Annotated in this window: 57 protein-coding genes and 2 other annotated features; of the genes, 13 read left to right on the top strand and 44 right to left on the bottom strand. The window is 30.1% G+C overall.

Going from position 1 to position 57671, the window contains the following annotated elements; genetic code table 11:
• Positions 1-61: 61 nt before the first annotated feature.
• Positions 62-1288, top strand: a complete 1227-nt coding sequence (locus tag ACUSRV_RS15650; RefSeq protein WP_490142905.1) for an FprA family A-type flavoprotein — start codon at positions 62-64, stop codon at positions 1286-1288.
• Positions 1289-1337: 49 nt separating this feature from the next.
• Here ACUSRV_RS15650 and leuB read toward each other — a convergent pair whose 3' ends face one another.
• The 22 genes from leuB to ACUSRV_RS15540 form a co-directional block, all read right to left on the bottom strand.
• On the bottom strand, positions 1338-2414 hold the full coding sequence (gene leuB, locus ACUSRV_RS15645) for a 3-isopropylmalate dehydrogenase (protein ID WP_490142926.1): 1077 nt from the start codon (positions 2412-2414) through the stop codon (positions 1338-1340).
• Positions 2411-2893, bottom strand: coding sequence for a 3-isopropylmalate dehydratase small subunit (gene leuD / locus ACUSRV_RS15640; RefSeq protein WP_490142904.1), 483 nt, complete (start codon positions 2891-2893; stop codon positions 2411-2413). Before leuD ends, leuB begins: the two co-directional genes overlap by 4 nt.
• Positions 2887-4155 (bottom strand): 3-isopropylmalate dehydratase large subunit, encoded by a 1269-nt coding sequence (leuC, locus tag ACUSRV_RS15635; protein WP_490142903.1) that lies wholly within the window; start codon positions 4153-4155, stop codon positions 2887-2889. The genes leuD and leuC overlap by 7 nt, the downstream gene beginning before the upstream one ends.
• A gap of 30 nt (positions 4156-4185) precedes the next feature.
• Complete coding sequence (locus ACUSRV_RS15630) at positions 4186-5712, bottom strand: 2-isopropylmalate synthase (RefSeq protein ID WP_490142902.1); 1527 nt, start codon at positions 5710-5712, stop codon at positions 4186-4188.
• A gap of 160 nt (positions 5713-5872) precedes the next feature.
• Positions 5873-6098, bottom strand: a binding site (T-box leader).
• A 182-nt stretch (positions 6099-6280) separates the two neighbouring features.
• Positions 6281-6506 (bottom strand) — a binding site (T-box leader).
• Positions 6507-6889: 383 nt separating this feature from the next.
• Positions 6890-7198 carry a hypothetical protein gene (locus tag ACUSRV_RS15625; protein ID WP_490142901.1) on the bottom strand — a complete coding sequence of 103 codons (309 nt, stop codon included), beginning with the start codon at positions 7196-7198 and terminating at the stop codon, positions 6890-6892.
• Positions 7199-7208: 10 nt separating this feature from the next.
• Positions 7209-8216 carry a hydrogenase expression/formation protein HypE gene (hypE, locus tag ACUSRV_RS15620; RefSeq protein ID WP_490142900.1) on the bottom strand — a complete coding sequence of 336 codons (1008 nt, stop codon included), beginning with the start codon at positions 8214-8216 and terminating at the stop codon, positions 7209-7211.
• Between the two features lie 4 nt (positions 8217-8220).
• Positions 8221-9303 carry a hydrogenase formation protein HypD gene (gene hypD / locus ACUSRV_RS15615; RefSeq protein WP_490142899.1) on the bottom strand — a complete coding sequence of 361 codons (1083 nt, stop codon included), beginning with the start codon at positions 9301-9303 and terminating at the stop codon, positions 8221-8223.
• A gap of 9 nt (positions 9304-9312) precedes the next feature.
• Positions 9313-9534: a HypC/HybG/HupF family hydrogenase formation chaperone gene (locus ACUSRV_RS15610; RefSeq protein ID WP_490142898.1), complete on the bottom strand. Its 222-nt coding sequence runs from the start codon at positions 9532-9534 to the stop codon at positions 9313-9315.
• 2 nt (positions 9535-9536) lie between these two features.
• Positions 9537-11795: a carbamoyltransferase HypF gene (gene hypF, locus ACUSRV_RS15605; RefSeq protein ID WP_490142897.1), complete on the bottom strand. Its 2259-nt coding sequence runs from the start codon at positions 11793-11795 to the stop codon at positions 9537-9539.
• Positions 11782-12522, bottom strand: a complete 741-nt coding sequence (gene tatC / locus ACUSRV_RS15600) for a twin-arginine translocase subunit TatC (protein WP_490142896.1) — start codon at positions 12520-12522, stop codon at positions 11782-11784. Before tatC ends, hypF begins: the two co-directional genes overlap by 14 nt.
• A gap of 21 nt (positions 12523-12543) precedes the next feature.
• Positions 12544-12717, bottom strand: a complete 174-nt coding sequence (locus ACUSRV_RS15595) for a twin-arginine translocase TatA/TatE family subunit (protein WP_490142895.1) — start codon at positions 12715-12717, stop codon at positions 12544-12546.
• A gap of 2 nt (positions 12718-12719) precedes the next feature.
• Complete coding sequence (hypB, locus tag ACUSRV_RS15590; protein ID WP_490142894.1) at positions 12720-13382, bottom strand: hydrogenase nickel incorporation protein HypB; 663 nt, start codon at positions 13380-13382, stop codon at positions 12720-12722.
• A 1-nt stretch (position 13383) separates the two neighbouring features.
• Entirely contained in the window at positions 13384-13725 is a 342-nt protein-coding gene (gene hypA, locus ACUSRV_RS15585; RefSeq protein ID WP_490142893.1) for a hydrogenase maturation nickel metallochaperone HypA, read from the bottom strand.
• 4 nt (positions 13726-13729) lie between these two features.
• A complete protein-coding gene (locus ACUSRV_RS15580) occupies positions 13730-14194 on the bottom strand; it encodes a hydrogenase maturation protease (RefSeq protein WP_490142892.1) in 465 nt (154 codons plus the stop codon).
• Positions 14187-15620 carry a nickel-dependent hydrogenase large subunit gene (locus tag ACUSRV_RS15575; RefSeq protein WP_490142891.1) on the bottom strand — a complete coding sequence of 478 codons (1434 nt, stop codon included), beginning with the start codon at positions 15618-15620 and terminating at the stop codon, positions 14187-14189. Before ACUSRV_RS15575 ends, ACUSRV_RS15580 begins: the two co-directional genes overlap by 8 nt.
• 18 nt (positions 15621-15638) lie before the next feature.
• A complete protein-coding gene (locus tag ACUSRV_RS15570; protein ID WP_490142890.1) occupies positions 15639-16535 on the bottom strand; it encodes a hydrogenase small subunit in 897 nt (298 codons plus the stop codon).
• A 314-nt stretch (positions 16536-16849) separates the two neighbouring features.
• Positions 16850-17260 carry a hypothetical protein gene (locus ACUSRV_RS15565; RefSeq protein ID WP_490142889.1) on the bottom strand — a complete coding sequence of 137 codons (411 nt, stop codon included), beginning with the start codon at positions 17258-17260 and terminating at the stop codon, positions 16850-16852.
• A gap of 22 nt (positions 17261-17282) precedes the next feature.
• Complete coding sequence (locus ACUSRV_RS15560; RefSeq protein ID WP_490142888.1) at positions 17283-18143, bottom strand: HMA2 domain-containing protein; 861 nt, start codon at positions 18141-18143, stop codon at positions 17283-17285.
• On the bottom strand, positions 18143-20347 hold the full coding sequence (locus tag ACUSRV_RS15555; protein WP_490142887.1) for a heavy metal translocating P-type ATPase: 2205 nt from the start codon (positions 20345-20347) through the stop codon (positions 18143-18145). The genes ACUSRV_RS15560 and ACUSRV_RS15555 overlap by 1 nt, the downstream gene beginning before the upstream one ends.
• Before the next feature lie 15 nt (positions 20348-20362).
• Positions 20363-20746: an HMA2 domain-containing protein gene (locus ACUSRV_RS15550; RefSeq protein WP_490142886.1), complete on the bottom strand. Its 384-nt coding sequence runs from the start codon at positions 20744-20746 to the stop codon at positions 20363-20365.
• Positions 20747-20756: 10 nt separating this feature from the next.
• Positions 20757-21329: an HMA2 domain-containing protein gene (locus ACUSRV_RS15545; RefSeq protein WP_490142885.1), complete on the bottom strand. Its 573-nt coding sequence runs from the start codon at positions 21327-21329 to the stop codon at positions 20757-20759.
• A gap of 125 nt (positions 21330-21454) precedes the next feature.
• Positions 21455-21775, bottom strand: coding sequence for a DUF2325 domain-containing protein (locus tag ACUSRV_RS15540; RefSeq protein WP_490142884.1), 321 nt, complete (start codon positions 21773-21775; stop codon positions 21455-21457).
• Between the two features lie 247 nt (positions 21776-22022).
• Between ACUSRV_RS15540 and ACUSRV_RS15535 the strand changes: the two genes are divergently transcribed.
• The 8 genes from ACUSRV_RS15535 (at position 22023) to ACUSRV_RS15500 (ending at position 27363) form a co-directional block, all read left to right on the top strand.
• Positions 22023-22712, top strand: a complete 690-nt coding sequence (locus ACUSRV_RS15535) for a DUF4397 domain-containing protein (RefSeq protein ID WP_490142883.1) — start codon at positions 22023-22025, stop codon at positions 22710-22712.
• 130 nt (positions 22713-22842) lie between these two features.
• Positions 22843-23493: a DUF4397 domain-containing protein gene (locus ACUSRV_RS15530; RefSeq protein ID WP_490142882.1), complete on the top strand. Its 651-nt coding sequence runs from the start codon at positions 22843-22845 to the stop codon at positions 23491-23493.
• Positions 23456-24178 carry a DUF4397 domain-containing protein gene (locus tag ACUSRV_RS15525; RefSeq protein WP_490142881.1) on the top strand — a complete coding sequence of 241 codons (723 nt, stop codon included), beginning with the start codon at positions 23456-23458 and terminating at the stop codon, positions 24176-24178. Before ACUSRV_RS15530 ends, ACUSRV_RS15525 begins: the two co-directional genes overlap by 38 nt.
• A gap of 145 nt (positions 24179-24323) precedes the next feature.
• A complete protein-coding gene (locus tag ACUSRV_RS15520; protein ID WP_490142880.1) occupies positions 24324-25016 on the top strand; it encodes a DUF4397 domain-containing protein in 693 nt (230 codons plus the stop codon).
• Complete coding sequence (locus ACUSRV_RS15515) at positions 25010-25705, top strand: DUF4397 domain-containing protein (RefSeq protein WP_490142879.1); 696 nt, start codon at positions 25010-25012, stop codon at positions 25703-25705. Before ACUSRV_RS15520 ends, ACUSRV_RS15515 begins: the two co-directional genes overlap by 7 nt.
• Positions 25690-26397: a DUF4397 domain-containing protein gene (locus ACUSRV_RS15510; protein ID WP_490142878.1), complete on the top strand. Its 708-nt coding sequence runs from the start codon at positions 25690-25692 to the stop codon at positions 26395-26397. Before ACUSRV_RS15515 ends, ACUSRV_RS15510 begins: the two co-directional genes overlap by 16 nt.
• Positions 26360-27094, top strand: a complete 735-nt coding sequence (locus ACUSRV_RS15505; RefSeq protein WP_490142877.1) for a DUF4397 domain-containing protein — start codon at positions 26360-26362, stop codon at positions 27092-27094. Before ACUSRV_RS15510 ends, ACUSRV_RS15505 begins: the two co-directional genes overlap by 38 nt.
• Positions 27095-27228: 134 nt before the next feature.
• Positions 27229-27363 (top strand): hypothetical protein, encoded by a 135-nt coding sequence (locus tag ACUSRV_RS15500; protein ID WP_490142876.1) that lies wholly within the window; start codon positions 27229-27231, stop codon positions 27361-27363.
• Between the two features lie 72 nt (positions 27364-27435).
• Here the strand turns inward: ACUSRV_RS15500 and ACUSRV_RS15495 are convergent, their stop codons facing one another.
• From ACUSRV_RS15495 to ACUSRV_RS15475, 5 genes are all read right to left on the bottom strand, one after another.
• Entirely contained in the window at positions 27436-28377 is a 942-nt protein-coding gene (locus tag ACUSRV_RS15495; RefSeq protein ID WP_490142875.1) for a dipeptidase, read from the bottom strand.
• Positions 28378-28527: 150 nt separating this feature from the next.
• A complete protein-coding gene (locus tag ACUSRV_RS15490) occupies positions 28528-28989 on the bottom strand; it encodes a ferritin family protein (protein WP_490142925.1) in 462 nt (153 codons plus the stop codon).
• A gap of 133 nt (positions 28990-29122) precedes the next feature.
• Positions 29123-31504, bottom strand: coding sequence for an MASE3 domain-containing protein (locus ACUSRV_RS15485; RefSeq protein ID WP_490142874.1), 2382 nt, complete (start codon positions 31502-31504; stop codon positions 29123-29125).
• A 205-nt stretch (positions 31505-31709) separates the two neighbouring features.
• Complete coding sequence (locus ACUSRV_RS15480) at positions 31710-32519, bottom strand: CAP domain-containing protein (RefSeq protein ID WP_490142873.1); 810 nt, start codon at positions 32517-32519, stop codon at positions 31710-31712.
• Between the two features lie 450 nt (positions 32520-32969).
• The gene (locus ACUSRV_RS15475; protein WP_490142872.1) at positions 32970-34631 is read right to left on the bottom strand and encodes a hydrogenase maturation protein; all 1662 of its coding nucleotides are present in this window, start codon (positions 34629-34631) and stop codon (positions 32970-32972) included.
• Between the two features lie 212 nt (positions 34632-34843).
• Between ACUSRV_RS15475 and ACUSRV_RS15470 the strand changes: the two genes are divergently transcribed.
• A complete protein-coding gene (locus ACUSRV_RS15470) occupies positions 34844-35677 on the top strand; it encodes a hypothetical protein (protein ID WP_490142871.1) in 834 nt (277 codons plus the stop codon).
• Positions 35678-35915: 238 nt separating this feature from the next.
• Positions 35916-37505, top strand: coding sequence for a hypothetical protein (locus tag ACUSRV_RS15465; RefSeq protein WP_490142870.1), 1590 nt, complete (start codon positions 35916-35918; stop codon positions 37503-37505).
• A 32-nt stretch (positions 37506-37537) separates the two neighbouring features.
• Here the strand turns inward: ACUSRV_RS15465 and ACUSRV_RS15460 are convergent, their stop codons facing one another.
• The 4 genes from ACUSRV_RS15460 to ACUSRV_RS15445 all read right to left on the bottom strand — a co-directional run bounded on the left by ACUSRV_RS15460 (position 37538) and on the right by ACUSRV_RS15445 (position 40646).
• On the bottom strand, positions 37538-39562 hold the full coding sequence (locus ACUSRV_RS15460) for a heavy metal translocating P-type ATPase (protein ID WP_490142869.1): 2025 nt from the start codon (positions 39560-39562) through the stop codon (positions 37538-37540).
• 63 nt (positions 39563-39625) lie between these two features.
• Complete coding sequence (locus tag ACUSRV_RS15455; RefSeq protein ID WP_490142868.1) at positions 39626-39916, bottom strand: cation transporter; 291 nt, start codon at positions 39914-39916, stop codon at positions 39626-39628.
• Positions 39917-39929: 13 nt separating this feature from the next.
• Positions 39930-40304 (bottom strand): ArsR/SmtB family transcription factor, encoded by a 375-nt coding sequence (locus tag ACUSRV_RS15450; protein WP_490142867.1) that lies wholly within the window; start codon positions 40302-40304, stop codon positions 39930-39932.
• An 84-nt stretch (positions 40305-40388) separates the two neighbouring features.
• Positions 40389-40646, bottom strand: coding sequence for a hypothetical protein (locus ACUSRV_RS15445; RefSeq protein WP_490142866.1), 258 nt, complete (start codon positions 40644-40646; stop codon positions 40389-40391).
• A 119-nt stretch (positions 40647-40765) separates the two neighbouring features.
• Between ACUSRV_RS15445 and ACUSRV_RS15440 the strand changes: the two genes are divergently transcribed.
• Entirely contained in the window at positions 40766-42541 is a 1776-nt protein-coding gene (locus ACUSRV_RS15440) for an ATP-dependent metallopeptidase FtsH/Yme1/Tma family protein (protein WP_490142865.1), read from the top strand.
• Positions 42542-42567: 26 nt separating this feature from the next.
• On the opposite strand, the gene ACUSRV_RS15435 is transcribed toward ACUSRV_RS15440, so the two are convergent.
• From ACUSRV_RS15435 to ACUSRV_RS15390, 10 genes are all read right to left on the bottom strand, one after another.
• Positions 42568-43875 (bottom strand): DUF7910 domain-containing protein, encoded by a 1308-nt coding sequence (locus ACUSRV_RS15435; RefSeq protein WP_490142864.1) that lies wholly within the window; start codon positions 43873-43875, stop codon positions 42568-42570.
• 106 nt (positions 43876-43981) lie between these two features.
• Positions 43982-44755, bottom strand: a complete 774-nt coding sequence (locus ACUSRV_RS15430; protein ID WP_490142863.1) for a hypothetical protein — start codon at positions 44753-44755, stop codon at positions 43982-43984.
• Between the two features lie 129 nt (positions 44756-44884).
• Positions 44885-46141, bottom strand: coding sequence for a VanW family protein (locus ACUSRV_RS15425; RefSeq protein ID WP_490142862.1), 1257 nt, complete (start codon positions 46139-46141; stop codon positions 44885-44887).
• A gap of 122 nt (positions 46142-46263) precedes the next feature.
• Positions 46264-47736, bottom strand: coding sequence for a VanW family protein (locus ACUSRV_RS15420; RefSeq protein WP_490142861.1), 1473 nt, complete (start codon positions 47734-47736; stop codon positions 46264-46266).
• A 21-nt stretch (positions 47737-47757) separates the two neighbouring features.
• Positions 47758-49155 (bottom strand): UbiD family decarboxylase, encoded by a 1398-nt coding sequence (locus ACUSRV_RS15415; RefSeq protein WP_490142860.1) that lies wholly within the window; start codon positions 49153-49155, stop codon positions 47758-47760.
• A gap of 208 nt (positions 49156-49363) precedes the next feature.
• Positions 49364-50074: a hypothetical protein gene (locus tag ACUSRV_RS15410; protein ID WP_490142859.1), complete on the bottom strand. Its 711-nt coding sequence runs from the start codon at positions 50072-50074 to the stop codon at positions 49364-49366.
• Between the two features lie 80 nt (positions 50075-50154).
• On the bottom strand, positions 50155-50994 hold the full coding sequence (locus ACUSRV_RS15405; RefSeq protein WP_490142858.1) for a PP2C family serine/threonine-protein phosphatase: 840 nt from the start codon (positions 50992-50994) through the stop codon (positions 50155-50157).
• A gap of 67 nt (positions 50995-51061) precedes the next feature.
• Entirely contained in the window at positions 51062-51403 is a 342-nt protein-coding gene (locus tag ACUSRV_RS15400) for a hypothetical protein (RefSeq protein WP_490142857.1), read from the bottom strand.
• A 173-nt stretch (positions 51404-51576) separates the two neighbouring features.
• A complete protein-coding gene (gene namA, locus ACUSRV_RS15395) occupies positions 51577-52593 on the bottom strand; it encodes an NADPH dehydrogenase NamA (RefSeq protein ID WP_490142856.1) in 1017 nt (338 codons plus the stop codon).
• A gap of 132 nt (positions 52594-52725) precedes the next feature.
• Positions 52726-53025 (bottom strand): hypothetical protein, encoded by a 300-nt coding sequence (locus ACUSRV_RS15390; RefSeq protein ID WP_490142855.1) that lies wholly within the window; start codon positions 53023-53025, stop codon positions 52726-52728.
• Positions 53026-53177: 152 nt separating this feature from the next.
• Here ACUSRV_RS15390 and ACUSRV_RS15385 point away from each other — a divergent pair, with 152 nt between their 5' ends.
• Complete coding sequence (locus ACUSRV_RS15385) at positions 53178-55010, top strand: peroxiredoxin (protein ID WP_490142854.1); 1833 nt, start codon at positions 53178-53180, stop codon at positions 55008-55010.
• Between the two features lie 489 nt (positions 55011-55499).
• Here ACUSRV_RS15385 and ACUSRV_RS15380 read toward each other — a convergent pair whose 3' ends face one another.
• The 3 genes from ACUSRV_RS15380 to ACUSRV_RS15370 form a co-directional block, all read right to left on the bottom strand.
• The gene (locus ACUSRV_RS15380) at positions 55500-56399 is read right to left on the bottom strand and encodes a C40 family peptidase (protein ID WP_490142853.1); all 900 of its coding nucleotides are present in this window, start codon (positions 56397-56399) and stop codon (positions 55500-55502) included.
• Between the two features lie 261 nt (positions 56400-56660).
• Positions 56661-57404 (bottom strand): amino acid ABC transporter ATP-binding protein, encoded by a 744-nt coding sequence (locus tag ACUSRV_RS15375; protein ID WP_490142852.1) that lies wholly within the window; start codon positions 57402-57404, stop codon positions 56661-56663.
• Between the two features lie 16 nt (positions 57405-57420).
• Positions 57421-57671: ABC transporter permease subunit (locus ACUSRV_RS15370; RefSeq protein ID WP_490142851.1), on the bottom strand; the 251-nt coding region annotated here is incomplete at its 5' end.

Here is a 57671-nt window from a genome sequence, read left to right as displayed (position 1 = left end):
ACTAAATTTACATTCCTCCTATAATAAGATTATCAAATAAAACAAATAGGAGGAAACAAAAATGAAAAATATATTAGTTAATGAAAACACTTACTGGGTTGGATATATAGATGATAGAAAGGTACCATTCCACAGATTAGTACTTGAAAAAGGTACAACATACAACAGCTACTTACTAAAAACAGAAATGCCGACAGTTATAGATACAGTAGATATAAGCTTTGGAAAAGACTTTGTTGAAACTTTACAAAACCATATAGATCCATCTCAAATAAAATATATAGTTATAAACCACGTTGAACCAGACCACTCAGGTGGACTTCCAGTACTTGCAAACAAAGCAAAAGATGCTGTTATAGTAACAACAGAACTTGGAGCACATGAACTTAAGGAAATGTACAAATTACACAACAGAGAATTCTTAATAGTAAAAGATGGAGATACTCTAGATATAGGTGGAAAAACTCTTAAATTCTTTGAAACTCCATATCTTCACACAGAAGAAACAATGATAACATATGCAGTTGAAGATAAAACATTATTCCCATGTGACATATTTAGTACACACATTGCTACAACAGATTTATTTAACGATTTAGCAAAAGAGGATATAATGCCAGACTTTGAAGTATACTACAAACTTATAATGCATCCTCATAGACCATATGTACAAGATATGATAAATAAAATAAAAGACATTGATATACAAACTATAGCACCATCACATGGTTATATATTAAGAGATGATGCTAAGAAATTTATTAATATTTACGATGAAATGAGCAAGCCAAGTAAAGCTAACAAAAAAGCTGCTATATTATACTCAACAATGACAGGTAACACTAGAAAATTAGCAAACAACTTAGCAGATTCACTAAGTGAAAGAGCAATAGAGACAGTAGTTATGAATATAAAAGCTGATGAAGACGTAAAAAAAGCACTAGAAGTTATAAAAGAAAGTGATGCAGTATTTATTGGAAGTTCAACTAGATATGCAGACATGGTTGGTAAATTAGAAGATGTATTAAAGGAACTAAATAATATGGACTTAAGTGAAAAGTTAGGTATAGCATTCGGTTCATATGGTTGGAGTGGTGAAGCAATAGAAGTAATTCACGACTATATGAAAGATTCAAATATAAAAACTGTAGATAGTTCATTTATAATAAAATCAACAGGTATGGACGATGTTAAATTCCCTATAAGAGTTAAGTTTAGCCCAGGTGAAAAAGAATCAAAAGAAATAGAACGTGCAGCAGACACTATAGCTGATATATTAATAGGATAATAAAAAGACTACCTCCTCTAGAAAATAACATCTAGTGAGGTAGTCTTTTTTATAGTTTTGAAATTTCTTCTATAATAAGATCTCCCATTTTTTTAGTTCCTACTAGTTTCATATCTTTTTCCATAATGTCCTTTGTTCTATAACCTAATTTCAATACATTTTCTACTGCATTTTCTATTATTTTAGCTTCAGTCTCCATGTCAAATGAATATCTAAACATCATAGCAACTGATAAAATCGTTGCAATAGGATTTGCAATATCTTGCCCTGCAATATCAGGAGCAGAGCCGTGAATTGGCTCATACATCCCAAGTTTGTTGCTACCAAGACTAGCAGAAGGAAGCATACCTAAAGAGCCTGCCAACATAGAAGCTTCATCACTTAATATATCTCCAAACATATTGTTTGTAACTATAACGTCAAACTTATTAGGATTTCTTATTAACTGCATTGCACAGTTATCTACATACATATGCTCAAGTTCTACCTCAGGATATTCCAATGCTATCTTTTCTGTAACTTCTCTCCATAATCTAGAGCTTTCAAGAACATTTGCTTTGTCTACAGAAATAAGCTTTTTATCTCTTCTTTTAGCACTTTCAAACCCAACTCTTACAATTCTATCAATTTCTGTTTCTGAATAAGTTTCTATATCGTATGCCCTTGTTATATCTTCCTCAATTCTACCTCTATCTCCAAAGTAAATACCACCTGTTAGTTCCCTGACAACCATAATATCAATGCCATTACCTATAACCTCTTCCTTTAAAGTAGATGCTGATTTTAAATCCTCAAACGAAATTGCAGGTCTTAAATTAGCAAATAGTCCCATTTCCTTTCTAATTCCCAATAGTCCTTTTTCAGGACGGATATGCCCTGGGAGATTATCCCACTTTGGTCCCCCTACTGCACCTAATAACACAGCATCACTTTTTTTACATCCATCTAATGTTTCTTCCGGCAAAGGTGCTCCTGTTTCATCTATTGCACAGCCCCCTAATAAGTAATTATTAAATTCAAATGGTATTTGTTTTTTACATCCAATTGCTTTAATGACCTTTACCCCTTCTTCAACAATCTCTGGACCTATTCCATCTCCAGGTATAATTGCTATTTTCATATTTATTCCCCCTTGACGTAATTAACTAATCCTTCTGCTTCTATAAGTTTTTGCATAAACTCTGGAAATGGCTCTGCTTTATATATTTCTCCTGTTGTGTTATTTATAATACTTCCATTTGCCAAATCAACTTCAACTTTGTGTCCTTCTTTAATTTTATTTGCAGCCTCTTCACATTCAAGAATTGGAAGGCCTATATTAATAGAGTTTCTATAAAATATCCTTGCAAAACTATGCGCAATAATACAGCTAATTCCAGATGCCTTAATTGCAATTGGTGCATGTTCCCTAGAAGATCCACATCCAAAATTGCGTCCTGCAACAATAATATCCCCCTTTTCAACTCTATTAGTAAAAGTTTTATCTATGTCTTCCATACAATATCTAGCAAGTTCATTTGGATCCGATGTATTTAAATATCTTGCTGGTATGATTACATCTGTATCTACATTATCTTTATATTTAATAACTTTTCCACTTAACATCCTACTACCTCCCTTGGTGATGATATCTTCCCTGTTATTGCTGATGCTGCAGCGACTGCTGGGCTGGCTAAATAAACTTCGCTTTCTATATGACCCATTCTACCAACAAAGTTTCTATTAGTTGTTGCAACTGCCCTTTCTCCCTTTGCAAGTATACCCATATGTCCTCCTAGACAAGGTCCACAGGTAGGTGTACTTACAATTGCACCAGCTTCTATAAATATTGTAATCAACCCTTCTTCAATAGCTTGAAGATATATCTTTTGAGTAGCAGGAAAAATAATAGCCCTTACATCTTCATGGACCTTTTTACCATGTAAAATTTTTGCAGCAATACGCATATCTTCAATCCTACCATTTGTACAAGAACCAATTACTATCTGATCAACTTTTACTTCTCCTACCTCATCAATGGTTCTTGTATTTTCTGGCAAGTGGGGAAATGCTATAGTTGGCTTAATTGTAGATAAGTCAATACTATAAACTTCTGAGTATACAGCATCTTCATCAGCTTTATATACTTTGTAATTTTTTGTTGAGTGATTTTTTACATATTCTAGTGTAATTTCATCTACTTCAAATATTCCATTTTTTGCTCCTGCCTCAATAGCCATATTTGCCATTGAAAATCTATCATCAATGAAAAGGGCTTTTAGCCCTTCACCACTAAACTCCATAGACTTATATAGAGCACCTTCTACTCCTATTTTCCCAATAATATGCAAAATAACGTCCTTGCCACTTACCCATTCATTTAATTCTCCAGTTAGTTCAAATTTAATTGCCTCTGGGACTTTAAACCATGCTTTTCCAGTTGCCATACCAGCCCCCATATCAGTACTGCCTACCCCTGTTGAAAATGCACCTAATGCTCCATAGGTACAAGTATGAGAATCCGCTCCTATAACTAAATCTCCAGGTACAACCAATCCTTTTTCTGGAAGTAATGCATGTTCTATACCCATTTGGCCTATTTCAAAGTAATTTTTAATTCCTTTTTCTCTTGCAAATTCTCTCAAAACTCTACATTGCTCCGCTGATTTAATATCTTTATTAGGTGTAAAATGGTCAGGTACAAGAGCTATTTTTTCCTTATGAAATACATCATTACATCCAATTTTATTAAATTCTCCAATTGCTACAGGACTTGTTATATCGTTTCCTAACACCATATCAAGATTTGCTTGAATTAGTTGCCCTGGCTTTACCTCATCTAATCCTGCGTGATATGCTAATATTTTTTGAGTCATTGTCATCCCCATTTTTATCTCCCCTATTCCAGTCATTATTTTTTATTGATTTTGATCCTCAGTGTAAATCATATTGTTAATTGCATTAAGGTAAGCTTTTGCACTTGCCTCAATAATATCTGTACTTATACCTCTACCTAGATGCTGTTTTTCATTGTTTTTATTTGCAATTCTTACAGTTACCTCTCCAAGGGCATCCTCCCCACTAGTTACAGCTTTTAAGAAATAATCTGCCAATGTTATTTCAATTCCAACAGCTTTTTCAATGGCCTTAAATGTTGCATCTACTGGTCCATGTCCTGTTGAAGCTTCTTCAATACATAAATCATTCTTTCTAAGTTTTACAGTTGAAGTTGATATTGTTCGGTTTCCACTTGAAATATGAAAATACTCCATTCCGTAGATTTCAGGAATTTCAGTTATTTTTTCTGAAAGAATTGCTTCTATATCTTTATCAGAAATATCCTTTTTCTTATCTGTTAATTCCTTAAACTTTTTAAAAGCTTCTGCCATTTCTTCCTTATTTAAAGAATATCCTAGCTCATTTAGTCTATCTTCAAAAGCATGACGTCCTGAATGCTTTCCTAATACCATTTGGTTTTGTTTCAATCCTATAGACTCTGGTGTCATAATTTCATAGGTTGTTCTCTCATTTAATACCCCATGTTGATGGATGCCCGACTCATGTGCAAAAGCATTTTTCCCTACTATTGCTTTGTTTGGCTGTACTGAAAAACCAGTTAATTTACTTACCAAGTTACTAGTGCGATAAATTTGTTCTGTTATAATATCTGTATATCCTTTGTAAGAATCCCCTCTAGTATTAATAGCCATTATAATTTCTTCTAGAGCCGCATTTCCGGCTCTTTCTCCTAAACCGTTGATGGTACATTCCAACTGACAAGCCCCATTTTCCATTGCTGTTAAAGTATTAGCTACAGCCATACCCAAGTCATTGTGACAATGGACACTAATTATTGCCTTATTTATATTTTTTACATTTTCTTTAATATCTTTGATAAGTTTTCCAAATTCCCCTGGCATTGAATATCCTACTGTATCTGGAATGTTTATAATAGTAGCTCCTGCTTCAATAACTTCTTCATATATCTTGTATAAAAATTCTTGATCAGTTCTAGAAGCATCCTCTGCAGAAAATTGAACTTCTGCTCCTAAGCTTCTTGCATACTTTACCATTTCTACAGCTCTTTTTAGTACTTCCTCTCTAGACATCTTAAGCTTATGCTTAAGGTGAATATCAGATGTAGCTATAAATGTATGAATTCTAGGTTTTTTTGAATATTGTAATGCTTCCCAAGCTCTATCAATATCTTTTTTATCTGCTCTAGCCAAACCTGTAATTATAGGTCCTTCAACCTGTTGTGCAATTGCTTTTACAGCTTCGAAATCCCCTTTAGAAGCTATAGGAAACCCAGCTTCAATAGCATCTACATTTAATTTAGCAAGTTGAAAAGCAATTTGAAGTTTTTCTTGTATATTAAGACTTATCCCTGGTGATTGTTCTCCATCCCTTAATGTAGTATCAAATATATGAATTTTTTTACTCATACTTATAACCCCCTATTTATTTTTATATTAAATACAGATCTTATATCCTTGTAACCTTAGTTTTTCAGGATGTTGATAATGAGTTTCTTTCTCAGGCTCATATTTTGATCCTCCCCTTTTTAAACAGATTTATGTATAAAAAAAACCCTTTTCTCCCCTGGCTAGGGGCGAAAAGAGTTTTGTTCGCGGTACCACCCTAATTTACGGCAAGCCGTAATCTCATTATTGTTAACGGTAGCATTTACCACCGAAATGTCTTACACAGATTGTATCCTTCAGACAATCACTCTGGAGCGAGTTATTATATATTAGATCTCACTGACTCGCACCAACCGTCAGCTCTCTGAAGAAGTTCTAATATTTTTTTTCCCCATCATTGTTTTCAAACTATTTAGTTAATTTTAACAATTATATCAATTTAAAGTTTTTGTTGTCAAGTATTTTTTATAATATTTTTATATTTTTCATTATTGTTTTTTTGATATAAATATTGGTATGCACCAAATAATGAAAGTATTCACACTTTAAAACAATTAATAAATATAAAAAAAACCCTTTTTCTCCCCTGGCTAGGGGCGAAAAAGAGTCTTATTCGCGGTACCACCCTAATTTACGGCATGCCGTAATCTCGTTATTGTTAACGATAGCATTTACTACCGGAATGTCTTACACAGATTGAATCCTTCAGACAATCACTCTGGAGCGAGTTATTATATATTGAACTCACTGACTCACACCACCCGTCAGCTCTCTGAAGAATCTTCAATATTTTTTTTCTCCATCACAGTTTTCAAACTATTTAGTAATTTTTACAATTATATCAATATACTGATTTTACTGTCAAGTAATTTTTATAATCTTTTTATAATTTTTATTATTTATTAATTTGATATAGATATAACTATGAACTAAAAAGTTAAAATATTCATTTTTTTATTATATTTATTATCAATATGTTTTTCTTCTGTAAATTTTACTACAGCTGAACTTATACCAAAAAATAGAAGATTTTTTAATATATAATTCATAAAATAAATTTTCCTCCCATTAGTCAACATTATTACATTATCGACATATTATGTAATTTGTATTCATGTGAACTCAAATTTAAAAGACTATTGCTGGTTTATATTGTTGCTTAAGTAATAATTAAAAAATAGTAGCATATGCTACTATTTTAATATAGACTAGAAAATACATTTATATATTTATTTTGTTTATAAAATTCATAAGCTAACATTTTAGGTAAATCTTCATTCCTACTCTGTATTACATTTAAAACAGTGCTTTCAAATTCATCTTTATTTACATTTTCAATCATATTCTTATTGAACATATCCATAAGTTGAAGTAATTCTTCATATTCTAGCCTTGTAAATTTATTTTCAAATATCAATCTATCTAAATCAGTGTTTCTAAATAATAGCTCCTGTCTAAATTCTATAAAATCAAGCTTTTGAAATAAATCTATATCTATACCGCACATAACTTTCCTCCTAGCAGATTCTAGGCAGTAACTCGCCTTCTGGCATATTTAATATTCTAGTTCCACCTATTTCAGTTTTTAAATATACTTTATTTTTATTGTCATTAATAACTTCACCTATTATACTGGCATTTGCACCCATAGGGTTATTTCTCATAACATCTAATACTTTATCTGCATCATTTTCATCAACTATAACTACTAATTTTCCTTCATTTGCTATATAAAGTGGCTCAAAACCTAGCATTTCACACATACCTATAACTTCATTTTTAATAGGAATTTGTTCTTCATATAACATAATACTATTATTACTGTGTATTGCTATTTCGTTTAAAGTTGTGGCAACTCCACCTCTTGTAGGATCTCTTAAAACCCTTATATTTTTACTTACATTTAATATATTATCTATTAAATTATTAAGTAATCCGCAATCACTTTCTATATCAACATCAAATTCTAAGTTATTTCTCTTGCTCATTATACAAATTCCATGGTCTCCAAGGGTACCACTTATAATTATTTTGTCATTAGGCTTAATACTATCTCCACTTAGGTATATACTATCATCTTCAATTACACCTATACCAGTAGTATTTATGTATATTTTATCAACATTCCCTTTGTCAACAACCTTTGTATCACCAGCAACTATTTTAACACCAGCTTCTTTTGCTGTATTTGCAATTGATATAACTATTTTTTCAAGGTCATCAAAACTTAGACCTTCTTCTATTATGAATCCTACAGTTATATACAGTGGCCTTGCACCACTCATTGCTAAATCATTTACAGTTCCACACACCGATAGCTTACCTATATCTCCTCCAGGGAAAAATATAGGACTTATAACAAATGAATCTGTAGTTACAGCTATTCTCCCATTTAATTTTGGAAGTACAGATGAATCGTTTTGTTGCATTAATATATCGTTATGAAAATGTTTATAAAACATATCATTTATAAGATTGTTTGTTGCACGTCCACCACTTCCATGTGACAAAGTAACTATATCCATAACATCACCTACCGTATTTATAATATGCTGCACAAGTTCCTTCCTCTGAAACCATACATGCACCTACTGGATTTTGGGGATTACATACTTTTTCAAATAATTTGCATTCTGTTGGGTTTTTGATTCCCTTTAGTATTTCTCCACATAAACATCCTTTAGGTGGATCACTTTCTATCATCTTTATATTAAGTTTGTTTTGAACATCAAATCTTTTATATTCTTCTTTAAATTCAAATCCTGTATTTTCAATACTTCCAAGTCCTCGCCAAGCACTACTGCAACTTACAAATACTTCATCTATTATATTAAGTGCCTTTTCGTTCCCTTCATATTTAACTAGTCTATTGTATATATTTTTTACTTCATATTCTTTATTGTTTATCATTTCTACAAGTGTATATATACCGGCTACTATGTCTGTACTTTCAAACCCAGCAATAACTAGTGGTAAATTGTAGTCCCTTGATAAAAATTCATAGGGTTTAGCTCCTATTATTGTACTTACATGACCTGGACATAAGAATCCATCTACTTTTAATTCTTCATCAATAACTAAAGCTTTCATAGCTTGAGGCATTGTTTTAATAGAGTGTAGTAAACTATAATTGTTTATATTTTGTTTTTTAGCATTATATACACTAAGCGCTAAAATAGGTGCAGTTGTTTCAAACCCAACTCCCAAAAACACAACTTCTTTGTCTTGGTTTTTCTTGGCAATATCTAACGATTGTAGTGGGGAATATACTATACGTATGTCTCTCCCCTGTGCCTTTTCCTTTTGTAAGTTGCTTTTAGTTCCAGGTATTTTCATCAAATCACCAAAAGTAGTTATTATTACGTCATCTCTATTTGAAATTTCTATAGCACTATCTATATACCCTTGTGGAGTTACACATACAGGGCAACCTGGTCCACTTATAAGTTTTATATTTTGGGGAAGTAATTCTCTAACTCCACTTTTAAATATGCTCATAGTGTGGGTTCCACACACTTCCATTATTGTTATCTCCTTATTACATTTAGAAGATAGTTGTTCTAACATATTTTTAACTACTTTAGGGTCTCTAAATTCTTTTATATATTTCATAAACCACCCCTAGCCTTCATATTCGCCTAACAACTTAAAAAGTTCTAAAGTCTTTTGCGCCTCATCATCATCTATTTTTTGCATAGCACATCCTGCATGTACTAAAACATAATCTCCTATTTTTAGATCTTCAATTAAACTTATATCCACACTCATCTTTACTCCACCATAATTTACAATTGCTTCATTATTTATTATCTCTATAACTTGTGCTGGAATAGCTACACACATAACTAACTCTCCTTTATATTGTTATTTGCTATAACTAGTTGTCCTAAACTTATTCCACTATCATTAGTTGGTATAAGTTTATGGGTTAGAACTTCAAATCCTTGACTTGAAAGTTTTTCATAGATTCCTTTTAAAAGTATTTCATTGTGGAATACCCCACCACTTAAAGCAACTTTTTTTATGTTGTGCTTTTGTGATAATAAGTTGCTCATATTTACAGATATGTCGATTATTGTATTGTGAAACTTCATAGATATTTTTCCTTTGTCTATATTACATTCCAGATCATTTATAATTCCTTTTATTAGTTTCTTTGTATCTATAACGTATTTTTCATCTATATACTCTATATGGTAGTTATAACTTTTCTTTTCATTTATATCTGCAATACTTTCTAGAAGTATTGCAGCTTCGCCTTCGAAGGTTATCTTATCTTTAAATCCAAGTAATGCAGATACTCCATCAAATAACCTTCCCATACTCGAAGTAAGTGGAGAGTTTATATTATTTTTTATCATAGATATTAATAGTTTTATATTTTTAGTTTTTAGGCCATCAGGTAAGTGATTATATAGCTCATCTTTATAAGTATTATACATATAACTTACAGCCATTTTCCAAGGTTCTTTAACAGCTCCATCTCCACTTGGTATATGTACATAACTTAAATAACCTTCTCTTATGAAGTTTTTATAGTCACAAACCACAAACTCCGCTCCCCATATATTTCCATCAGTTCCATATCCAGTTCCATCAAATGCTATTCCTATTACGCTATCATCTACATTGTTTTCTACCATACAACTAACTATATGAGCATGATGGTGTTGAACAGGTATTTTTATTGCATCTGATTTAGATACAAATTCATTGCACCAATAGTTAGGATGCATATCATATGCTATAATATTTGGATTTATATTATATATCTCTTTTAAATGAGACACATTATTTTCAAAGTTATTATATGTTTCTATATTTTCCATATCTCCTATATATTGACTTATAAATACATTTTCTTGTTTTGATATTGCAAATGTATTTTTTAGATGCGACCCACATGCCAAAGTATCATATGTATTACTTAAATTCATAGATATAGGTGCATAACCCCTTGAACTTCTTATTACTCTTTCTTCTCCTAATACTACTCTACTTACAGAGTCATCTACAGGTATATAAATATCTCTATTATGTATAAGTAGGTAGTCTACTATGTTATTTAATTTTTCTATAGCTTCATCATTTTCATATATCATAGGGACACCACTAACATTTGCACTAGTCATAACTAGTACATCTAAATCTTCCAGTAAAAGGTTGTGTAGTGGTGTATATGGAAGCATTACTCCTAGTTTGTCGTTATTTGGAGCTACATTTCCTGGGAAATGCTCTCCTTTTTTGTCTAATAAAAGTATCGGTCTTTTATTACTTATAAGTATTTCTTCTTCTTTCTTGTTAACATGACAATATTTTTTTATTATGTCTACATCTTTCATCATTAGAGCTAAGGGCTTTGTAGGTCTTAATTTCCTATTTCTTAAAGTGCTTATTGCATTTATATCTGTTGCATCACATGCTAAATGAAATCCTCCAAGGCCTTTTATTGCAAGTATATTTCCTGCTTTTATAAGGCTCACTGTCTTTTGTATAGGATCTTTACAATTTATTTTATTTCCATCTCTATCAATAAGTTCAACCTGTGGACCACATTTACTGCATGCATTTGGCTGTGCATGAAATCTTCTGTCTAATGGATTTTTATATTCAGATGCACATTCATCGCACATTTCAAACTTACCCATTGTAGTTACAGGTCTATCGTATGGAAGTTTCTTTATAATTGAAAACCTTGGTCCACAATTTGTGCAGTTTGTAAATGGATATCTATACCTTCTGTTTTTATTGTCATTTATATCCTCTATACAATCATCACAGGTTGCAAAATCTGGAGATATAAATGTAATTGCATCCTTGTCTTCTTCACTGTGTTTTATATCAAAGTCCCTATATTCAAAAACTTCTCTATCTTCTATAATAATTTCATTTATTTTGGATAGTGGTGGGGCTTTATGTTTTAGCTCATTTATGAAATTATCTATATTAATTAAAGACCCTTCTATATCTATAAAAACACCTTTCGAATTGTTGTTTACCCACCCTTTTAAATTGTTGTCCGTAGCTATCTTATATACAAAAGGTCTAAATCCAACACCTTGAACCACACCTTTTACAACAATATATTTTCTAACTTTCCTCATATATACTCATTCCTTTTCCAAGTATTTTGTCAAATACCAATATAAGCCACAGGCTAAGTTCATATAATACAATAAGAGGAACTGAAACAGCTAAAAGAGTAACCATATCAGGAGTAGGTGTAATCATAGCTGCTATAATTACTATAATAAACATTGCATACTTTCTTTTTTTAGATAACATTTCATGGTTTACTATTCCTATTCTAGATAATAAAAGCATTACCATAGGAAGTTCAAATAACAATCCAAGTCCTAGAGTTATGATTATAACAAATGAAAAATATTTGTTAACTGATATCATAGGAGACATAAATTCTCCGCCAAAACTCATAAGATAATTAAGCGTTGTTGGAAGTATAAATCTAAAACAGAAGTATATTCCTCCTAAAAATAGTCCTATTATAAATGGAAGACATGAAAATAGTAATATTTTTTCTTTTTTGTAAAGTCCAGGAGAGACAAATAATATAGTCTGTGTAAATATAACTGGCGATGAAAATACTACCCCACCAAAAAATGCTACTTTCAATTTTGTCATAAACCCTTCTGTAGGAGTTATGAAAACCAATTCTATATTACCTAGAGGTTCCCTTAAAAAATCTATTATTTCATCACTTTTTATATAAGACATTATTGAGAGTACCAATATAAAAAGAACACATATTATAAGTCTTTTTCTAAGTTCATCTAAGTGATCTAATATTTCCAAATCATTTGTATTTGACATAACTCATCTCTCCTTAAACACCTAAGCTTCTTTCTTTTCATCTTCTTTGTCTTCTATTATTTCCTTTGTAGCTTTTTTGAACTCTTTTATAGATGTTCCTAAGGCTCTTCCCATATCAGGTAACTTCTTTGGTCCAAACAATATAAGTGCTATAAATAATATAACTATTAATTCTGGTAATCCTAAACTTGGCATTATTAAATCCCCCTCTTTAAGTTTATTAAATTTCTTAAATAACTACATAACTCATGTATACCTTCTTTAGTTCTACAAGATATTTCAAATATTCTAGCTTCTTCATTTAAGCTTCTTATATCATTGTAAAATTCATTAATATCAAAGTTTGTAAACTCTAGTATATCTATTTTGTTTAATATGATTACTTGAGATCTTTGAAACATTGAAGGATATTTAAGTGGTTTATCGTTTCCTTCCGTTGTACTCATAACTGTAACTTTTATATCTTCACTTAAGTCATAAGATGCAGGACAAACTAAATTTCCTACATTTTCTATAACTAAAAAATCTAAATTTTCTATATCTATATTGTCCATTGCTTCTTTGATCATAGCTGCATCTAAGTGGCAAGCACCGCCTGTATTTACTTGTATTACATCTACTCCCTTATTTTCTATTCTTTGAGCATCCTTAGTAGTATACAAGTCTCCTTCTATAACAGACATATTTATGTCATCTTTCATATTTTCTATTATTTGTTCAAGTACTGATGTTTTTCCAGCCCCAGGTGAACCAAGCAAGTTCATACTAAATATTTTCTTTTCATTTAATAATTCTCTATTTTTATCTGCTATAGAATTATTGTTTTTAAGTATATCTTTTTTTACTGTTATTTGTTTCATATTATTCACCCTCTATGGTTTGTAGTGATAATTCATATCCAGTTAATACGTTATTTGAAAATATATTACATATTGGACATAATTTATTTGTATAACTTATATTAAATACTTCATCACACTGATCACATTTTGCAGTTGCAGGTATTTTATTTATTATAAAATCTGAATCTTCACAAACAGTGTCTATTTTCATTGTGTCAAATGAAAATCTAAGGGCACTTTCTTGTACACAAGTAAATTCTCCAATATCAACAACTACTTTGTTTACTTTTTTTATGTTATGATTTGCTACATTGTCTTCAATTATCTCAAATACCTCTCCCATTATAGATACTTCATGCATTTTATCACCTATTTTCTAGAGATAATCTTATCTCATTTCTTACTATTTCTACTAAATTATTGAATTCATTTTGTAAAATATGCGAAAGTCCAATGTGAAACTCTATTTCACTAGGTTCTATTCCAATGATAATAACCTCTGGGTTATATCCAAGTAAGTTTGCATTTTTTAACATATCTAGAACCTGAACATCGTGTAGTGATGAATTTGCTTTTATATGCTCTCCCATTTCTTCTGGGCTTATCTTATATATTGTTCCTGGCTCATGTCCACCTTTTAATGTATCTACAACTATAACTTTATCATTTTTAACAAATACGTCTAAAAGATCAAGTATTGCTGTTCCACCATCTACTATATCCACACTTTCTGGATAGCTTTCTTTAAGGAGTTCATTTACAATATGAACTCCTATCCCATCATCTTTTAGAAGCATATTTCCTATCCCTAGTACGCCTATATTATACATTTTGTATCCCATTAGGATTTGGTGTAGACACTACAAATTTAGCTTTTATGTTCTTTTCACTATCCATAACATGTATAGAACAACCTGTACATGGGTCAAATGAGTGAACTATTCTAAGTAGTTCTATAGGTTGATTTATATCAGTTACTTTTGTTCCTATTAACGCTTGTTCAAGTGGACCCATTTTTCCTAAATCATCTCTAGGTGATACGTTCCAACAAGTTGGTGTTACTATTTGATATCTAGTTGTTTGTTGTGATGCGAAATTTAACCAGTGTCCAAGTCCACCCCTTGGCGCTTCTGTAAGTCCTACCCCTACTCCTGATTGAGGAAGTGGTAACTGAGTATAGGCACTTGCAGTCGTCGATACTTGATTTATCCAGATTGTCATTTCAGCTGCTATTTTCTTTGTCTCAAGTGCCCTTGCCATATGTCTATCCATAACAGATATTCCTCTTGTGTATTCTTTGTTCATAAACATTCTAGCAAGAGGCCCAACTTCATAAACTTCTCCATTGTATCTAGGTGACTTTAGCCATGAATATGCTCCTGATTTTCCATATGATGGATTCGTATCACCAGTTGCTGGATGAGTTGAACTTCCTGTGTACCAAGAATGTTTTATATCTTCTTTTATGTTGTTCATATTAACTGATCCATAAATTCCATTAGTATATGTACCTGGAACAAATAGTGTATTAGTACTATTTGGCACATCAAACACGCCAAATGTAAGTAAGTTTCCACTGCCTTTTCCTATATTGTAATAATCGCTATAAGCACTTGCTATAATATTTACATCGTTTATGTATTCATTATCTATAAATGATTTGACTACTGATAAGTAGTTTTTAAAGTTAGTTATATCCGTAGACGTAGGTTGCTTAGTTACTCCACCTGGAACTATACTCATAACATGAGGAATTTTTCCAGCAAATATAGCTGCCATTTCATGAGCTTTTCTTCTTATTTCTAAGGCTTTTAAATAATTATTTATAAGTGCACTATTTTGGGCATCACTTAATCTATAGTCAATACTATATCCAGGAGCCCAAGGACTTTGGCTTGGCCCTTTTGCATAATCTAATAGTGACAAGTGATAAAATTGAAGTATATGATCAGATAAATAATTTGATCCTTGTATAAGATTTCTTATAAATTTTGCATTTTCAGATGGTTTAAATCCAAATGATTCTTCTATTGCTTTAACCGATGCTATAGCATGACTTACAGGGCATAAGCCACATATTCTTTGTGTTATATGTATAGCGTCTCTTGGATCTCTTCCTACAAGGATTTTTTCAAATCCTCTAAACATCATTCCTGAGCTATATGCATTAGTTACTATGTTGTTGCTATCTACTTCAACTTCTATTTTTAAGTGGCCTTCAAGCCTTGTTATTGGATCTATTTTAATGATTGCCATGTTTTATCTCCCTCCGAATTATTTAAAGCTATAAAATGCTTCAGCACCAAAATCCTTAGTGGAGCATTTTATACACGGATGACCTGCACCTATGCACCAGTTTGTTTTATTGTTCCATTTTCTATTAGGACAATCATACTTAGCATTTGGACCCTTACATCCTAAATTTTTATAGCAAGCTACTTGTCCTAATTGGCTAGCTTGAGATGTTCCTCTACGAGGACACTGATTATGTACACTTTGTGAATAGAACGCTGTAGGTGATTTGTCTGCTGTCAGTTTAGGCATACCGTATAATAATAAATCTATTAAAGTTTTAGTCAATGTATATGGATGTACTGGACACCCAGGCAAGTTTATTAATTTGTTACCTACTGTAGTACCAAGTACAGTGCTTACACTTGCTATACCAGTTGGATTTGAACCTAACTTTGAAACTCCTCCAAATGAAGAACACGTTCCTGCATTTACAATGTATTTTGCATGTGGAGCTAATTCTTTTACTGCATTTAACATAGTCCAGTGAACTCCATTTCTCTCGCCCAGTATACAGTAATTACCGTTGTTTGCTGTTGGTATTCCACCTTCTATAACTAATATAAACTTCCCACTTAATGTTGCTATAGAATCATCTATAATAGACATAGCAGTTTGTCCTGCTGCTACCATAAGATTAGAATGATATTTCATACTAACTTGATTTAATAATAAATTATCTATTGTTGTATTTTCTACTGCATTTAAAAGAGATATTGTGCACCCAGAGCATCCCGAACCTTGTAGCCATATAACTGGTGGCGATGTTTCCGCTGCCATTACAATGCTTTCAAGTTTATCTAATTCTATTTTTGTAACTCCTATAGCAGTAGCTGTTGCTGTACACCACTTTAAGAAGTCTCTTCTTGATATTTTCACTTTTGTTCCCCCTTTTAGCACTTGGTTTGTTAAACATATGTCTATATCATATAATTGATTATAAGCTGTATGTTAATGAAAATCAATATTAATTAGTAATTTTTATTAAACAAAATCTATTTTCAATTTTTTCTTTAACTGATATTGAGATTACTAGGCTTGTAGATACGTATATTTTTTCTATATTAATAAACATATGCAAATCAAAATGGCATGAGTTCAATTCAATATGAACTCATGCCATTTAAAATATTATTTTATAATTGTCTACTTGAAAGGGCCATGTCTAAAACAAGACCCTAGTCTTTTTACCATTATTTTTCTATATCAATATGTGCATTAATATTTATTTGCTTTTCTGCTAATATGTCCTCTAATAATTCCTTAGTCTCCATTAATTCTACAACGGACATCATTCTATAATCTTTTCCCATGTTATTTGGTAAGTTTATACCTTGTTTTTTCATAAATGCATCAACTTGAGATTGATTTTTCTTATATATATAATATCCTGCTGCGACAATACCTACACCAACTAATGCACCTGTTACATGATCTCTAGTAATTCCTCCTGTAATAGGTCCACCTAACATATTTCCATAAAGCATATTATTTCCACCTACCATGTTCCTAGCACCTTGTGCACCCATCATATTTCCAACGTTTCCTTTTGCCATATTATTTGTCATATTACCCATTGTACCTCTTGCCATATTATTAACCATATTAATTCCTCCTTATACTGTTTTATCTTAAGCGAAAGTTCGAATTTCCATTACTATCAAAAATTATTTTGTCGCATTCATTTCTAAAACCACAAAATACCCTGTCATTTACTAAACTTATATTCCTATTTGTAAACATTAAATCGTTTCTTGAATGAGGACTATGTCTTTCAATGAAATTTGTAACTAATGCCCTCATAAGGTTTTTATTTTTATGGCGGTCATTAACTATAGATACATTGTAAAATACTTCATCGCTACATTTATTTACTACCTTATTAACCTTTAATACTATTTCTTCAACACTTATATCAAGAAAATGTCTTCCATAAGTAGTTATCCAAGTAAGTGCTGCTGCATCAATGAAATTTCCCTTTCTTACAGCATTAAGAAGATACATAATTGATACAACTTCTGGGTCAACAGCTCCCTTAGTATCAAGTTCTTCCTGTGCATGTTCCACTATTGAAAAAGCAGTTGTTCCTACAGTAAGCCAGTTTAGAATATCTTGTACATTGGTACTTCTTACAAACACACTGGATGCTGTTGATGCTGCAATAAGTCCAAGTGAATAAAATGCAGTTAGTGGAATATCTGTTTTTGGAATACCACTTACAATTTTGACAGGTATAAAGTTATTTTCACCAGAATACAATATTGTAATTCTAATTAATAATTCTTCAACTTGTATTTTATTATAATCAAAGTATACAACAAGGCTTTTTGTAACTCTGTTATAATTACAGTAGTTAATACCTTCATGTTCATTTAATTTACTTTTAAAATCATCTATATTTTTTAAATATAAATTAAATTTAACTCTTATTCTGTTTGGCATTTTATGAAGTACTACAATTGTATTATGATTATAATTAGTATTCATTATCTCCTGCCTCTTTTCATGTCAAAATATAATAACCTAGCTGAGTTACCAACAACTAATATTGTACTTGAGTTATGCAGAGTTGCTCCCCAAAAAACTGGTAATACTCCAATGGCACTTAGTAAAAGTCCAAAACTGTTAATTGAAAATACAATTCCAAAGTTTTGTTTTACAATTTTCATAGTCATTTTAGACAATCTGATAACTGATGGAAGCATCATAGGATCTTCACTTTGAATTGTAATGTCAGAAGCTTCTATAGCTATATCTGTACTTTTACTTCCCATTGAAACTCCAACGTCTGCATAAGCAAGGGCAGGTGCATCATTAACTCCATCTCCAACCATTATAACCTTTGCTTCCTTTGATTGAAGATTTAATACATGCTTTGCCTTATCGTCAGGAAGAAGCTCATATTCAAAGCTATCTACACCCATTTTTGTAGCTGTATCTTCTGCATGTTCTTTTAAATCTCCAGTTAAAAGAACAATATCGTCAATTCCAAGATGTCTTAAATTATTAATTGACTTTTTCATATTATCCCTTATTTTATCTTGAATACCTATAATACCTATAAGTTCTTCATTTAAAGATACGTAAATTACTTTTTCTCCATTATCAACTAAATACTTTTCTTCTTCTTTCATATGAGATATATCTATATTGTTTTCATCCATGAAAAGCTTGCTTCCAACTCTAACAATATCGTTGTCAATATAAGTTTCTGTCCCACGTGCTATATATGTTTTAATCTCTGAATGTTGGGGAATATCCCATTCTTCTTCTTTTATCTTAGACATAATTCCAAGTGCAAGAGGATGATTTGAAGTTTCCTCTGCTGCTGAAGCAATTTCTATTACTTGTCTTTTTGTAAAATTTTTATTAGCTAAAACTATACTGCTTACCTGTGGCTTTCCTTCTGTTAATGTTCCTGTTTTATCAAAAATTAATGTATCTGCAGTTGCCATAGACTCAATGTAATTTCCACCTTTAATTAAAACTCCATTTTTAACAGCGTTATTAATTGATGCAGAAAAAGCTGTAGCAGTTGAAAGTTTAATACCACAACAAAAATCAATTACTAACATATTTAATGCTCTAGTTGGACTTTTTGTAAAAAGATATGTAGCTGCTGAAAGTAAAAAACTAAATGGAACTAAGTAAGCAGAAAATTCATCTGCATAATTTTGAATAGGAGCCTTTTTACTACTTGCATCTTCTACAAGATGTAGTATCCTAGATACAACAGTATTGTCCCCTGCCTTTTCTGTACGAAGTGTTAAGGTTCCGTTTTTTACAACTGATCCTGCAAAGACTTTGTCATTACTTCTTTTAATTACAGGCATATATTCACCTGTAATTGGTGACTGATCAGCAACTCCTTCACCTGATATTACATATCCATCAACACATATTTTTTCTCCTGTATGAACAACTACAATATCATCTTTATTAACTTCTTTGATTTTTACCTTTTTAAGTGAGTTATCATCTAACATTTTCCATACATATTCTTCGTTTAGACTTAGCATATTCTTTATTGAATTTCGTGTTTTCTCCATTGTATATGCAGTTAATAATTCAGCTATATTAGACAATAAAATTATAACAAGTGCAGACCTGTCTTTGCCAAGTAACAAACTTGCAAGTATTGATGTTGATGTTAGTGTATCTTCATTCGGCCTTTTATCTTTATAAATTGCTTCAAATCCACTTTTAAACATTGGAGCTGTTAATCCCAAACTTACAACTGAAGGGACTGTAAGAATCCTTTTTATATTATTTGCTGGATATCTAGGAGTATGTCTTGCATAGGAATAAATAAGAGCACCTGTGGTTATACCTATTCTCTTTAAGATAGTAGCAACACTTTCTTCTTTGCCTATATTACAAGAAATACTTTTTTTATCTAATCCACTTTTTTCATTTTTTAATATATTTGAATAATATCTAGATGTAGATACTTCAAATACTTCTTTTATATTGTTTTCATTTGCCCTTTTAAAATCATATTGTATTAATACGTTTTCTGTTAATGTATTGATGTTTACATCTTTAATAAAAGATAGTTTTTTAATATTTGATTCTATTTCATTTTTAGATTTTTCTAGATATTTAATACCTCTACATGAGATTCTAACTCTTCCAGGTAAGCTATGAAGAATTCTACACTTTAGAAGTGTTTGCTCACTTGAAATTAGCATTGTCATCCTCCTAAGCTAGTTGTACATTTTGACTTTATCCCTAAGTTGATGTTCTAATGTGCCAACAACGTATTTTAAGTTAGTTTCACCATATTTTTCAAATAAATGTAAATTATTTATACATACGTTGACTATTTCATTTATCCAATTTAGTATTTTTTGCTCATATACTTTTTCAGTGTTGTAAGTTATTAGTGCTGTTCCTAGTAAATAATTAATACTTAAATTCTCAACTCCATTGAGGATTTTTATAGCTTCTAAAATGTAATTATCGTACAACCTATAATTAGGCGGTACTTTATCTAAAAAAGGTACTTTAAGCCTAATCCTTCCAGGGATGCTATGTACAACGTTTATTTTTGATAAGTTTTTAAGCATTATTTCCTTAAAATTAATCATTTATATCCTCCTAGTCAAGATATGAAAGTGCCCACATTAAACAAGTAGTTGGGCCTACTTTACTTCCTGTTCCTGTATAAAATTTCTGTGCTGATGTTAACAATAAAACAAGAACTATAAGTGAATTCCCATCTAAAAGGCCATTTGACTTATTGTAGATTGCCATATTAACAGAATCTTTAATATTCTTAAGCTCACCTTTTAATAAAGAAGTAGGCTCTTTTGTTATCTCTTCTTCAAGGCCTAAAAGCTTTATTATAACAGCAAGCAACAACTGAGGCTCAATTTGTGAGGTGTCATAGCTTATAATAAGTGATGCTGTTACTGTGTTAATCTCAACACTTTTTATAAGTTCTATTTTTCCTACTTCATTTAGAAAAGCTACTTTTAACTCTTCATTATCTTTAAGAAATGGTATATGAAGCCTAAATCTTCCTGGTAAAGCATGCTTTATTTCCAAAATTCCTCTAAAATCTGGCAAATTTAAATTGTTATGTTTATTATCTATACTTTTTTCTTCTGCAAATTTTAGTATGGCTGAACTTACACCAAAAAACAGAAGATTTTTTAATATGTAATTCATAAATTAAATCTTCCTTCCATTATTTATAATTTAAGGCATTTATCGTAATTATTCTTAGATTATTAACCTATGGACAACTTTTATTCATATAATTCCAACAAAAAAGGAGAGTATATACTCTCCTTTTATAATTTACTATATGGACATGCTTCACAATCTCCCCAACAAGCTTCTAATTGCTTTATAGATTCCTTAAGAGCTACCTTACTACTGTTGTGACATCTAACAACAGGTATGTTTTGTCTTTTTGCTTCCGAAACTGCCATCATAGTCATTTTGTGTGATACAGTACCTGTAAACAAAACTATTCCATCTGGACTTCCTATAGCCTTATTAAGTTTAGGTGGCATTTTTGGATATATTTTTGCCTTATACCCTAGCGTCTTTGCTATAGATTTATAATCACCCACCATTCCCTCATGGCCCCCAATAATAACAATTCCCATACAAAACTTCCTCCCTTTAATATGTAAATATTATTGATAATCATTTTCACTAATTATATAATACATTATTAACAATATTTAGTCAATGAAAAGCATATTTTACACTATAGATTTTTGCTATACTTCTCATAATAATTTGTTGATTTTATTATACTAAAATATTTAATTTTATTAACCCTATATAGCCTAAATTCATATAATTATAATAGGACTGACCAATATAGTAATAATTTAGGAGTGTGATAATTTGCATACTAGTAGACAGACTGTAAATGAACAAATAGACCCCTGTACCCCTCCTGAGTACTCTTTTATTAGGGGATTTCACGCTTTACCAGAGTTACATCCTGTAGATGTATATGTAAATGGTATGCTAAGGGCGAAAAATCTTGGGTATAAGGATATGACTCCATATATGCCTTCAGGCCTTGAAACATATAATGTTCAGATCTTCCCTACTGGAGCTAAGGATAACCCTTTATTAGACCTTAAAGACTTAGAAGTACCAAGAGGTCAAATAGTGACATTTGTAATATTGGGAAGTGTGGAAGATATAAAAGTAATGCCAATAATAGATGACATTAATGAAAATATAGCGCCTGATGAAACAAAAATTAGATTTTATAATCTAGATAGTTCTCCTATAACCTTTAATATGAGCTTGCCTGGTAGTTCAATATCTAGGTCTTTAGCTTTTAGTGAAGGTACTGAATATATTGAAGTAAATCCAGGCGAGCATAGATTTCAAGTTCGCTCAACTAACCAAAATATACCACCAATAAATATAACACTCAATCTTAAGCCAGGTAGAATATATACACTATATACTACTGGAAGTGTTGATCCTGCTTCTTTAGGTTATACCCAAGGTAATATACCACAAGTTATATTAACCGTTGATGGAAATACAGAGCTTAAAAAATGTATTTTTATTTAAAAATGGCTTCTAAATTTAGGTATTTAAAAACTAACAAAATATCTACTATATGCATAGAATATATTAGGATGCTAGTCCTATTATATATTTTAAGGGGCGTGATAATATTAACCGTCAAGTAATTCATGAATTGTTAGATCCTTGTTTAGATAATAAGGGGTCCCTTGTCAGAATATTTAATGCTGTTCCTGGATCACCTCCAATAAATATTTATGTAGATGATGAACCCGGAACCCAAAATGTAGAATACAAAAATATTTCTAATTATGTTCCAACTAGACCAGGAAAGCGTATTATAAAAATATATAACGCTCAAAATAATAAGCTTTTATTAGAAATTAAAGATTATGAGACAATCCCAGGTCAGATTATGACTCTGGTAACATTCGGTAGTTTAAATAACTTAAAATTCATGTCAATAATAGATGATATTAAGGAAACTATAATGCCTGACCAAACAAAAATTAGATTTTACAATTTAGATGATTCCAGTATAACATTTAATCTTACTCCCGGTTCAATATCTACTGACCTAACTTCTGGTAGCAGCACTCATTACACTAGAATAAATCCAGGTGATTATAATTTGCAAATTCGCTCGCTAAATCAAAATGCACATCCGCTAAATATAAAAATTAGTTTTAAGCCAGGTAGAATATATACAATATATTTCGTTGGAAGTGTAAGTCCTGATTCTCCAGATTATGCCCAACTTAATATTCCACAAGTTGTGTTATCAGTTGATGGAAATACTTTATTCAATAAATGTCCTTGGAGTTAAAAAAGGTGGTGATATTATTAGTCGTCAATTACTATATGAATTATTAAATCCATGTTTAGATGAGCAAGCCTCAATGGCTAGAGTATTTAACGCTGCGCCTGGATTATCATCAATAGATCTTTATATAAATGATTTACCTAGAATCTGGAATGTAGAATATAAAGAAATTACTAACTATATTCCAACTAGGCCAGGTCCTAGAAATACAAAGTTATACCAAGCTCAAACCAATGATCTTTTATTAGAACTTCCAAATATTGATATACCTCCTGGCCAAATAATAACCGCAGCAGTATTTGGTAGTTCTAATAATTTGCAATATATGCCCATAGTAGATGATATTAATGAAACTATAAAACCTGATAAAACAAAACTTAGATTTTATAATCTAGATACTTTTGATGTAGCATTTAGTTTTACATCTTCTATTGGTTCAACCTCTAGATCTTTATCTTCTGGTATCGGTACTGAATACATTCAAGTAAATCCAGGTGATTATAAATTACAGGTTCGCTCTACAAATCCAGTAAATATGACGCTTAATCTTAAACCAGGTAGAATATATACAATATATATTATTGGTAGTGTAAGTCCTGATTCTTCAGGTTATGCTCAGCTTAATATTCCTCAAGTTATTTTATCAGTTGATGGAAACACATTGTTTAATAAATGTATTTGGTTGTAAAAATGGTTGCCGGTACTCGCAACCTATTTTTACATAGAATCACTTAAATTTGTTTTATAGCTATATAAATTTATATATTATCTCAAGAATTATTGATTTCATTAACAGTGTATACCCTATACTCATATAATTAGAGTATAACCAATTGTTTTATAAGGGTGGTGATATTATTAATCGTCAAACAATATATGAATTGGCAGATCCATGCCTAGATGAACAATCTTCAATAGTTAGGATATTTAATACTGTACCAGGAATACAACCACTAGATGTTTATGCCAATGATGTTCCTAGAATGGGAAACATAGAATATAAAGAAATTACTAACTATATTCCAACTAGACCAGGACCAGAAATTTTAAAAATATATTCGTCCCAAGGCCATAATCTTTTACTCCAAGTTGAGACTTCTATAATTCCAGGTCAAATAATGACTCAAGTAATATGGGGAAGTTTAAATAACCTACAGTTACTACCGATAATAGATGATATTAATCAAGATATAAGGCCTGATCAAACAAAGTTTAGATTTTATAACTTAGGTGCTTCTAGTGCAACATTTACTCTTAATTCACCTAAAAGTTCAACATCTACATCTTTAGCTTCTGGTAATGGTTCTAGCTACAATGAAATAAGTCCAGGTGTATATAGACTAGAGGTTCGCTCTACTAATCCAGTAAATACTGCACTTACTCTTAAACCAGGTAGAATATATACAATATATATTCTTTCAAGTGTAAGTCCTGATTCTTCAGATTATGCTCAAACTAATATTCCACAAGTTATATTAGTTGTTGATGGAAATACATTGTTTGACAAATGTATTTGGTATTGGTAGCAAAAAAAGGTGGTGATATTATTAAACGTCAAGTAATTTATGAACTTTTAGATGTATGCTTAGATGAACAAGCTTCAATTGCTAGGTCATTTAACGCTGCACCTGGAGTATCGTCAGTAGATATTTATGTTAATGATAGGCCTAGAATAAAAAATATAGAATATAAGGAACTCACTAGTTATTTCCCAACTAGGACGGGACCTAGAAACACAAAACTGTATCAATCTGGAAGCAATAATCTTTTATTAGAACTTACAAATATTGATATACCACCTGGACAAATAATAACAGCAGCAATATTTGGGGGTTCAAATAATTTGCAATATCTCCCAATAATTGATGATATCAATGTACGGGTAAGTCCTGATCAGGTAAAAGTTAGATTTTATAATTTAGATGCTTCTAGTGTAGCATTTACCCTTACATCATCTGAAGTTTCAAATTCTCTTTCTCTAGCTTCTGGTAAAGGCACTGAGTATGCTCAAGTAAATCCAGGTGATTATAGATTACAAATTCGCAGTACTCACTCAGTATCCGTAAGTGTTAGTTTTAGACCAGGTAGAATATATACACTTTATATTATTGGAAGTGTAGATTTTAGTTCTCCAAATTATGCTCAAGCTAACATTCCACAAGTTGTATTAGCTGTAGATGGAAATACCGTGTTTAGTCCATGTGTTTGGATATAAAGGGTGGTGATATTATTAGTCGTCAAACAGTATACGAAACTTTAACTCCATGTGTAGATGAGCAAGCCTCAATGGTTAGGGTTCTTAATGCTATCCCAGGATCAACATTACTAGATTTTTATGTAAACGATTTACCAAGAATTTTAAATGTAGAATATAGAGAACTTACTGATTATATTCCCTCTAGACCAGGTCTACGTAATGTAAAAGTATATCAATCTCAAAGCAACAATCTTTTATTAGAACTTGAAAACATTAACTTAATTGGTGGTCAAATGATAACTGACGTCTATACTGGAAGTTTAAATAATATAAAATTTATACGAATAATAGATGATATTAACGAACGTGTATTACCTGATAAAACAAAAGTTAGATTTTATAATTTAGATGCTTCTCCTATAACATTTTCTACTAATCCAGCTATAGGCTTAGCATCTCTTGTCTTAGCTCCTGGAAGCGGTACTAATTATACTTTAATAAATCCAGGTGACTATAACTTGGAATTTCGTTCAGGTAGTCAAGCTATATCTACAAAAACACGAATTCCTCTTAAACCTGGTAGAATATATACAGTATATTTTATTGGAAATACAGATCCTGGCTCTCCAAATTATGCTCAAATTAATATACCTCAAGTTGTATTAGTTGTTGATGGAAATACTTTTTTTCATAAATGTATTTGGATATAGAGGTGGTGATATTATTTATAAACGTCAATCGATATACGATTTTTTACCTCTTTGTATAGATGAATATGCTTCAATAGTTAGAGCATTTAATGCGGTACCAGGGTTACTACCAATAGATTTTTATGCAAATGATATACCTAGAATCACTAATGTAGAATATAGGGAAATTACTAATTATATACCTACCAGTGCAGCAAAACGAAATGCTAAAATATATCAATCTAAAAGCAATAATCTTCTATTGGAAACTAAAGATTTCGAATTAATAGGAGGTCAAATAATAACTTTTGCATTTTGGGGTGGTTCAAATAATTATAAGTTACTTCCAATAATAGATGACGTTAATGAAAATGTAATGCGTGATGAAACAAAAGTTAGATTTTATAATTTAGATACTACTCCCATAACATTTACTGTTGCATTACCTTCAGGTTTATTATCTAGAGCCTTAGCTCCTGGCAACGGCACGAATTACACTAAAATAAACCCAGGTAATTATAATTTACAAATTCGTTCAAGTAATCAAGCTACACCTCCAAAAATTGTAATACTTCCCTTCGAACCAGGCAGAATATATACAGTATATATTCTAGCAAGTATAGATCCTAATTCTCCAAATTATGCTCAAGCTAATATTCCACAAGTTGTATTGGTTGTTGATGGAAACACCTTTTTTAATAAGTGTGTTTGGCTATAATAAAGGTTGCTCATACTAGCAACCTTCTTTTACATAATCTTAACATTTTAAGACTTTTGTTAACATAATCTTTACATTTAACATGGATTTAATATGATAAAATAATATTATAAGTCATAACATGGAGGTTTTTTATGAAAGCCAAATTAAAATTAAAATATGTTGGAAGATTTAGAAATTCAAATAATACTGAAGAAGAACAACTTATAGAAACTAAAGTTGACGATAAAGAATGTAAAAACGACGAAGAGGAAGAAATAATTTCATAGATGATATTTATAGGAAGTAGATTTTACTTCCTATTTTTTAATTACAAGGATATTATAATTTATTTTAATATGCTACAATAGATTTTTGACTAATTTAAAGAAGTTTTCATGACTTATCTTATTTATATTTTCTTCACTGTACCCTCTTTGTCTTAACATATTTAATATATTCATACTCTTTGATACATCTTCTAATCCTAGTGTTACTTCATCTTCTCCAAAATAATCACTATAATCAAATCCAAAGGCAATATGATCAACCCCCACTAGATTGGCTATATAGTCTATGTGGTCAACTAAGTGATGTAAATCCTGTTTGTTAGAATCATTATGAATAAAATGTCTATATCCATTTATCCCTATTAATCCTCCACTTTGTGCAATTGCTTTTATTTGATCGTCAGTTAAATTTCTTGGTGCACTACATAATGCCCTTGCATTAGAATGTGTTGCAACTATTGGCTTAGTAGCAACATCTACTATATCCCAAAATGTTTTATCATTTGTATGGGATACATCTAGTATAATACCTAAATCTTCTATTTTCTTAACTGCATCTTTTCCTAAACTTGTTAATCCTCTATTGTAATCTCCTTTTGCTCCTGTAGCAAATTCATTTTCCTCATTCCAAGTAAGAGATATCAACCTTGCTCCAAAATTATATAATTCATCTATAGTATCTATATTTTTACCAATTGGGCTTAGGCCCTCAACACTTATCATTGATACTATTTTATTTTCGTTTAGTATTCTTGTTATATCACTATAATTAGTTGCAATTTCCATTATATCATTAATTTCAGCAATTTCATCCTTAGCATGTTCCATCATTTTTATTAGCTTAGAATGTAGGTTGCCCTCATTTGATGGCCTTATCCACATTGCAAACACTCCACCTAATACATTTCCTTGTCTAAATCTATCTAAATGATAATTTCTTATAATGTTATTTTCTCCTAATTCTCTCTTATCATTAACATCTGTCCATATATCAGCATGAATATCGAATATCATAATTTCACATCCTTCTAATTTAATTTCTCTAGTATAATTATATAATATCATTATATTTATTATTGCAAAAAATTTATACCTCCTCTGATATATGCCTTAAATGCCTATTCAAAGAAGGTACTTTTCTCAAACTAATATTAATTTATATCTTTATTCCCCATAATGTAAAACAGTTGTGTATATATAATTATATAAGTTTCCATGTCTTAACTCATCTGTCATTATACCTAATACCATATCTCTATAATAATTATTTGGCATTCCAGCTAGTATTGTTCTATATCTACTTGCAGCATTGATTTCTCCAAATAAAGCTTTTTTGATTCCTTCTTCAAAACTTTCTGGAGGTTCAAACTCTTCTTCTTCTGGTCTTGCTTCTCTTCCTGTAAAATCTTTGTACATTTTTTTAAACATATTGTTATGTCTTACTTCATCATCTCTTATGGATTCTATTATATTTTCTATCTCATTTGCTTGTCTTTCTGTAAGTCCTTCTGTCGGAATATTATCAATTAACCATTGATAAAACTGTGCGTCTGCTCTTTCTCCTTCAACAGATTGTCCTATTAAGTTTACGGCTTCCATAAATTGTCTTTGTGACGGATATTGCATATAATTCACTATAATGTCTCTCCTCTCAAACAGTCATTAGGATAGTACTATCCTTACTTTTATAGTATGATTATCCATATATATTTGTTAACATAAAAAAGACTAGGCTTTCATCTAAAAACCTAGTCTTTTTCTATGCATATATATCTGAAAATTCAATATGTATTCTCTCTACATTACCAGTTCTTATTATTTCTTCTTCTTTTATTTCTTCATCTAGCACAATAACCGGTAGTGTTATAATAAATTCACTTCCACGCCCAAATTCACTTTTAACACTAATCTGACCTTCATGGTGTTCGACTAAAGATTTCACTAGAGATAACCCTATTCCACTTCCTTCTTTATTTCTCTTAATAGTTTTATCTACTTGTCCGAATCTCTCAAATATTAAATTTAACTTATCTTCTGGAATGCCTACCCCTGTATCTTTAACAGAGATTTCTATGCTTTCTTCTTTATCGTATATATTTACACTGATTTTTCCATATGGGTTTGTAAACTTTATAGCATTAGATAATAAATTTAATATAACCCTTTCTATTTTATCTGGATCTATAGCTATGATTTTTTCTTCTACTTCAGTATCAAATACAAGATCTATACCCTTTTGACCTGTATAGTCGGTAATTGATAATGTAATATCTTCTACTATGCTTACTATGTTATAATTTTCTCTTTTTATGTTATAAAATCCTGATTCCATTTTAGTTACATCTATAATATTGTTAATAAGTCTAATTAGTCTAAAACAATTTTGGTTTATAGTAGTTGTATGCTTATCTATATTTTCTTCTTTTAGGTTATTTTTTTTACTTTGTGATTGTAAAAGTTGGCTAGAGCCATAAATAACGTTTAGTGGAGTTTTTAACTCATGAGACATATTTGCAAAAAACTCAGTTTTGAGTTTGTCATAATAAACTCTTTCATTATATTTTTGCTTTAGTTGTTGTGCTTTCTTTTTCTCAGTTATATCTCTAGCTATTACCAAAACATATCCATCGCCTATAACTTCAAAAGGCATAATAGATAATTCCAAATCTATTATTTGGCCGTCATGTCTTACAATTCTATCTTCTATATAAGGTATTGTTTCTTTATGTTTTATAGCCTTATTTATTTCATCAAAGACAACTTCTTCGTATTCACAAACTGTTTTTGAAAATTTGTCTTTATGCTCTCCAATTAGTTCATTTTCACTTTTGGCATTTAAAATATTAACTAAAGCTTTATTTGCATAAACATACTTTCCGTTATGTAAAATGAAAATGCCATCTGGTAAAAGTTCTATTAATTTGCTATATGTTCTTTCATTTTGTCTTAATTGCTTTTCTGCATGTTTGCGTTTTGAAATATCCTTAATCATAAGTAAAATTCTTTTATTGCCATTTTCATAAATAGTAGTTGCAGTTGTTTCTACATGTTTAATTATTCCTTTATCATCTATTATCATATGTTCAAAACTAGAATCAACTTTATTATTATTTAATAGCTGTTCTCTTCTATTTTCAATTTCTTGTTTATCTTCTGGATGGACAAATTCATTAGGATTTCTTCCTATTAAGTTTTGTTTAGTTTCTATATTAAATATTCTAAGTGCTTCTTCATTTGCATACAATATTTTTTTATCATCATGCATAAGTATACCATTAGGAGTATTTTCAACTAGTTTTGTATATCTTTCATTGCTTTCCTTTAACTCCTCTATTTTATTATTTAATTTATTGTTAGCTAAGTTCAATGATACATAGGGATATTTTAAATTTGTTTTTACAATAGCTTTGTATATTAAATAATAAGATAAAAAGTTTAAAATATGGCCTATCATGTTTGACTGCCCATACACACTTGCATATGAAGTAAACATAGCTCCTGCTAAAATATCTAGTGAAAAAGAAGTAAAAATTAAATTATACTGACTTTTTTTAAAATGCCTTTTATTAATTATAAGCATAATTGAAGCTATAAAAAGTATTGCCATAGTTATATATTCGCTGTTCTTTTTAAAATCTGTTAATCCTTTTCCTTCTACAAAACAATTGGGAAATATGTTTGTATAAAACAATATGTATACTGATAGTACAGTTAAAATACCATAGGTAAATAGCGTTTTGTTAAAGTTTAATTCTTTATTTATGTATCTAAAACTAATAACAAGAGAAACACTTTGTATGTACCTACTAATAATCCATAGCTGAGTAGGAGTATTAGCTGTAATATTAGGGATAATATTCATACCTTTGTATGTTAAAACATGAACAAAAGTGAGTACTGATATAGAACAATATGCTATACCCAAAAATCCCATGAAACTGTTTTTATTTAGAGAATAAGTATTATAGGCAATTACGGTTATTACAAGTCCTACTATTACAGCAAAATTATCGATAATACTGTGAAATAATATATAGTTTTTATTTGCTACTATAGTCATGGCTGCTACAAATAGTACTACAGCAAAAACTTCTTTATATTTCTTATATGAAAAGTTTTTTGCTTTTGAATACCCAATCACCGTCCCAAGATGATACCCCCCTTATATTTATATTATCATTATTTCTTATAGTTTTATAACCATACGATTCCCTAGTATATTTTACCACAATTTCGACAATTTAAACATCTTTCGGTTTAAATTGCTACTTTATGTAGATTCTTAGTATATTACTTTCAAAAATTAAAAAAGTGGGATGAAATTAAATTTCATCCCACTAGATTTATTATCTTCCTATGAACATTTGTGTCCAGTATAATCTTCCGTTTTTATCTTTAGCTATACCTATACCTATTTCTGTAAAGCTAGAGTTTAATATATTTTTTCTGTGTCCATCTGAATTCATCCAAGCAGTCATAACTTCTTGTGGACTTCTTTGACCCATAGCTATGTTTTCACCTGCAGATCTATAAGTTATACCGAATTTCTTCATCATATCAAATGGAGATCCGTAAGTTGGTGAATTGTGATCAAAGTAACCTTTGTCTATCATATCTTGTGATTTTAAAGTAGCAACTTTAGATACTTCCGCATTAAATTTAAGAGCACTTAATCCTCTTGAAGTTCTTTCTTTATTTACTATATTTAAAACCTCTTGTTGATATGCACTAAACTCACCAGTTGTTGGTGTTGTTGGCGGTGTTACCGGTTTTTCTGGTGTTGTTGGCGGTGTTACCGGTTTTTCTGGTGTTGTTGGTGGTGTTACCGGTTTTTCTGGTGTTGTTGGTGGTGTTACCGGTTTTTCTGGTGTTGTTGGTGGTGTTACCGGTTTTTCTGGTGTTGTTGGTGGTGTTACCGGTTTTTCTGGTGTTGTTGGTTTAACTGGCTTTTGTATATTTATTTTATAATTTTTTAATATTTCATTTAAACGTTGCTCGTATAATTTGTTAAAGTCAACATTTTTATTTATAGTAGTATTTTTACATGGTGTTTTTGTTGTTGTAACAGTTAATGCGTCTGCACCACTTACCATTGATGCTGATAACATTGTACCTATCATAGCATATGCGAATATTTTCTTTGTTCTCTTCATCATAATTTGTATCCTCCTCATGATTAAACTTAGTTGATTAATTTAAACCTATAAAATTAATTTTTAAGAATTATTAGTGTTTTTAGTTTTCGTAACTTTTTTGTAACTTTTCTATAGATTTATTGTAACATATGAGCTTGTTTTATCAAACCCACAATTTCTTCCAGTAGATTTTCCATATAACTATAGGTCCATGCCAAAGGGGTATAGTTATAAAGGTTTGTCTAACATTGTAACTATTTGTAACTTTTCCGTAAATTTATTGTAACATATGCACTTGTTCTTTCAAACCCACAATTTCTTCCAGTAGATTATTCCTATATAACTATAGATAAAACGCCAAAGGGGTATAGATTATAAAAAATGACCTCTATGAGGTCACTTTAAACTGGTATCTAACAATTTTAAATCCAATCTATATTTTGGACATAATAATTTAGAAATAATGTTAATCTATTTTTTAATACATGATATCTTATATACAAAATTTTTTCTTAATGTATTATAAATTGAATTCTTATCATGGAAATTAACCCACATATTTTTTAATTCTTCATCTCTATAGGACTGTAATGATTTTATACTTTCATCCTTTAATCTGATTTTTCTCTTCGTTTTTAAATTCTCATCAAATAATTTATCTATCGCTATATTTTCAGCTATCTCTTGTATATTCTCCATAAATTTTTGGGAAGAAAAAGCATCATCTATAATTCCTATTTCCTTAGCCTTATTTGTAGTTAACGGGATACATTTATCTATAATGCTATTTGCTATATCTTGTCCTACACGTTTTGGAAGGAGATATGTCCAATATTCAGAACCATAAAGACCCATTTTTTTATAATGTAGATTCAAAACTACTCCTTCTCTTGCATAAACTTTATCTGAAGCTAAAGCAAAAACAACGCCTCCAGCTGCTGTATTTCCCTGAATTGCAGATATTACTATATGGCTATCAGTTAAAATAATTTCCTTTATAAGATCATTAATTGCATTTATATTTCTCCATGATTCGTCTGCAGGGGATTTTGATGCTTCAATTACATTAAGATGAATGCCATTAGACCAAAAGTCATGTCCCCCCATAAGTACTATAACCTTTGTTTTCTTATTTCTTGACTTTATAAATGCTTTCCTTAATCTTATACATTGTTCTGTACTCATTGCTCCATTATAAAAATTAAAATTTAAGTATCCTACTTCATTTTTTTCCTCGTACCAAATATCTCTATAAGTTCTCCAATTATATACCTCGTCAAAGTTTATAGAATTATTTGGAACATCTTTTAGCTTATCTTTAAGAACCATAGTAGCTGGAAGTTTAAAATACATATTAATATCATTTGATTTTTTCTTTAAATGAGTAATCCATATAGCACCATTACCTGTAGCCCTACATATGGCTCCATCTCTTATTGCTATTATTTCACCAGGTTTTCCTTTAAGAAAGTCTTCTTCATGTGCTCCATATATATAATATTCCTCATCTAATATTTTATCTAATACGCCAGGTTGGCTATCTGAACACCTTATCTTTCTTGCAATTATATCTGTTGACATATTCCAGTCTATATATCTATGAGTTTGCCTCATAGGTTCATGAAGGCTTCCCTTAACATCTTCTTTACTATAATCAAGTGATTCAGGAAGAAATTCTTTATTTTTAAATTTTTCTAGTGTTTCAATTATGCATTTTATTGCTGTATCAGCAACTTCATGTCTATATAAATCACTTTTACTTGCTTTTCTCATTTTAAAATTAAACGATGTCCATATATCTCCACCATCTTTTTCACCATTTGCTTCAAGCAAGGTAACTCCCCATTCATCGAAACCATTTAATATGGCCCAATCTAAAGATGAAGGACCTCTATCACCTTTTATCCCTGGATGAACTATTATGCAAGTATATTTACTCCAAATTTCTTTTGGAATAAACTTTTTAAGAAATGGCGCAATTATAATATCAGGCTTATTTTCTTCAACTGCTTTGATCATTTCTTCATCTGTTGAAGCTATATGTACATATATATCGTATCCAAGGTCTGTTAATTCAGCATATGCTCTTTGACTTAGACTGTTATGTGCTGTAACAATAAATAGTATATTCAATCTTATCATCCTTTCATAATTAATAATTTGATAATAATTATCATTATTAATTATTTTATCATATGTAAATATCTACTGTATATTATTTTTTAGTAGCATGATTTCAATATATTTTTTTATATTGAGTATAGTCTACAAAAAATTTTCAATTACTTACATATAAAACTGTTAAATAAGCATTATAAAATTATCAAGATTAAAGGAGGGTTACAATGGAAAGAAGATTTTTAAAAGCTAACGTTTTAATTTTTTCTTTATCTTTATTTGTAGTTTTATCTAGCTTATTTTTAATATCGCGCACTCATAGAGTTTTAGAAGCTTCAACTATTTATTCAAATAGCAGTAATATAGAAAACATAGTGCTACCCCTAGATAAAACATACAAAGAAGATCATCACTTACAAACAAAAGTAAATATATCTACAAAATCAAATGAATATATTGTAGATATAAATTTTAATGTAGGAAAAATTAAAGAAATTCAGGAATACACAAATGATTTTGGATATGACGTTTTAGAGAAGCTAGGAAATACACCAATAAAAAACAAAGTAATCATAAACTACTATTACAAAAGTGAACCTTATTTATCAAATACTTTAGTATATAATGTTGAAGAAAGTAAATTTAATGACAATATATTAGAGACTTATCATCCAATAAAAAATCCAGACATGGTATGGACTACTCTGCCATTTAAAGAGTTTTGCGATAAGTACTACAGCCTAAAAGATCAAACTGAAGTATGGGATAAAATTATAAATGGAATGTATATAAGTTGGGTTGGAGTTGTAGTTGATAAAACTGAAGATAGTGTTGTAATAAGTTGTGTTCCTGATGAATGGAATGGTGAGAATTTAAAAAGCGCCTTAGATAAAAACTTAAGTGCCTTATCATATACACTTGTATGTGAAGCAAAGAATGAAGATATTAAATTAGGTGAAGATGTATATATAAAAGGTCAAATAGTGTCACCAGGACAAAAAGGTACTAAGAATATGTATTGGAAAGTTTACCCTGTTGTACTGACAGACTCACTAAGATAAAAATCGCTACGCTCATGTCGCCAACGACCTTAAGAACGAGGTGCGTTGCTCAAATTTATAGGATGAAAATTATGATTTCCTTAAATGGAAAAGAAGAGCTTATGCTCTTCTTTTTTTTTCAACAATTTATTTATAATTGAATATACTTATAATAGAGAATCTTATATACTATAAAGAAGTTTTATTGGTATAATTAACTAAGTTTATTATTAATAAATAAATTAGAAGGGGTATGTATATGATTAGCAAAAAATTCAATATTATAGGTGTTTTTATTATTCTATTACTTGGAGTAATAGCAGATTATTTTTTATTAGTTCCGTTTGCTAAAGATATAAAATCTGTATTTATTTTTTCAATACTTATATTTATATTGTCGGCAATATTAATTCCTGTATTTAGTAGTAATCCTACCAAACCTGATTTATGGAGCAAATATGTCCTTGGATTGATAAGTTTTATTGGTATTGCCTTTATAATAGGATTTATTACAACATCTCCTATATTTAATGCAAAAGATTATAAAAACTTACTTCCTAACCCTGTAGAAAAAGAGTTTAACAAAGAAATAGAACCATTTGACATAAGTAAGGCTCCAATAGTCACAGAAGAAACTGCAAGTAGAGTAGCAGATAAACAACTTGGTGATTATGGCGGAAACCTAGGGAGTAGAGCTTATTTAGGAGACTTAACACTACAAAATGTAGGTGGTAGCCTTTATTGGGTTGCTCCAATTGAGCATAAAAATTTCTTCTCTTGGTTTAACAATAAAAGTTTAGGTACTCCATATATAATGGTGGATGCAAACAACAAAGAAAGTAAAATTATAGATGGTAAACTAAAATATCAACCAAAATCATTCTTCAATCAAGACTTACAAAGAACATTATATTTTAATGATCCTACTAAGTTATACACCGACTTTACATTTGAAGTTGATGACAACCTAAAACCTTATTATACTGCTACTATTTATAAAAATACTATAGGGTTAAGTGGCCGAAAAGCTGTAGGAGTTGCAATAGTAGATGCTCAAAGTGGAAAAATAAAAGAGTATAACATAGATAGTGCTCCTAAATGGGTCGATAGAATACAACCTCTTCCATTTGTTAGAAATAACATTAACCTTAGAGGTGAATATATAAGAGGATTTTCTCCTTTTAACGATAATGGAAAATTAAAAGCAACTGAAGGCGTTGGAATGGTATACAATGAAGGAAAATGCTATTACTACACTGGAATTACTAGTATAGGAAAAGATGAAAGTTCTTTAGGATTTTATTTAGTTGATACAAGAACAATGGAAACATCTTACTTTAAATCAAGTGGAGCTACAGAAACAGCAGCTATAGGTACTGCTGAAGGTAAAGTGCAAAATTTAGGATACACAGGGTCATTTCCTATACTTATGAGAGTTGAAAATACTCCTACTTACTTTGTTCCACTACAAGATAAAAATAACTTAACTAAGTCCTATGCTATGGTAAACGTTGAAGACTATACATTAATAGGTGTGGGTGAAAACGTAGAAGAAACTAGAAATAATTATATAAAAACACTATCAAGTAAAAATATATTAATAAACTCAGCTGGAGATAAAAAAGAGTTATCTGGAAAAGTATTAAGAATAAATAGCTTTGTTCAAGATGGGGACACATATTATTCAATATTGTTAGATAGTTACAACAAGATAATTACTTCTTCAATAACACAAAGTCAAGAACTTCCTTTAACTAAAGAAGGAGATTTGGTTAAAATAACTTATATACCAAGTTCTCTTGATATAACTCAAACCATAACATTTGATAACTTAAGTATATTAAAATAGAAAAATCGCTGTCTATACAGACAGCGATTTTTCTATTTCATTACTCTCATAGCATTTAATATTGCTATTACTGCTACTCCAACATCTGCAAATATAGCTTCCCACATTGTAGCTATACCACCTGCTCCTAAAACTAATACAATAAGTTTTATACCAAGGGCAAATATTATATTTTGCCATACTACTGCATTTGTTTTCTTTGCTATTTCTATAGCCTTAGTAAGCTTGCTTATTTCGTCAGTCATTAAAACTATATCAGCTGCTTCTATTGCAGCATCTGAACCAAGTCCTCCCATTGCTATACCAACATCTGCTCTTGCAAGTACTGGTGCATCATTTATACCATCTCCTACAAATGCTATAGTTCCTTTTTCTGATTTAATACTATATATCTCTTCTAATTTTTCTACCTTTTCATGTGGCAATAAATTAGAATAAACTTTATCTATATTTAACTCATTTCCTACCTTTTCTGCTACTAACTTATTATCACCTGTAAGCATTACAACTTGTTTTATACCAGATTTTTTTAAGTTAATTATAGCATCTTTTGAATCATCTTTTATTTCATCCGATATAACTACATACCCTTTGAATCTTCCATTTATAGCTATATAAACTACTGTTCCACTTTCATTTACAGGTAAGAACATTATATTTTCATCTTTCATTAACTTATCATTACCAGCTAATATATAGCTTTCTTCATATTGCACTTTTATACCAAGTCCTGGAACTTCTTCGTATTTAGATATTTTATCTTTGTTTATTTCTTTGTTATAAGATTTTATTATTGATTTAGCTATAGGATGATTAGAGTTACATTCTGCTATAGCTGCATATTCTAAAAGTTTATCTTCACTTATACCACTTGGTTCTATTTTTGTTACCTTAAATACTCCCTTTGTTAAAGTACCTGTTTTGTCAAATACTATAGTTTCTACGTTTTTAAGTGCTTCTAAATAGTTACTTCCCTTTATAAGAATACCATTTTTAGATGCATTACCTATTCCACTGAAGAAACTCAAAGGTATAGATAATACTAGTGCGCAAGGACAAGATACTACTAAGAATATAAGCCCTCTATAAAACCAATCCCCTAAATCTTTTGCCTCTGTAAACATAGGTGGTACAAGTGCTATTGCAAGTGCACATATAACAACTGCTGGAGTATAATATTTTGCAAATCTTGTTATAAAGTTTTCAGTTTTAGATTTTTTGCTACTTGCATTTTCAACTAAATCAAGTATTTTAGCTACAGTAGAATCATTAAACTCCTTTGTAACTTCAATAGTTATTAGTGAGTTTTTGTTTATAAATCCAGATAATACTTCATCTCCTACAAATACATCTCTTAAAACTGATTCACCAGTTAATGCAGATGTATCTAACATAGAGTTTCCATCTACTACTTTTCCATCTAGAGGAACTTTTTCTCCTGGTTTTACAACTATATAATCTCCTACATTAACATCATAAGGAGAAACTACTTTAATATCACCATCTACTTTAAGATTTGCATAATCTGGTCTTATTTCCATAAGCGATGATATAGATTTTCTTGATTTATCTACAGCCATATGCTGGAAGAACTCTCCTATTTGGTAAAAAAGCATAACACCTACTGCTTCTGGGAATTCTCCTATTGCTATTGCACCCAATGTTGCAATTGACATTAAGAAGTTTTCATCAAATACCTGTCCTTTAGTTATGTTTTTAGCTGCTCTTAGTAAAACTTCTCCACCTACAACTATATATGCTATTAAAAATATAATATTGCTTAGAATTTCTGAGGTATTTATAAAAGACTCGAATATACCAAATATATAAACCAAAGCCCCTATACCTAATACCATAAGTTCTTTTTTATTTTCTTTTAAGAAATTTTCATTATGTGTATGTGAATGCGTATGTGTATTATTATTTTTCTTGTCTTGTATAGTTATATTAAGTCCAGGTTCAGTAATATCTATTATATTTACTATTTTAGTTACAACTTCATCAACATCGTACTTTTCGTCTATATCTACAGTAAATGTTTTATTCATAAAGTTCATAGTTGCTTTTTTAACTTCATCTAATTTACTAGTCTTTTCTTCTATACTAGAAGCACAGTGAGCTCAGCCTAACCCTTCTAGTAAAAATATCTTTGTATAAGACTTTTGGGCTTTACTTCCCTTTAATGATACTGTTGATCCTGGTTCTACTTCATCAGCTATTTTAGCTATTTTTGATATAACTTCATCTAAATTGTTTGAATTTATTTCTACAGTTAATGTTTTATTCATAAAGTTCATAGTTGCTTTTTCTATTTCATTTAATTCATTTACTTTAGTTTCTATTTTAGTTGCACAATGAGCACAATCTAATCCATCTACTATTAATTCTTTTTTTACTATACTCATCTCCATAATTTTACCCCCATTATTTGCTGTAAACTTCATTTATATGACATAGACCACAATTAAATATTTGTTTTATATGATCATCATCTAATGAGTAATAAACAACTTTTCCATCTTTTCTATATTTAACAAGTCTAGCTTGTTTTAGTACTCTTAATTGATGCGATATTGCAGATTGAGTCATTCCAAGTAAGTTCGCTATATCACATACACACATTTCAGATGAAAATAATGCATAAAGTATTTTAACTCTAGTTGTATCTCCAAATACCTTAAACAACTCAGCTAAATCGTATAGCATTTCTTCTTGTGGCATATTCTCCCTAGCATCACTTACTATATCTTCATGTATAAAATTACATTTGCAACTTTCTATAGTGTCAGCGTTTCTCATAAATTTGTCCCCCTCAATACAATATATGAATAATTGTTCATATGTTTGTATTAATTATAATATTTTTCAAAAATTTAATCAATATCAATTAGAAAATATATTATCTATTTTGTTTTTTAAAGAATTTATTTCTTCTTGTTCTAATAAAACCAAATGATATCCTACAGACACACTTATATCGCTTTCATTTAATTTATAAGTGTTTTTATATTCTACAATCTTTTGCAACATCTGTTCTTCATTCATACTTTCACTCATTTGTGGTTTGTTATTTCCATCCATTAACATAAGCATATATTCATTACTTCCTAAGTCGTGTATAGTAACTTTTCTTATATTCATATTAATTACCTCCAAATTATTTATTGTATATATATTTTGCCTATTAGTAATAAAAAAATATATATAATCACATAATAATTATTATAATTATGCTTTTTTTAAGGAGGCTCGGGTTTTATATGGCTAAAAACTCTAATAATTCTAAAGGACCCAAAAAACCATGGGATCCGCAGTTTATAGCTTTATACGTTATTATCGCTTTAATGTTTATAATACCATTTATACCTTTTACTACACTTTTATCTTCGTTACAAGAAAGATCAATTAAAGAAACTTCATATAATACTTTTACATCTATGGTACAAAAGCAAGATGTAGAAAAAGTTACTATAAATTTTGTAGATCCTAAGTTTAAATTTACGGATAAACAAGGAAAATCATATACAACTGACAATCCTAGAACTGAAGACTTCAAAGAATATTTACTAAAAAACAATGTTGAGGTTGTTGAAGCGAATTCAGATACATCTACAAATATGCTAATATACAACTTGCTACAACTTGTATTCTTAATATTATTTGGGTATATAGTTTATCACAATTTCATAAAGCCTAGACAATCAGGAAAGAAAAAATCTAGAAGGGTTACATCTAGTGTTAAATTTACCCATATAGCTGGAAATGAAGAAGTAAAAGAAGATATGGAGTTTTTAGTTGAATTCCTTAAAAATCCTAAAAAATACAATGAAATGGGCGCTAAACTACCAAAAGGTGTTATATTATACGGTCCTCCAGGTACAGGTAAAACAATGATGGCAAAAGCTATTGCTGGAGAAGCACATGTTCCATTTTTATATGCTAGTGGATCTGAATTTATGGAAATGTATGTAGGCGTAGGTGCTAAAAGAGTTAGAGAATTATTTGGTGAAGCAAAGAAAATAGCTCCTTGTGTTATATTTATAGATGAAATAGATGCAGTTGGATCAAAAAGAAGTCCAAATGCCTCAAATGGTGAAAAAGATCAGACCTTAAATGCACTTCTTACAGAACTTGACGGTTTTAATGGAAGTTGTGGTATAATCGTCCTTGCCGCTACTAATAGAAAGGACATATTAGATGATGCCTTAACTAGATCTGGAAGATTTGACAGACACGTATACGTTCCACTTCCACAGCAAAAGGATAGACTTGAAATACTTAAAATATATGCACAAAACAAAAAACTCTCAAGCAATGTTAGTTTGCAAAGTCTAGCTAGAGAAACAGTTGGATTTAGCGGTGCTGATTTGGCTACACTTATAAATGAATCTACAATAATAGCTGTAAATAAAGGCCATAATGAAATAACAAAAGATGATATAGATGATGCATTTTTTAGAGTAGTTATGGAAGGTGATAAAAAGAAAAATAGACATATAGATGAATATCAAAGAAATTTAGTTGCATGGCATGAAGCAGGTCATGCCCTAGTTGCAAAGTTAGTTGGTAAGGATTCCATACCAAAAGTAACAATTATCCCATCTACATCTGGGGCAGGTGGTGTTACTTTTAGAGTTCCAGAACAAGAAAGTCTTACATCTAAGGAATACCTTATGAACAATGTAAAAATAGCTTATGGTGGTAGAATTGCCGAATATCTTTTGTTAAAGGATGAAAATAAAATAACAACAGGAGCGTCAAATGACATAAAGCAAGCTACAAATACAATAAGGCAGATAATAGAAATTTACGGTATGAGCGAACATATAGGTATGTTAAATTTAACTATGTTTGATAAACTCAACGAAGGTGAAATACTAAATGAAGCCAAAAAGTTATCAAAAAAATTATATCATGACACACTAGAACTCTTAACTAAGAACAGAAACATCTTAGAAGATATAGCAAATAAGCTAATTGAAAAAGAAACTATATATGAAGATGAATTAGATATAATAATAAGTTCTACTAAATAAGGGAATGGCTAAGCCATTCCCTTTTATTATCTTCTAACATTTACTAGTTCAAAGAATATGCTTTGAGATACATTATCACCTTGAAGTCTAAAATCTGCTACTAGTTTATTATCACTAGGTCTTAGTCTTACATATCTACCATTATTAGATCTTAAAGCTATTATTCTTCCTGGAAGTCTTACTATTGTGAAAGTTTCCCATTGACCTATTTGATCTTTGTTTGCCATTAGCTCTCTTCCTTGACTTTGTGCTGATACATATTGACCATTATTTGCTTGTAATGCTACTTGGTTTCTTCCTCTATCTATTAATCTAAAAGTTTCCCATGGCCCTACTTCATCTCTATTTGCTACTAACTCTTTTCCTCCTCCGCCCTCTGCTGCTACATATTTCCCATTATTAGCTCTAAGAGCTACCTTGTTACCTTGGCTTGGAGGTTGTGGTTGAGGTTGCGGTTGTTGACCTACATTTACAAGTGTAAATGTTTCCCATGGCCCTATTTCACTTCTATTTGCGTTAACAGCACCTCCGCCGCCGTTTTCTGCTACTACATACTGACCGTTATTGGCTTGTAGTGCTATTTTATTTTGGCCTCTATCTATTAATCTAAATGTTTCCCATGGTCCTATTTGGTCTCGATTTGCTACTAGCTCTCTTCCGCCTCCACCTTCTGCCGATACATACTGACCATTATTTGCTTGTAATGCTACTCTATTTTGACCTCTATCTATTAATCTAAATGTTTCCCATGGTCCTACTTGGTCTCTGTTTGCATTAACAGGACCTCCTCCTCCATTTTCTGCTACTACATACTGGCCATTATTTGCTCTTAGTGCTACAGTTCTGCCTTGGCTTGGAGGTTGTGGCTGTGGCGTTTGTTGTGCTCGATTGACAACTCTAAATGTTTCCCATGGTCCTACTTGATCTCTATTTGCATTAACAGCACCACCGCCTCCGTTTTCTGCTACTACATACTGACCATTGTTTGCTCTTAGTGCTATTTGATTCTGGCCTCTGTCCACTACTGTAAATGTTTCCCATGGTCCTATTTGATCTCTGTTTGCTACTAACTCTCTTCCTCCTCCGCCTTCTGCTGATACATACTGACCGTTGTTTGCTTGTAGTGCCACTTTATTTTGACCTCTATCTACTACTGTAAATGTCTCCCATGGTCCTACTTCATTTCTATTAGCATTAACAGGACCTCCACCTCCATTTTCTGCTACTACATACTGCCCGTTATTTGCCCTTAGTGCTATTTTATTCGGAAGTGTTTGTCTTTGACTTGTATATACTTTATTTAAATAGTTTGTATATGGATTATAATAGCTCAAAACTATCCCCCCTATTTTGGTAATTTATATATAATATGTCTTTGTTATAAAATAGGTTCTATTTTATAAATTTCCTTGAATTAAAAAAAGAAGAGCTATGCTCTTCTTAAGATTCTGTTACTATAATTGTCATTTCAACATCATCGTTCATATCTTCTTCTTCATATATGTAGTATATTAAGTTTAAATTGTAATCAAACTTTTCCTTAAAATAATCTATGTAATCATTTATTAAATAAGGAGTTTTATCACATCTTATTTTCATTATTACAGACCAAGTTTTATCTAATATTTCATATACATCCTTATTTTGTAAAATCTTATCCATAACATCTGTATATTTTTCTTTTCCTCTTCCCCTTGTGCGCGCCTTACTTAAATATGACATTCCACCATCTTTTAGACAAAATTTTATATCTCCCATTTTTATTTTCTTATCTATTAATATGTCTATTATATCTTCCATTATATGTGACTCTACATTATCAAACTCATCATTCTTATTTAGTAATAAAATAGAATCTAAGTTCTTTTTTAATTTATTAATATTTCTCTTAAATTTAGTTGTATTGTATTTTTTAAAGTTATTTTCTTTCAAAAATATTCCAGTAGTAAATATATCAGCAGTATATGATACCTTAGATACAAAATCCAACGTTTTTGTTATGTATAAATCATCCATATATTTGTCCAAATCATATACAATAAAAGCTAGATCGCAATCTATAAACTTTTCAAAAAAAACATCTTTATTATTCATTATATAGTCATTGTTTACATATACATATTCAACACTGTCAACATTATATGTTTTTTTTATATGCTTATTTAAATCATAACTTATATTGTCTTTATACAAAAACACCTTAATGTTTCTCATATCGTCACCCTCCAAAACTACATTTACAAAAAATGTAATACAATTATATAATACCACTTATTGTCATTTTATAAAACATAAAAATAAAGATAAAGGGGCTAATTCATCTGAACTGCCCCTTTATCTTTATTATTTTTCAATTATATACTTACTAGTACTTATCTGCTCTCTTTTTACTTCCTTACCTTTTGAATCTCTAAATATTCTATATGTTTTTACTATATAATTATCTTTTTCCCTTTTTTGTTCTGTTTTTATTTGCACTATTTGTCTATCTTTACTACATCCATATATTTTTGTAGTTACATGACCGTTTTTAACTATATTCTTAATATATATAGGATGGTTATAAGGATTTTCAAATTTAAAATCTAGATACCCATAAGCAACTGTAGCATCTCTTCCCTTTGGAGCATAATGAGATGGGAGTGAATGATTTCTAACTTCCGTTATTTCAAGTCCTGCATAAAGTGCAGCATTATATATAGTAGTAGATACCTGACACACACCTCCCCCTTCTCCATCTTGGAGTTTTCCATTTCGGATTACAGGAGCATTTCTATATCCATTATATCCAGTTCTAGGACCTGTCAAATTGTTGTATGAGAACTCCTCACCTGGCATTAAAATTATATTACTAGTGCTTTGACCTGCTTTTGATATATTGTGAGCTCTGTCTGAAGAATACTGGTTAAAAGTTGTAGTGAATTGTGATAATATAGTATCTACACTTTTAACATCTTCATTAGTTATATTTGGAGGTACAGTATTTACAACTATTTGTATTTCCTCAAATTTCTTTTCATTTATAACATTGTATATAGATTCTTTGGTTTTTCCTATGTCTACTTGCTTACCTTCCGTAGCTTCTGTTGTTTCAATAGCTCCTCCATCATTTACATTTAAAGTAGCATCTTTCATAACTATATTTATATCATTTGATATTGTTTGCATAATTTCACTTAATTTTGCTTCGTCATAAATAGCTTCTAGTTTTAAACTCTTTTTATTTCCTTTATGTAACTCAATAATTCTTGCTACATTTTTAATATATGATTTATCTCTCGTATAGTTATAAGCATTTTCTACACTATTTTTTATATTATACCTTAAGTTTATCTCATCTGGTTTTATATTCCAAATTTTATCCTCATATATAAGTCTTATGGTATTTGGTTTATATCTTTTTTCTAATTGTTTTACAGCCTCTGATTTTGTAAGGTTGCCTACGTATGCTCTTTCTATGTAGATATTTTCAGATATAGTACTTGTATTCATATATTTATTATTAAAAAACATTATACATACTGCAATTATACATACGCTTAAAACTATTGATCCAATTAATTTTAGTTTATTATTTTTAACAAATCTACCTTTCGCCATAATGTCTACTCCTTAAACCTAATAGTATATTAAATATATATTAAAAATTAATAATTAATATAACTACCATATTAAAAAACCGTTGGATATGTTTCCAACGGCTAGGTTCATTAATTTATTATTTATTGAGCTGGGGGTGTTACTGGCGGTTTTACTGGCGGTTTTACTGGCGGTTTTACTGGCGGTGTTGGTGTAGGTGGTTTTTCTGGTGTAACTGGTGGTGTTGGAGTCACTGGTGGTTTTTCTGGTGTAACTGGTGGTGCCACTGGTACTTTAGTTCCAACAGCTATCACAGTTTGCTTTCCAGGATAGTAAGCGCTAATTACTTTCTCTCTTTTTACTTCTTTTCCACTTCCGTCTTTATACACTCTATATGTTGATACAGAATATGCATCTCTTCCCTTTTGAGTAATTTTCTCTTTTCCTGCTTCTAAGTTTTTATCATTAACTCTTTTAACAGAGGATGCTACTACCTTGTCTGTAGTTGTAACTATTTCTATATTTTTCTTATCTTCTTTTGCTCCATATATTTGAGAAAGTACAGTGTTTCCATATACTGTATTTTTTATATATATTGGGTGTTTAAAATTATTTTTGAATTTAAAATCTATTGCTCCATAAGCTACTGTTGCATCTCTTCCCTTTGGCGCATAACTTGAAGGTATAGAGTGATTTCTTAAACTAGTTATGTCTACTCCTGAGTATAATACTGCATTATATAAAGTTGTAGATACCTGACAAACTCCCCCACCTACACCTTCTTGTAATTCTCCTTGTACTATAACAGGAGCATTTTGATATCCGTTTGCTATAGTTCTTGGACCTGTTGAATTGTTGTATGAAAATTCTTCTCCTGGCATAAGTAATGTATTACTTGTACTTTGTGCTGCTAGTCTAACATTATAGCTTCTTCCTGCCACACTTGCCTTAAAATTAGTTGAATATTGTCCAAGCACAGTATCTATAGGTTTTAATTGTTCTTCAGTAACTTCAGGCTTATCTTCTTTTACAACTAAGTCTATTGAAAAATTATTATTTATTATTCCATTTTCTATAGCCTTTTTAGTACCTGATATTTCTACTTTCTTTCCTACTTGCTCTGTAGTTACAGCTATACTAGAACCATTTACATTTATAGTTGCATCCTTTGCGGCTACATCAACTTCCTTAGATATTTCGCCTAGCTTTTTATCAAGTTTTGATTTATCGTAATCTAATTCTAACTTTATATTAGTTTTATTACCAAAATTTGCTGATACAACATCTGATGCATTTTCAATAAAACTTCCATCTCTACTAGAGTTATAAGCATCATCTACTGTTTGTCCTATATTATATTTAAAATCTATGTCACTAGGCAGTATATTCCATGACTTTTCATTATATTTTATTGTTATACTTCTTTCGTTGTATTCTTTTTCTAATTTTTTAACTGCTTCGTCTTTAGTTAAATCACCTATATTTATATTATCAACATAAGTATTAGGTATTATTTTATTGTTATTAGTTGCAGATGATACAAATACAAGCGGAATTACTATTATTCCAACAATAATGGCTGCCCCTACACTAATTTGCATTTTACTTAATTTCATCTAAGATCTCCCCTCATCTGTTTATTTAATATTAGTTATACCATTTTCTCCGCAGTAGTAAACTTTATTTTCATATGGATCTACTATAAATACGTATTTTGAGAAAAATCCAGACTTACCTACAATATAGTAATTTATATCGTACTTACCTTTGTATAATTTTTTTAGATTTTCTTCATAGTCTTTACCTAAATATCTAACTGCTTTTTGTTTTCCAATATATTCTATATTTCTAAGTTTTTTGTCAAATTCCTTTGTTTTATTTCTAATTAAATTAACTGCTTCATCTTTATTTATGGCAAATTCTATTACTCCCTTTTCATTTTTTCTCCAATATCCATCGCAGCCGTTGCCATTATACGCTATATCCACATCTAAGTATCCATAAAGTTTTTTTGTTTTTGCATCTATTAAAAATTTATTAATAATCTTATTTTGTAAAGAAGCCTCTACATAATAATACTTTTTAGCTCCTATCATATCTTGATATATACCAACATCTAATTTTTCTCTATCTATCTTTATTTTTTTTACTATTAAGTTTAATATTTCAGTGTTATTCATATTGTATTTATCAACATTTTTGCTATACTTTTGATGTAGTTTATATACTTTTTCATCATCAATATAATGCTTTTGTAAATAGTTTATAGTCTCCAATGCCTCTGTATAATTTCCTTCTTTGTTGTATTCTTCAGCTTTTGTTATATAATAATCATACATAGTATCTATACATTCATTTGTCTTCTTTTGAGCTAATTCATAGTATTTAGTATCTTCTTTAATAACCTTTTTGTATGACTCTATAGCTTCTTTATACATTTTCTTTTCTTGTTTTTGCATTGCATCTTTGTATACTACCCTTGATTCTTCGTAAGTATTTATAGTTGTAGCATAAGATTCTATTTCATATTTAGCTATATTTAAATTAGATACAGCATTTATATATCCGTTTGCAGTTTTGTAATCTACCTTATCAGTTACATACATATTTTTCACTTCTTCAGATTGTTTTAATATGCTTTCACCATCTAGTTGTATCGTTCTCATCTTGTCTATAGTATTTATAAATCCTATTAAATACTCTTTGCCTATTTCTCCATCTATATATTTAGATCCATATTCTAATAATATTTTATTTATCTTTTTTCCAACATTATCTTCGAACCTCTTTTCTTCTTTTGGTCCTAAATCTTCCTTAGTTTTTTCATAATAGGATATAGCTTGACTATATTTTCTTTGCTCTATATAGTTTATTAATGCGCCTACTTCTTTACTTACAGACATATTGCCAATTCCTATAAATAAAACTATTGATAGAACTAAGATAGCAAATACTGATATAGTTATTGTAAATATCTTCTTACTGTTGCTATCTATATACTCTACTATTTTATCTATATACAGTTTTATACCCATTATAATACCACCCTTTACACTATTTGCCCTTATATCTTATATTAAAATATTATATCACACATATTTATTATAAACGCCAAAAAGGTTCAATTAAAATGTTTCAATATTGTAATATTACATACAATATATCTATTATTAACTACATAATCTGCATGTAAACATACATAACAAAAGGCTGTTAGTATAACAGCCCTACAAAACTTAGTATTTATTTACTATACACATAATCATTTATTGATAATAATATACCACCCATATTGTCGTTATATATATCTATACATTTTTTTAATAATTCAGGTACTAATACCGCTTGTTGCGATGTTAAGTCGTGATTTCTACTCTGTGTAATATAATTTTTTGTAGTTACCAAACCTTCTATAGTATTTACCAAAAGGCCTTTAAATTCATCCGAATTATTTTGAATTTTATTCATATTATTTATTTCATTTATCATACTATCTATAATCTTTAGTGAACTGTTATAGTCTTCTTGAGTTAAGTTTGGATATTTAGCAAATTGTAACTCTAATTCACTGTTGTATTTAGATAATTTTTCATTGCTTAGTTTTAAAGAACTTATATCTGCTTTGGTCAAAGTGGTACTTACTTCTCCTTTTATCTGGGTTTTTATATCAAAGCTTTCGTTCATATGTTGAGTAGCTTCTTGTAGTTGTTGTTTTTTAAATTCTTCAGATTTTACTATATTTTGTGATTTTTCTTCAATTATTGATTCTTTTTTAAAACTTTCAACTTCTTCTTTTTGTGCATCTTCTACTCCTGAAACTTTTGTTTGCTCTGCAACTTTTTCACCTAATTTTGAAGATTCAATTCCTTGTTTTGAATTGCAGCCAGTTAAAATTATTAAAACTGAAGTTAAAGATAATAACACAGCTGTATTTTTTATTCTTTTGATAGTCATTTTGCAATCCCCTTTACTTTGGAAAAATCTTATTATAAATTTTACCATATGTTTATAACTATGGTCAAATACAACCTATGTTAAGTAACAATGTTGTAAACAATCCCAAATGATATATCATCTTTGCTTTTCAGCTTTGACATGATCTCAAGTTCTAGATTTAAAGTTCTTTGTATATTTTCTTTTTTACCAACTTTTATAATTTCATAATAATTTTTTAGGGATTTAAAAATTTCTTCATCTAATTCAAATGAATTAGAATAACCATCAGTGCATAAAAACACAGCACAAGGAGGCTTTTTATTATAAAAATTATTAAATTCTATATCCATGTACTTATATGCGCTCTCTAAACACATTGAATTTACTATAAGGTTATATATACCTTTATCTTTTTCTATTATTCTTTCATATATTTCTGATTCTGTTTTACTATAGGTAAATATATCTCCATCCCCTATTTTCATGTATACTATGAAATTTTCTGTTGCCAAAGTAGCAAGTAAAGTTGTTCCATATTTAACATAGTTAGTTTTATATACGACAGGATATATTGTTTTATGGTGGTCTTCTACTTTTTTCTTCCACATATCTTCTATATTTTTTTTAAACTTATCACTTCTTAAAATTTTTTCTATATGTTCTAGTCTTCTATTTTGTCTTTTTTCATCTCTATTCTTTCCATCGTATACCTTGTAATAAATGTTTTTTAGTATATCAACAGCTGTTTCAACCGCAAGCTTTGAGCCAATTTCACTATGCATACAAGATGGGCTTCCATGGCCATCTGCAAGGGCTATTACAACACCATTATCAAGTTTTTCATATGAAATAAAATCCTGGCAGCTAGTTTTCGAAACTTTGTGGCTATATCCTATAACTCCTTCTCCTATAACATCCCATTTTGGCAAATCTGACATAGACATTTTCCTTTCTTACAAAAATTAACCTCTTATTATATTTAATATACAATAAGAGGTTTAAATGCTATACATTATAATAATATTTATCTAACGTCCTAATCATTTCTACTTTTATGTTTTCATTAAAGATTCTTATTAACTCTTTTTTACTATCCATAGTTTCATACTTGAATATAGCTTCTATTTCTGTGTGTATTAAATCCCTTATGTCAAAATTATTTTTATAATGGTTTTCATTTTGTAAAAAATCGTAGTAGTTACTTATATGAGTAAGTTCTTTTTCATCATTTATATAATTTAAAAGTTCATTGCAAAATTCATTTAAATCTAAATCCATGCAATAGCAAGCCGAAGAAAATATTTCGTATAAAGAATTGTAAGCATTTTGTTGTAGCATATTTTCCATATATAAACACTCCCTTTATTTAGAGATACTTCATAATTTTATAAAAATTCACTTTTTTATGTTATTTATTTTATCACAAATTTATAAAATTAAAAATAAAGTATGTTTATATATACTGTATACTTGTTTATGTACAAAAAATCACCATGTTAATTCCATGGTGATTTTTTATATTATTTATTAGCTATTGTATATTGTTCTGGCCAATTAATTTCATAATTTAATTCATTAGCTGCTTGTAGTGGGAAATAAGGATTTCTAAGTAATTCTCTTCCAAGAAATACTAAATCTCCCCTATTATTTCTTATTATTTCCTCAGCCATATATGAATTTGTTATAAGTCCACCAGCTATTGTAGGTATATTAGTTATATTTTTTATAATCTCACTGTGATTAATTTGATATCCAGGATAATAATCTACTCTAGTATCTACAACTCCACCAGTACTTACATTTATAATATCTACCTTATTGTCCATAAGATTTATCATATCAGCTATATCTTCTGCACTATTTCCATTTTCTATGTAGTCTTGTGCTGAAACTCTAAGCATTAAAGGTTTATTATTTGGCCACACATTTTTAACTTCACTTATTAATTCATCCAAAAATCTAACTCTATTTTCTTTGTATCCACCATACTCATCAGTTCTTTCGTTAGTTAGCGGAGATAAAAACTCACTTATTAAATATCCATGAGCACCATGTATTTCTATAGCATCAAATCCAGCTTCATTTGCACGTCTTACACCATTAACAAAAGCCTTATGTACTCTTTTTATATTATCCTTAGTCATCTCACTAGGAGTAAGGTATTCATCATTATATTTTATAGCACTTGGTGCTATAGGTTCTTTTGTTGTAGTAGATTTTCTTCCAGCATGGTTTAATTGTATGGCTACTTTAGCTCCATATTTGTGGCATTCATCTACTATTTTCTTTAACCCTTCTATGTGAGAATCATCCCATATACCTAGATCTTTATCAGTAAGTCTACCTTCTGGATCAACTGCTGTAGATTCTAGTATTATAAGACCTACTCCCCCTATAGCTCTTGAAGTATAATGAACTAAATGAAAGTTTTCAACATAACCATAAGAATTAGAGCTATACATACACATTGGAGCCATAACTATTCTATTTTTTAACTCCATATCTTTTATTTCATAAGAACTAAAAAGGTTTGCCATTATTAATTGCCCCCTCTACATATTTTCTACAATAAATAATATACCTTACAAAGCTAGGTTTTAAAAGGATTCTGCATAAAATTATACATGGTAATTTATGTATATAAAAAAAGCATGGATAATCCATGCTTTTTAAGATACTTTACGTTTTCTTACATTATTTGTTTGATAATCATAATTTGTTTTTCTAACAGAACTAACGGATTTCTTACTTCTTATATTTTGTTTAACAGGAGCCCCTAAGCCCTTTAACTGTAGTAAATACATTCCAAAACTCCATATAAAAGATAATACAACAAATCCTGCCAACATAACCATATAATAGCTTATGCTAATATTTACCCCTAGTATAGCGTTTATCCCCATTGTCAACATTACCACTACAGCACATAAACTAGCTGTTTGAAGAAATGTCCTTAAAACCTTTTTCATGTCTCTTCCTCCCAAAATTTTCCAAAAACCTACATATAATTCCATAATTAATATACCATATTTTACAAAAAATATCAATTTTATTAGTAACATTTTTAAATTAAATTTAATATTATAAAAAGAGGAAAATATATTTTAAGGAGTGATTTATAATGCCTTCCTTACCAAATTTAGGAGCTAAAGCCCCTGATTTTACTGCAAACACAACATTTGGACGTATTAGCTTATCTGATTTTAGAGGTCAGTGGGTTGTATTATTTTCACATCCAGGAGATTTTACACCTGTTTGTACAACTGAATTTTTATCATTTGCTAAATACTATCCTCAATTTAGAAGTAAAAATGCACAACTTATAGGCTTGAGTATAGACAGTACTCCTTCTCACTTAGCGTGGGTTTATAATATATACTTACACACTGGAGTTGAAATACCATTTCCTATAATAGATGATAGAAGTTTTAAGATTGCAAGACTTTACGGTATGATATCTCCTGATATGAGTGAAACATCAACTGTAAGAGCAGTATTTATAATAGACCCTAATCAAGTTTTAAGAACAATACTTTACTATCCATCATCAACAGGTAGAAATATACCTGAAATACTGAGAATACTAGACTCACTTCAAACTGGAGATGCACAAAAGGTTGTTACTCCAGCCAATTGGATTCCAGGTATGCCTGTAATAATGCCTTATCCTCAAACATGGGAACAACTAAAAGAAAGAGTTTCAAATTGTGGTAATGGTTATGCCTGTATGGATTGGTACTTATGTCTAACACCAGATAGAGTAAATCAATTGCCTGCAACACAAGGTAAAACGCCTATAAGTAATGGAAATCAAAATTATATAGAAGGAAATGTAGTAGAAGCTGCAGCTGTAGCTCCTGTTACACCTCCAGTAGGACTTCCTCAGCCACAACTTCCAGGTGCTAATTGCCCAAATGCAAAAAATAGATTAGTTGTAAATTATGTATATGGTAATCCTCAAAACTTTGATGCTAGTTTACATGATGTTGCTATATTTGCATTCGGTGAGATAAATCCTGATTCAACAATATCAGTACCTCAACCTCAATATTTAAGACAGTTGGTATCTTATAAAGAAAGATTCCCTAATCTTAGAGTTGTTTTAGCTATAGGTGGATGGGGTGCTGAAGGATTCTCTGATACCGCTGCAAATTCTGCTAGAAGAAATACATTTGCTCAAAGTATAGTTCGTACTATAAATGAATATGGATTAGATGGCGTTGATATGGACTGGGAATATCCAGGAGTAGGCGCTGCTGGAATAAAAGCTACACCTCAAGATAGAGCAAACTTCACAGTTTTACTTCAAGATGTAAGAAATGCAATAGGCCAAGATAAATGGCTAAGTGTTGCAGGTACTGGATCACAAGATTATCTTAGAAGAAGTGCAGATATTGCTGCTATAGCACCTATAATAGATTATTTTAATATAATGGCTTATGACTTTACAGCTGGAGAACCATCAACAAGTAGAAATGCTAGAAAACATCAAGCAAACTTATTCCCTTCAAGCTTATCACTACCAGGGTTTACCGTTGATATATGGGTTAAAAATCTAATAGGCGCTGGAATGCCACCTGAACAATTACTACTTGGGATTCCTTTTTATGGAAGATTAGGTGCCTCTATTTTTAAAACTTTTGATGAATTAAGAAGAAATTATATAAATAAGAGCGGTTTTACAGCTAAATGGGATGATAAAGCTAAGGCTTCTTATTTAATTCAAAACTCGGATTTAGACTTTGCTATGTCATACGACAATTCACTTGCTATATATTATAAAGGATTATATGTGCTTGAAAATTGTTTAGGCGGACTATTTGCTTGGACTTCAACTTACGATCAAGCTAACATACTATCTGATGCAATGTCTAGGGCTATGAGAGACCCTGTTTCATTAAAGGATGAATTGGAAGGATATTTAGGATATGAGCTTCCATTAACATTAGATTAATATTAAAAATATAATGAATATGAAAAAAGACCTTACTAATTTTAGTAAGGTCCTTTTTTATATATAAATTAAAAGGGAGCAAATATAATATTATCTATTTAATAGTATATTTTTATCTGCACATATATATTACCACTCTTATGTGTGCTTCTCGTGAAAAAATAAACTATTTTCGTGTTTTTTTTATGAATATTCATTTGTACATTAATACTACAATTCTAGTTACTTGTTATCAATATAACTATTTTTTTACAATACAATTATTTATATGCCTTTAATTTAAAATAAATCTAGTACAAAAATTATATACTCTAGATTAGGACAAGCATTAAGTAATGGATGTATTAGATCTTCTACTGAAAAAGCAAACTGGATATATGATAATATTTCCTAATACACAACGGTAATTACAAAATAAGGTTAAAATTTTAAAAAACTTAATAAATAATAAAAAATAGCTTGATAATCAACTTATCAAGCTATTTTTTATTAAGGTCTCCTAGCTGTTACATATACGCTTTTATAATATGTAGTATTTATATCTGATATTTTAACTACATCACCAGTTTTTGGTGCATGTATCATTTTTCCGTTTCCTATGTATATACCAACATGATTTACACTTCCATTATTATCAGTATCTGAAAATACTAAATCTCCAGGTTGAAGTTCTGACCTAGATACATATTGCCCATACTGACTTTGAGTTATTGAAGTTCTAGGTATAGTTTTACCCATGGCATTTTTATATACAAACCAAGTAAGGCCAGAACAATCAAAACTATTAGGTCCTTCTGCTCCCCATACGTATGGCTTGCCTAATTGTTGATAAGCTAATTCTACAACAGCTTCTCTTCCTTCTCCTCTAGATGGAGCTTGAGTATCTTCGCTTGTATTACTTATATCAGAAGTTAAATATGTACTTGATACCCATCCTATTAATCCACTTGATGTTTTTATCTTTGACCAATCTCCACTTTTTTCTAATATATCTACAATTTGCCCATTATTTAATAGACCTATTTTAGAATATGAAGTTGATGGTCCTGTTCTTACATTTAATGCCGATGCTGTAACTTTAGCTTTTCCTTGAGAAACTTGTAAACTATCATTTGAAGAATCACCTTTTACTATGTAGTCACCAGATGCCCATCCTGTTTCCCCATTACTTAATCTTATATTATACCATCCATTTGAAGAAGACAATATTTCTACTTTATCTCCTTTATATACCAATGTTATTTTACTATAATCAATTCCCGCTCCAGTTCTTACATTTAATGCACTAGCTGTTACAGTTCCTACTTCTTGTGCATAAGATTCATTTGCACTTATACCTAAGCTTAACGCAGATAAACCTATAGCTGCTACTATAGTTCCTTTGTTCATTATATTTCCTCCTTGTTACGGTTCATTTCTCACTTATTACAAATAAGAAACTTTTTATTAATTTTCTGAAAATTCACCTTGCTACTTGCCTACTGGTTTATAATAACGAAGAATTGTGAAGAAACTGTGAAGAAAATGTAATTTTTTGGTTTATTGTTAAATATTTGTAATTAATATATCTGATATAAAGTAAAATAACGCATACAAAAAATAACCCTACTGTATAGTAGGGTTATTTTTTGTATGCATGATTAAGATGTTTTAATGATCTATCATACTCAAAAACTGCTTTAATCGTTCATTATTAGCATTTTCAAAAATTTGTCCAGGTGTGCCAACCTCAACAATTGATCCGTTATCCATAAAAACAACCTTATGAGCTGCATCTCTTGCAAAGCTCATTTGATGAGTTACTACTACCATTGTCATTCCTTCTTTAGAAAGATCTTTCATTACCTTTAAAACTTCAGATGCTAACTCTGGATCTAGGGCAGAAGTAGGTTCATCAAATAACAAAACCTCAGGATCCATTGCCATAGCACGGGCAATAGCTACTCTTTGTTGCTGACCTCCTGAGAGTTCATGTGGATACTGATCTTTTTTATCCAAAAGTCCAACTTTATCTAAAAGCTTAATACCTTTTTCACTGGCTTCTTTCTTTGAACGTTTTAATACCGTTACCTGTCCCTCCATTATATTTTCTATAACTGTCATATGAGGAAACAGATAAAAACCTTGAAATACCATTCCAGTTCGTTGTCTAAGTGTTAATGTTTCAGTATTAGACACCTTTTTACCTTCATTAAATGATAGCTCACTTTTTCCGATTGTTATAGAACCATCATTCGGAGTTTCTAATAAATTTATACATCTTAGGAGAGTTGTTTTCCCTGAGCCTGACGGCCCAATAATAACTGCAGTCTCTCCTTTGTTAACCTGTAAGTCTATGCCCTTTAAAATTTCATTACTTCCAAAGCTCTTACGTAAACCTTTTATATCTATCATAAAATTTCCTCCTGCATTACTTTGTCACATATCTTTCAAGTCTTTTTTCCATCCTATGCTGAACTGCTGATAATACACTACAGAACATAAGATATACAAATGCCACTTCAATATACATCCATAAAGGTTCATAAGTTGCCGCTGTAATTCTCTGAGCTATTTGGAACATCTCAGTAACAGTTATTGTAGCAGCAAGTGATGTATCTTTAATAAGACTAATAAAAGAGTTAAACAATGGCGGTACGGAAACTCTAGCAGCCTGAGGAA

The organism is Sporacetigenium sp. TC11, assembly GCF_058146105.1.
Note: the sequence above shows the minus strand (reverse complement) of the source record. Positions and strands in the feature narration are given on the sequence as shown.

Excerpts from the sequence above, each read along its gene's own strand:
- ACUSRV_RS15650 (WP_490142905.1), top strand. The coding sequence starts at position 62 with ATGAAAAATATATTAGTTAATGAAAACACTTACTGGGTTGGATATATA.
- leuD (WP_490142904.1), bottom strand. The coding sequence starts at position 2,893 with ATGTTAAGTGGAAAAGTTATTAAATATAAAGATAATGTAGATACAGAT.
- leuC (WP_490142903.1), bottom strand. The coding sequence starts at position 4,155 with ATGGGGATGACAATGACTCAAAAAATATTAGCATATCACGCAGGATTA.
- ACUSRV_RS15630 (WP_490142902.1), bottom strand. The coding sequence starts at position 5,712 with ATGAGTAAAAAAATTCATATATTTGATACTACATTAAGGGATGGAGAA.
- ACUSRV_RS15625 (WP_490142901.1), bottom strand. The coding sequence starts at position 7,198 with ATGTGCGGTATAGATATAGATTTATTTCAAAAGCTTGATTTTATAGAA.
- hypE (WP_490142900.1), bottom strand. The coding sequence starts at position 8,216 with ATGGATATAGTTACTTTGTCACATGGAAGTGGTGGACGTGCAACAAAC.
- hypD (WP_490142899.1), bottom strand. The coding sequence starts at position 9,303 with ATGAAATATATAAAAGAATTTAGAGACCCTAAAGTAGTTAAAAATATG.
- ACUSRV_RS15610 (WP_490142898.1), bottom strand. The coding sequence starts at position 9,534 with ATGTGTGTAGCTATTCCAGCACAAGTTATAGAGATAATAAATAATGAA.
- hypF (WP_490142897.1), bottom strand. The coding sequence starts at position 11,795 with ATGAGGAAAGTTAGAAAATATATTGTTGTAAAAGGTGTGGTTCAAGGT.
- tatC (WP_490142896.1), bottom strand. The coding sequence starts at position 12,522 with ATGTCAAATACAAATGATTTGGAAATATTAGATCACTTAGATGAACTT.
- ACUSRV_RS15595 (WP_490142895.1), bottom strand. The coding sequence starts at position 12,717 with ATGCCAAGTTTAGGATTACCAGAATTAATAGTTATATTATTTATAGCA.
- hypB (WP_490142894.1), bottom strand. The coding sequence starts at position 13,382 with ATGAAACAAATAACAGTAAAAAAAGATATACTTAAAAACAATAATTCT.
- hypA (WP_490142893.1), bottom strand. The coding sequence starts at position 13,725 with ATGCATGAAGTATCTATAATGGGAGAGGTATTTGAGATAATTGAAGAC.
- ACUSRV_RS15580 (WP_490142892.1), bottom strand. The coding sequence starts at position 14,194 with ATGTATAATATAGGCGTACTAGGGATAGGAAATATGCTTCTAAAAGAT.
- ACUSRV_RS15575 (WP_490142891.1), bottom strand. The coding sequence starts at position 15,620 with ATGGCAATCATTAAAATAGATCCAATAACAAGGCTTGAAGGCCACTTA.
- ACUSRV_RS15565 (WP_490142889.1), bottom strand. The coding sequence starts at position 17,260 with ATGGTTAATAATATGGCAAGAGGTACAATGGGTAATATGACAAATAAT.
- ACUSRV_RS15560 (WP_490142888.1), bottom strand. The coding sequence starts at position 18,143 with ATGAATACTAATTATAATCATAATACAATTGTAGTACTTCATAAAATG.
- ACUSRV_RS15555 (WP_490142887.1), bottom strand. The coding sequence starts at position 20,347 with ATGCTAATTTCAAGTGAGCAAACACTTCTAAAGTGTAGAATTCTTCAT.
- ACUSRV_RS15550 (WP_490142886.1), bottom strand. The coding sequence starts at position 20,746 with ATGATTAATTTTAAGGAAATAATGCTTAAAAACTTATCAAAAATAAAC.
- ACUSRV_RS15545 (WP_490142885.1), bottom strand. The coding sequence starts at position 21,329 with ATGAATTACATATTAAAAAATCTTCTGTTTTTTGGTGTAAGTTCAGCC.
- ACUSRV_RS15540 (WP_490142884.1), bottom strand. The coding sequence starts at position 21,775 with ATGGGAATTGTTATTATTGGGGGCCATGAGGGAATGGTGGGTGATTAT.
- ACUSRV_RS15525 (WP_490142881.1), top strand. The coding sequence starts at position 23,456 with ATGGAAATACTTTATTCAATAAATGTCCTTGGAGTTAAAAAAGGTGGT.
- ACUSRV_RS15510 (WP_490142878.1), top strand. The coding sequence starts at position 25,690 with ATGTGTTTGGATATAAAGGGTGGTGATATTATTAGTCGTCAAACAGTA.
- ACUSRV_RS15505 (WP_490142877.1), top strand. The coding sequence starts at position 26,360 with ATGGAAATACTTTTTTTCATAAATGTATTTGGATATAGAGGTGGTGAT.
- ACUSRV_RS15500 (WP_490142876.1), top strand. The coding sequence starts at position 27,229 with ATGAAAGCCAAATTAAAATTAAAATATGTTGGAAGATTTAGAAATTCA.
- ACUSRV_RS15495 (WP_490142875.1), bottom strand. The coding sequence starts at position 28,377 with ATGATATTCGATATTCATGCTGATATATGGACAGATGTTAATGATAAG.
- ACUSRV_RS15490 (WP_490142925.1), bottom strand. The coding sequence starts at position 28,989 with ATGCAATATCCGTCACAAAGACAATTTATGGAAGCCGTAAACTTAATA.
- ACUSRV_RS15480 (WP_490142873.1), bottom strand. The coding sequence starts at position 32,519 with ATGATGAAGAGAACAAAGAAAATATTCGCATATGCTATGATAGGTACA.
- ACUSRV_RS15470 (WP_490142871.1), top strand. The coding sequence starts at position 34,844 with ATGGAAAGAAGATTTTTAAAAGCTAACGTTTTAATTTTTTCTTTATCT.
- ACUSRV_RS15465 (WP_490142870.1), top strand. The coding sequence starts at position 35,916 with ATGATTAGCAAAAAATTCAATATTATAGGTGTTTTTATTATTCTATTA.
- ACUSRV_RS15460 (WP_490142869.1), bottom strand. The coding sequence starts at position 39,562 with ATGAACTTTATGAATAAAACATTTACTGTAGATATAGACGAAAAGTAC.
- ACUSRV_RS15455 (WP_490142868.1), bottom strand. The coding sequence starts at position 39,916 with ATGGAGATGAGTATAGTAAAAAAAGAATTAATAGTAGATGGATTAGAT.
- ACUSRV_RS15450 (WP_490142867.1), bottom strand. The coding sequence starts at position 40,304 with ATGAGAAACGCTGACACTATAGAAAGTTGCAAATGTAATTTTATACAT.
- ACUSRV_RS15445 (WP_490142866.1), bottom strand. The coding sequence starts at position 40,646 with ATGAATATAAGAAAAGTTACTATACACGACTTAGGAAGTAATGAATAT.
- ACUSRV_RS15440 (WP_490142865.1), top strand. The coding sequence starts at position 40,766 with ATGGCTAAAAACTCTAATAATTCTAAAGGACCCAAAAAACCATGGGAT.
- ACUSRV_RS15430 (WP_490142863.1), bottom strand. The coding sequence starts at position 44,755 with ATGAGAAACATTAAGGTGTTTTTGTATAAAGACAATATAAGTTATGAT.
- ACUSRV_RS15425 (WP_490142862.1), bottom strand. The coding sequence starts at position 46,141 with ATGGCGAAAGGTAGATTTGTTAAAAATAATAAACTAAAATTAATTGGA.
- ACUSRV_RS15420 (WP_490142861.1), bottom strand. The coding sequence starts at position 47,736 with ATGAAATTAAGTAAAATGCAAATTAGTGTAGGGGCAGCCATTATTGTT.
- ACUSRV_RS15415 (WP_490142860.1), bottom strand. The coding sequence starts at position 49,155 with ATGGGTATAAAACTGTATATAGATAAAATAGTAGAGTATATAGATAGC.
- ACUSRV_RS15410 (WP_490142859.1), bottom strand. The coding sequence starts at position 50,074 with ATGACTATCAAAAGAATAAAAAATACAGCTGTGTTATTATCTTTAACT.
- ACUSRV_RS15405 (WP_490142858.1), bottom strand. The coding sequence starts at position 50,994 with ATGTCAGATTTGCCAAAATGGGATGTTATAGGAGAAGGAGTTATAGGA.
- ACUSRV_RS15400 (WP_490142857.1), bottom strand. The coding sequence starts at position 51,403 with ATGGAAAATATGCTACAACAAAATGCTTACAATTCTTTATACGAAATA.
- namA (WP_490142856.1), bottom strand. The coding sequence starts at position 52,593 with ATGGCAAACCTTTTTAGTTCTTATGAAATAAAAGATATGGAGTTAAAA.
- ACUSRV_RS15390 (WP_490142855.1), bottom strand. The coding sequence starts at position 53,025 with ATGAAAAAGGTTTTAAGGACATTTCTTCAAACAGCTAGTTTATGTGCT.
- ACUSRV_RS15385 (WP_490142854.1), top strand. The coding sequence starts at position 53,178 with ATGCCTTCCTTACCAAATTTAGGAGCTAAAGCCCCTGATTTTACTGCA.
- ACUSRV_RS15380 (WP_490142853.1), bottom strand. The coding sequence starts at position 56,399 with ATGAACAAAGGAACTATAGTAGCAGCTATAGGTTTATCTGCGTTAAGC.
- ACUSRV_RS15375 (WP_490142852.1), bottom strand. The coding sequence starts at position 57,404 with ATGATAGATATAAAAGGTTTACGTAAGAGCTTTGGAAGTAATGAAATT.